The following is a 56903-nucleotide window of genomic DNA, read 5'->3' on the forward strand; positions in this document are numbered from 1 at the left end:
ACCGCCGCCGAGCCGGTCACGCTCGCTCCCGGCGAAACGCGCGTTCTGGAGGGCACCCGCACCCGCCCGGTGGCCGCCCGCGTCGCCACCACCGCTCAGAAGCAGGCGTTGGCCCAGGCCACGCAGGCACCGCGCATCGCCATCGAAGCGGTCACCCCGTGCGTGGACGAAGGTCGCTTCGCGGTCAAGCGCGTGGTCGGCGACATGGTGACCGTGGAGGCTGACGTGTTCATGGACGGCCACGACAAGCTCGCCGTGGCGCTGCGCTGGCGTGCGCTGGATGAAAAACAGTGGCACGAACAGCGCATGCAGCCGCTAGGCAACGACCGCTGGGCCGGCCGCTTCACGCCCACCCGCATGGGCCGGCACGAGTACACCGTGCAGGCCTGGCGCGACGCCTACGCCAGTTATCGCCACGAGATCGTGGCCAAGCACGACGCCGGCGTGCCGATCGCGCTGGAGATGCGCGAAGGGCAGATGCTGGTCGAGGCCACCGCGGCCAGCGCCACGCCGGCAAGACGCAAGCCGCTGCGCACGTTGGGCGCTGCGCTGGCCAAGGCGGACGATGACGAGGCGCGCTACCGCCTGCTGATCGCCGAGGCCGCACATGCGGCGATGACGCAGGCCGACCCGCGCCCGTTCGCCGTGGAGCACCCGCCGCTCAGCCTGGAGGTGGACCGCCGTGCCGCACAGTTCGCCAGCTGGTACGAGCTGTTCCCGCGCTCGATCACCGACCGCCCCGATCGCCACGGCACTTTCCGCGACGTGATCGGCCGCCTGCCGGCGATCCAGGCGATGGGCTTCGACGTGCTGTATTTCCCGCCGATCCACCCGATCGGCCGCGCCTTCCGCAAGGGCCGCAACAACACGCTCACGCCGGACGAACACGATCCGGGCAGCCCGTATGCGATCGGCTCGGCCGAGGGCGGCCACACCGACATTCATCCTGAACTGGGCACGATCGAAGACTTTCGCGCCCTGCGCGACGCCGCGCAGGCACACGGCCTGGAGCTGGCGCTGGATTTCGCCATCCAGTGTTCGCCCGACCACCCCTGGCTGGCCGAGCATCCGGACTGGTTCGACTGGCGCCCCGATGGCAGCCTGCGCTACGCGGAGAACCCGCCGAAGAAATACCAGGACATCGTCAACGTCGACTTCTACGAAGAGGGCGCCGTTCCCTCGCTGTGGCAGGCGCTTTGCGACGTGGTGCTGTACTGGGCGGCCGAGGGCGTGCGCACTTTCCGCGTGGACAATCCGCACACCAAGCCTTTCCCGTTCTGGGAGTGGATGATCGCCCGCGTGCGCAGCCAGTATCCCGACGCGCTGTTCCTGGCCGAGGCCTTCACCCGGCCCAAGCCGATGTACCGGCTGGCCAAGCTCGGCTTCAACCAGTCCTACACCTACTTCACCTGGCGGCACACCAGGCAGGAGTTCACCGACTACCTCACGGAGCTGGCGCAGGGCCCGCCGCGCGACTTTTTCCGTCCCAACTTCTTCGTCAACACGCCGGACATCAACCCGTATTTCCTGCAGCAGTCCGGACGCAGCGGCTTCCTGATCCGGGCGGCGCTGGCGGCCACGCTGTCCGGCCTGTGGGGCATGTATTCGGGCTTCGAGCTGTGCGAAGGCGTGCCGATCCCGGGCAAGGAGGAATACCTCGACTCGGAAAAGTACGAGATCAAGCCGCGCGACTGGGACGCCCCGGGCAACATCGTCGCCGAGATCACCCAGCTCAACCTGATCCGGCGCGAGCAACCGGCGTTGCAGAGCCATCTCGGCGTGCGCTTCCTGCGTGCAGACAACGAGCAGGTGCTGTTCTTCGAGAAGACCGCGCCGGGCGGCCGCGACCGCGTGTTGGTGGCGATCAACCTCGATCCGCACCACGCCCACGCGGCCGACCTGTACCTGCCGCTGGCCGACTGGAGCGTGGCCGAGGACGCGCCGCTCACCGTCGAGGACCTGCTGCACGACGCCACCCTGTCCTGGCACGGCGGGCGCCAGCATGTATGGCTGGGGCGGGACATGCCGTACGCGATCTGGCGAGTGGAGGCATGAGCATGCTGCAGATGATTCCATTCCTCGCGCCCCGTTTTTGCTCCCTCCCCTGCGTGCAGGGGAGGGCTGGGGAGGGGTGCTCTTCGCAGCCAACTCCAGAGCACCCCCTCCCAGCCTCCCCCTGCAAGCAGGGGGAGGGGCCAAGGCAAAGTGCAGGGAGCCCCGCAGCATGAGCGCGCACCCGAAAACCGCCAAACGCAGCTTCACCAACGACCCGCTCTGGTACAAGGACGCGGTCATCTACCAGGTGCACGTGAAGTCGTTCTTCGACGCCAACGACGATGGCGTGGGTGATTTCCAGGGCCTGATCGACAAGCTCGACTACATCGCCGAACTGGGCGTCAACACGCTCTGGCTGCTGCCGTTCTACCCCAGCCCGCGCCGCGACGACGGCTACGACATCGCCGAGTACAAGGCGGTGCATTCGGATTACGGGCGCCTCGCCGATGCCAAGCGTTTCATCGCCGCGGCGCACGCGCGCGGCCTGCGCGTGATCACCGAGCTGGTGATCAACCACACCTCCGACCAGCACCCGTGGTTCCAGCGGGCGCGACAGGCCAAACCCGGCTCGGCCGCGCGCAACTTCTACGTGTGGTCCGACACCGACCAGGCCTACGACGGCACGCGCATCATCTTCCTCGATACCGAGAAGTCGAACTGGACCTGGGACGCGGTCGCCGGCCAGTACTTCTGGCATCGCTTCTTCTCGCACCAGCCGGATCTCAACTTCGACAACCCGGCCGTGCTCAAGGCCGTGCTCGGCGTGATGCGCTTCTGGCTCGACATGGGTGTCGACGGCCTGCGGCTAGACGCGGTTCCTTACCTGATCGAGCGCGAGGGCACCAACAACGAGAACCTGCCCGAGACGCACGACATCCTCAAGCGGATCCGCAAGGAGATCGACGAGCACTATCCCGACCGCATGCTGCTGGCCGAGGCCAACCAGTGGCCGGAGGACACGCAGGACTACTTCGGCGACGGCGACGAATGCCACATGGCGTTCCACTTCCCGCTGATGCCGCGCATGTACATGGCGATCGCGCGCGAGGACCGCTTCCCGATCACCGACATCATGCGCCAGACCCCGGCGATCCCGGACAACTGCCAGTGGGCGATCTTCCTTCGCAACCACGACGAGCTGACGCTCGAGATGGTCACCGACACCGAGCGCGACTACCTCTGGCAGACCTATGCCACGGATCAGCGCGCGCGGATCAATCTGGGCATCCGTCGCCGACTGGCGCCGCTGATGGAACGCGACCGCCGCCGCATCGAGCTGATGAACTCGCTGCTGATCACCATGCCGGGCACGCCGGTGCTGTACTACGGCGACGAGCTGGGCATGGGCGACAACATCCACCTGGGCGACCGCGACGGCGTGCGCACGCCGATGCAGTGGTCGATGGACCGCAACGGTGGCTTCTCCAAGGCCGACCCGGCCAAGCTGGTGCTGCCGCCGATCATGGACCCGCTGTACGGCTACCAGGCGGTCAACGCCGAGGCGCAGGCGCGCGATCCGCATTCGCTGCTCAACTGGACCCGCCGCGTGCTGGCGGTGCGCAAGCGTTACCGAGCGTTCGGCCGCGGCAGCATCAGGTTCCTCTACCCGGGCAACCGCAAGATCCTGGCCTACCTGCGCGAGCATGACGACGAGCAGGTGCTGTGCGTGGCCAACATGTCGCGCACGCTGCAGGCGGTGGAACTGGACCTGGGCGCCTTCGATGGTCGCGTGCCGGTGGAAATCCTCGGCGGCACCACGTTCCCGCCGATCGGCCGGCTGCCGTATCTGCTGACGCTGCCGCCGTTCGGCTTCTACGCCTTCCAGTTGTGCGCCAACGCGCAGATGCCGTCCTGGCACCAGGTGCCGGCCGAGCCCATGCCCGACTACGAAACCCTGGTGCTGCGCGGGCCGCTGGCCGAGGGCCCGGTGATGGCGCACCACCGTGGCGCGCTCGAGCGCGACGTGCTGCCCAGCTACCTCGGGCGGCGCCGCTGGTTCGGTGCCAAGGACCGCGGCATCGCCTCGCTCAGCATGATGTACAGCCAGCCCTGGCCGGATCGCGGCGAGGATCTGGTCGTGTCCGAGATCATCGCCACCCTGGACGACGGCAGCATCGAGCGCTACTGCCTGCCGCTGGGCATCATCTGGGAGGACAGCAACCCGCCGGCGCGGGCGCAGCAACTGGCGCTGGCGCGGGTGCGCCGCGGGCGCCGCGTGGGTTACCTCACCGACGGCTTCGTGCTCGACGCCTTCGTCTCCGGACTGCTGCGCGGCCTGCGCCAGCGCATGGAGCTGCCGCTCAAGCGCGGCGGGGTGATCCGCTTCACCGGCACGCCGGCGCTGGACGCCATCGATTTCCCCAGGGAGTTCGAAAACCGCTGGCTCTCGGCCGAGCAGTCCAACAGCTCGGTGATCGTGCACGAGCACGGCATGCTCAAGCTGTACCGGCACATCTCCCACGGCATCAATCCCGAGCTGGAGATGGGGCGGCACCTGAGCCGCGTGGGCTACGCCAACACGCCTCCGCTGCTGGGCGAAGTACTGCACGTGGGTGCTGACGGCATTCCCTCGGCGCTGGCGGTGCTGCAGGGCTTCGTGCGCAACCAGGGCGATGCCTGGCGCTGGACACTGGATTACCTGCTGCGCACCTGGGACGAATTCAGCCATGCATCCGACGACAGCGCGCGGGCGGAGATCCTGGCCGACTACGACAGTTTTGCGGCGGCCGTCGGCACGCGCCTGGGTGAGCTGCACGCCGTGCTTGCGCAGCCATCCGAAGATGAAGCATTCCGCCCCGAAACGGCCGGCACCGTCGATGTCGGCCGTTGGGCAAGCGACGCGCGGGCACAGCTCAAGCGCGCAATGGAGGCGCTGGAAGGCCTCGATCCCGAGGACGCTGCCCTGCGCGAGCAACGCGAGCGCCTGTTCCAGCGCCGTACTGCGCTGGAGCAGCGCATCGACGCCCTGGCCGGCAAGGGCGAGGGCGCGCTACGCACGCGCGTGCACGGCGACTTCCACCTGGGCCAGATACTGGTGGTGCAGGGCGATGCCTGGCTGATCGACTTCGAGGGCGAGCCGGCCCGCCCGCTGGCCGAGCGGCGCGTCAAGACCACGCCGCTGCGTGACGTGGCCGGATTCCTGCGCTCGCTCGACTATGTCGCGGCCGTGGCGCTGCGTGGCGAGGAGGGCGTGGCGCCGATCGAGGATCCGCTGTTCGCGCCGTTCCTGGAGCGCTTCCGCCTGCGCGCCTCGGAAGTCTTCCTGGCCGCCTACGTCGCGGTACTGGAACAGGCCACCGTGCGCTGGGTCGACGCCGAAGCGCTGGTGCCGATGCTGCAACTGTTCCTGCTCGACAAGGCCGCCTACGAGATCGCCTACGAAACGGCCAACCGCCCGGGCTGGCTTGGCGTGCCGCTGCAGGGCCTGCTGCGGCTGACCGACGAGGCAAGCATCGGCGAGGCGGGCAAGTGAACGACCGCGCACGACTGGATCCGGGCGCGGTGGACGCGCTGCTGCAAGGGCGCCACGGCGACCCGTTCGCAGTGCTCGGTCCGCATCAGGCAGACGGCCAGCGCGTGGTCCGCACATTGCAGCCGGGCGCCCAGGCGGTGGAGGCGATCGACGGCCAGGGACAGGTGCTGGCCGCGTTGCCGCCGCTGGCCGACGGCCTGTTCGCCGGCGAGGTGCCGGGCCAGGGCGCCTATCGCCTGCGCGTGCACTGGCCGACCGCGGTGCAGGACCTCGACGATCCCTACGCCTTCGGCACGATGCTGGAGGGGCATGACCTGGACCTGCTCGCGCAGGGCCAGCACCCGGAAGTGCATCGCCAGCTCGGCGCCCACCCGCTGGCGATCGAGGGCGTGCCCGGCGTGCGTTTCGCCGTGTGGGCACCGAACGCGCGGCGCGTCAGCGTGGTTGGCGACTTCAACCAGTGGGACGGCCGCCGCCACCCGATGCGCCTGCGCCTGCCGCACGGCGTGTGGGAGCTGTTCGTGCCGGGGCTGACGCCGGGCGCGCGCTACAAGTACGAGATCCTGGGCGCCGATTTCTCGGCGCAGCAGAAAGCCGATCCGGTCGCGCTGGCCACCGAGGCCCCGCCGGCGACCGCCTCGGTCGTCGCCGCGGACACACCCTACCGCTGGACCGACCACGCCTGGATGGCCGACCGCGCCACGCGCCAGCGGCTGGACGCACCGCTGTCCATCTACGAACTGCACGCTGCCTCCTGGTGGCGCGACGCACAGGGCGAATCGCCCGCCTGGGACGCGCTGGCCGAGCGGCTGATTCCCTACCTCGGCGGCATGGGGTTTACCCACCTCGAACTGCTGCCGGTCGCCGAGCATCCCTTCGGCGGTTCCTGGGGCTACCAGCCGCTGGGCCAGTACGCGCCGACCGCGCGCTTTGGCCCGCCCGAAGCCTTCGCCCGTTTCGTCGACCGCTGCCATGAAGCCGGGCTGGGCGTCATCGTCGACTGGGTACCGGCGCATTTCCCCACCGACCCGCATGGCTTGGCGCACTTCGACGGCACCCCGCTGTACGAACACGCCGACCCGCGCGAAGGCTTCCACCAGGACTGGAACACGCTGATCTACAACCTGGGCCGCAACGAGGTGTCCGGCTTCCTGATCGGCAGCGCGCTGGCCTGGCTGGAGCGCTTCCACATCGATGGCCTGCGCGTGGACGCGGTCGCTTCCATGCTCTACCGCGACTACAGCCGCAAGCACGGCGAATGGGTGCCCAACATCCACGGCGGCCGCGAAAACCTCGAATCGATCGCCTTCCTCAAGCGCTTCAACACCGTGGTGCACCAGCACCACCCGGGCGTGCTCACCATCGCCGAGGAGTCGACCGCCTGGCCCGGCGTCACCCGCGCGCCCACCGACGGCGGCCTGGGCTTCGACTACAAGTGGAACATGGGCTGGATGCACGACACGCTCGAGTACATGTCGCGCGATCCGATCCATCGGCGCTGGCACCACCACGAGATGACCTTCTCGATGGTCTACGCGTATTCCGAACACTACGTGCTGCCGCTCTCGCACGACGAGGTGGTGCACGGCAAGCGCTCGCTGCTCGGTCGCATGCCGGGCGACGACTGGCAGCGCTTCGCCAACCTGCGCGCGTACTACGGATTCATGTGGGCGCATCCGGGCAAGAAGCTGCTGTTCGCCGGCGCCGAGCTGGCCCAGCCGACCGAATGGAACCACGACGCGCAACTGCCGTGGGAGCTGCTCGACGACCCGCGCCACCGCGGCGTGCAACAGCTGTTGCGCGACCTCAATCGGTTGCTGGCGCGCGAGCCGGCCCTGCATGCCTGGGACGGCGATCCCCGCGGCTTCCGCTGGGCGATCGGGGACGACGCCCACAACAGCGTGTTCGCGTGGCTGCGCTTTGCCGAAGGTGCCCGCCCCGCGCTGGTCGTGAGCAACCTCACGCCGACGCCATTGCACGACTACCGCATCGGCGTGCCTCTCGACGGGCGCTGGGTGGCCGCGATCAACAGTGACGACGCGGGCTACGGCGGCTCAGGGGCGGGGCAGGGTGAGGCCCACGCCGAGCCAGTGCCGATCCACGGCCAACCTTGGTCGCTGGCGCTCACCCTGCCGCCACTGGCCACCGTCATCTACCTGGCCGAACAAACATGAGCATGGCGATGACCTCGGACACCGCGAGATCCGGCTCCCTCCCCTGCGCGCCGGGGTGGGTTGGGGTGGGGTGCTCTTCGGCTCTCCGGCAAGCTCGGGCAACCCCCTCCCAGCCTCCCCCTGCAAGCAGGGGGAGGGGGCAAATGGCTGAGCCTTGGGGCGGTTTCTGATGCCCACCCTCCCCGAACGCATGCAATCTGGCTCGCCTTACCCACTGGGCGCCCACTGCGATGGCATCGGCACCAACTTTGCGGTGTTCTCCGCCCACGCCGAGCGCATGCAGCTGTGCCTGTTCGATCCGTCCGGCCGCCGCGAGATCGCCCGCTACGACCTGCCCGAATGCACCGACGAGGTCTGGCACGGCTACCTGCCGCGACTGCGCGGAGGCCAGCTCTACGGCTACCGCGCCTATGGCCCGTACGAGCCGGAGCAGGGCCACCGTTTCAACCCCAACAAGCTGCTGCTCGACCCCTACGCGCGCCAGCTCGCCGGCCAGCTGCGCTGGTCGGACGTGCTGCACGGCTACCGCGTCTCCTCGCCGCGCGCGGACCTCTCCTTCGACCGCCGCGACAGCGCCGCGGCCATGCCCAAGGCCGTGGTGGTGGACGAGCCGATGCACTGGGAAGGCCGCACCCGCCGCCCGCACACGCCATGGCCGCAAACCATCATTTACGAGACGCACGTCAAGGGCATGACCCGGCAGCTCAAGCGGGTCCGCCCGCACGAGCGCGGTACCTTCCTGGCGCTGGCCGACCCGTACGTGATCGACCACCTGGTGCACCTGGGCGTCACCGCGATCGAGCTGCTACCCATCCATGCCTTCGTGCAGGATCGCCGCCTCACCGAGATGAAGCTGCGCAACTACTGGGGCTACAACACGCTGGCGTTCTTCGCGCCGGAGCCGGCCTACCTGGCCGAGGGCGCGCTCAACGAGATCCGTGCCGCGGTGCAGGCGCTGCACGCGGCCGGTATCGAGGTGATCCTGGACGTGGTCTACAACCACACCGGCGAGGGCAGCGAACTCGGTCCCACGCTGTCCTTCCGCGGCCTGGACAACCTCAGCTACTACCGCCTGCTGCCGGATAACCTGCGCCACTGCATCAACGACACCGGTACCGGCAACACCGTCAACACCGCGCACCCACGGGTGCTGCAGATGGTGATGGACTCGCTGCGCTACTGGGTGCAGACCTTCCACATCGACGGTTTCCGCTTCGACCTGGGCGTGACCCTGGGCCGTGAGGCCGAGGGCTTCGACCAGAACTGCGGCCTGTTCGACGCCATGCGCCAGGATCCCGTGCTCAATGGTACCAAGCTGATCTCCGAGCCCTGGGACATCGGCCCCGGCGGCTACCAGTTGGGCAACCATCCGCCGGGCTTCGCCGAGTGGAACGGCAAGTTCCGCGACGACGTGCGCAGGTTCTGGAAAGGCGATGCCGGCCTGCGCGGGGCGCTGGCCGGCCGGCTGCAGGGCTCGGCCGATATATTCGACCACCAGTACCGGCGGCCGTGGGCCTCGGTCAATTTCATCACCGCCCACGACGGTTACACGCTGGAGGACCTGGTTAGTTACGAGCAGAAGCACAACGAGGCCAACGGCGAGGACAACCGCGACGGCGCCAACGACAACGAGAGCAACAACCACGGCGCCGAAGGCCCGACCGACGACCCCGCCATCCTCGATGCCCGCGGCCGCGCCAAGCGCGCGATGCTGGCCACGCTGCTGTTCTCGCACGGCACGCCGATGCTGCTGGGCGGCGACGGCTTCGGCCGCACCCAGGGCGGCAACAACAACGCCTATTGCCAGGACAACGAGATTTCCTGGTTCGACTGGAAGCTGGCGCAGTCCGAGGCCGGTCGCGCCTTGACCGACTTTGTTGCCCGGCTGATCCGCCTGCGCGAGCAGCATCCGACCCTGCGCGCCGCCGATTTCATGCATGACGGCCCCGAGCTGCTGCCCGGCCTGCCGCCGGTGTCCTGGTTCAACGAGCGCGGCATCGACATGCAGCAAAGCGACTGGGCCGACGACCAGGGACGCCTGCTTATGCTGCGCCGCGCGAGCGCCAAGGGGAAACGCCACATCGACGCGACCCTGCTGCTGATCAACGGCACCGCCGAACCGCACACATTCACGCTGCCCGGACCGAAGCTGCCCTGGCGCCTGCGTATCGACAGCGGCAACCCCCAGGCACCCGAGCGTAATCTCGAAGAGGGCACGATCGAGCTGAAGGGATCGAGTGTCATGCTGCTTTCCGCCGCGCCGCGGCAGGACGGTGCATGAGCGGCCACTTCCGTCACGCGATGCCCTACGGCGCGCAGCTGCAGGACGACGGACGCACCCGCTTCCGGTTGTGGGCACCCGATGCCGACCAGGTGGAACTGGTGTTCGAGGAGAGCACGCACGCCATGTCCGCGCTGGATGACGGCTGGCACGAGTGCGTTCGCCAGGCGCCGCCCGGAACCCGCTACCGCTACCGCATCCGGCCGGAGCTGTGCGTGCCCGATCCGGCTTCGCGCCTGCAGCAAGACGGCGACGTCCACGGCGCCAGCGTGGTGGTCGATCCGGCTGCCTACCCCTGGCAACACGCCGACTGGCGCGGCCGCCCCTGGCACGAGGCCGTCCTCTACGAGCTGCACGTGGGCGCCTGCGGCGGCTTCCGCGGCGTGCAGGCGACGCTGCCGCGCCTGCAGGCGCTGGGCATCACCGCCATCGAATTGATGCCCATCGCGCAATTCCCGGGCCGCCGCAACTGGGGTTACGACGGCGTGCTGCCGTTCGCGCCGGCCGCCGCCGACGGCACGCCGGACGAGCTCAAGGCGCTCATCGACGCCGCCCACGGCCTGGGGCTGATGGTGATCCTGGACGTGGTCTACAACCACTTCGGCCCGGACGGCAATTACCTGGGCGAGTACGCCGCGGCGTTCTTCCGCAGCGAAGGGCCCGGCACGCCGTGGGGTGCGGCCATCGACGTGGCATTGCCACAAGTAGGCGATTTCTTCGTGCACAACGCACTGTACTGGCTGGAGGAATACCGCTTCGACGGTCTGCGGCTGGATGCGGTGCACGCGTTGCACGACCCGGCCTGGCTGCTGTCGCTCGCCGCCCGCGTGCGTGCGGCGATGAGTGGACGGCAGGTCCACCTGATCCTGGAAAACGAGGCCAACCAGGCACACCTGCTCGGATCGGGCCGGTTCGACGCACAGTGGAACGACGACTTCCACAATGCACTGCATGTGCTGCTCACCGGTGAATCCGCCGGTTACTACGGCGCCTATGCCGACGACCCGATGGGCAAGCTCGTGCGCTGCCTGGGCGAGGGCTTCGCCTGGCAGGGCGAGCCGATGCGCGGCAAGCCGCGCGGCGAACCGAGTGGCGATTTGAGCCCGCTGTGCTTCATCCACTTTCTGCAGAACCACGACCAGATCGGCAACCGCGCGCTCGGCGAGCGGCTGACCTCGCTCTGCGAACCGGCCGTGCTGGAGGCCGCATGCGCATTGCTGTTGCTCGCACCACCGGTACCGATGCTGTTCATGGGCGAAGAGTGGGGCAGCCGCACGCCTTTCCTCTACTTCACCGATCACCAGACCGAGGCGCTTCGCGATGCCGTGCGGGAAGGGCGCCGCAAGGAGTTCGCCGAGTTCGAAAGCTATGGGCAGGCCGAGACGCTGCCCGATCCCAATGCGGCCTCCACCTTCGAGCGCTCGCGCCTCGATCCGCACGACGCCGCCAGCCCGGAAGGGCTCGCCCGGCTCACGCTGGTGCGCCAGTTGCTCGCCCAGCGCCAGCGCCATCTGGCGCCGCACCTGCAGCACGCGCAAGCCATGGGGGCATTCGCGCTGGGCAAGCGCGCGCTGCACGCAAGCTGGCGGCTCGGCGGGGCAGTGTTGTGCATCTACTGCAACCTGGGTGACACGCCCGCCGCCATCGACGTCACGCCCACGGCCGGTACGCAATGGTTGCACGGCAACCCGGCGGCCATCGCCGCGTTTCGTGCCGGCCGCCTGCCGCCCGCCTGCACCCTCGTATTCCTGGAACCTTCGGCATGAGCTTCGCCACCATCCCGCGCGCTCCCGCAGGAGCGCAACCCGATTTCGCCCGCCGGGTTCAACGAGGGCAGTCGTGAGCGACCTCGATTCCCGCCTCGCCGCCCTGGCCGAACAAGCCGGCGTCGACGTGCACTGGCGCGACGCCAACGACCGTCCGCAGCAAGTAGCGCCACCCACGGTGCGCGCGGTGCTCGAGCAGCTCGGCGTGGCGTGCGCGAGCGAGGACGACATCGACGCCAGCCTCGAGCGACTCCGCCGCGAGCGCGAGAGCACGCAACTGCCGCGCCTGCTGGTGGCCGACGCCGGCAAGCCGGTCCCGCTCACGCCCGCCCTGGAACCGCGGCGCTACCGCATCGAGGACGAGCAGGGCAGGCTGGTGCACGAGGGCATCGTCGCAGCGGACGAACGCGCGTTGCGCGCACCGGAAGCTTCCGGCTATTACCGCCTGCTGTTGGGCGAAGACTCCTGCACGCTCGCCGTCGCGCCGCAACGCGCCTTCGGCGTCGCCGACCTCGCCGACGCAAGCCGCCCGTGGGGCGTGGCCGTGCAACTGGCCAGCCTGCGTCGCCCCGGCGACGGCGGCATCGGCGATTTCACCGCGCTGGAACAGTGCGCGCGCGCCGCCGCCGCACATGGCGCCGACGCACTGGCGATCAGCCCGGTGCATGCGCTTTTCGCCGCCGCGCCCGAGCGCTACAGCCCATACGCGCCATCGAGCCGGCTGTTTCTCAACGCGCTGTATGTCGACCCCGCCCGCGTGGGCGGCGCGGCGGCGTTGCGCACGGTCACCGACGCACACAACCTGCGCCAGGAAATGGCCGAACTCGAATGGCTGGACCTCATCGACTGGCCGCGCACCGCGCGCGCGCGCATGACCCTGCTGCGCACGCTGTTCGAGTGGTCGCTGGGTGATTCCAAACTCACCGGGGAGTTGAAGGCCTTCCGCCGCGAGCAGGGCGAGGCGCTGGAACGCCATGCTCGCTTCGAGGCGTTGCAAGTACATTTCCGCGCCCATGACGTGCCCGGAGGCTGGCAGGCGTGGCCGGCGGAATACCACGACCCGGCGAGCCCCGAGGTCGCCACGTTCGCGCGCGAGCACAGCCGCGAGGTGGCCTTCCACGCCTTCCTGCAATGGCTGGCCACGCGCGGCCTGGACGACGCCCAGAAGACCGCGCGCGCCTCGGGCATGGCGATCGGGTTGATCTCGGACCTGGCCGTCGGCACCGACCCCGGCGGCAGCCAGGCCTGGAGCCACCAGGGCGAACTGCTGCACGGCCTGTCGGTGGGCGCGCCGCCGGACCTGCTCAACCGCAACGGACAGGACTGGGGCCTGACCACCTTCTCGCCCGCGGGCCTCAAACGCAGCGGCTACGCCGGCTACCTCGCGATGCTGCGCACCGCCATGGCGCATGCCGGCGGGGTACGTATCGATCACGTGCTGGGCCTCAAGCGCCTGTGGCTGGTACCGCATGGCTTCGGTGCCACCGAAGGCGCCTACGTGCGCTATCCGTTCGAAAACATGCTGCGGCTGCTCGCCATCGAATCGCATCGCAACCGGGCGGTGGTGATCGGCGAAGACCTGGGCACCGTGCCGGCCGATTTCCGCCAGCGCATCGCGGGCGAAGGCGTGCTCGGCATCCGGGTGCTGTGGTTCGAGCGCGCGGCTGACCTGGGATTCGTCGCGCCCAGGCATTGGTCGTCCGACGCGATGGCCACCACCTCCACCCACGACGTGGCGACGGTGGCCGGCTGGTGGAGCGGGCGCGATATCGAGTGGCGCGCGCGCGCAGGGCTGGCCGAACCGGGCGTGGACGAGATCGCCGAACGGGCGGTGGATCGCGATCGCCTGTGGCGCGCGATGTGCGCCTCGGGCGCTGCCGCCGAGGCGGGCGGTACGCCCGAGGAGAACCATCCGCCGTCGCCGGACGAGGTGATGCCCGTGGCGATCGCCGCCGCCGGCCATGTCGCCCGCGCCCCCGCGCCGCTGGTCATCATTCCGGCAGAGGACCTGCTGGCGCTGTCGGAACAACCGAATCTGCCCGGTCCCACCGATGCGCTGCACCCGAACTGGCGCCGGCGCCTGCCGGAAACCTCCTCTCTGCTGTTCGAGGGCCCGGTGGCACAGGCCTGTTGCCGCGCGGTGGCCGCGGCGAGGAGCGGGTCGTGATGGCATGCTCGCCGTCGGGGTGGGAGCATTTTCTGGTGGGCTCCGCGCAAGATTGGCCCCTCACCCAAACCCTCTCCCCCGAGGAGGGAGGGCTTCAGATCTCGCTTCGACGACGTCTCCGCGCCTCAGGGAAACCGTTCATCCTGAGCGTAGCGAAGCGAAGTCGAAGGGCGCGACGTCCGGGCCGCCCATGAACCCGACGTCGCCCCCAGCCGGCCCACCTCGCGCCCTGGCGCGGCTGCAATTCCATCCCGGTTTCACCCTGGACGATGCCGCCGACCGGGTCGGCTACTACGCCGACCTGGGCGTGAGCCACCTCTACGCCTCGCCGCTGTTCACTGCGCGCCCTGGCTCCAGCCACGGCTACGACGTCATCGACTATCACCACGTCAACCCCGAGCTCGGCGGCGAACCCGCGCTGCGCCGGCTGGTCGGGCGCCTGCGCGCGCACCGCATGGGGTTGGTGCTGGACATCGTTCCGAACCACATGTTCGCCGGCCCCGGCAACGCCTGGTGGATCGACGTGCTGCGCCACGGCCGCGCCAGCCGCTACGCCACATATTTCGACATCGACTGGCGCAGTCCCGATCCGCTGGTGCGCGGACACGTGCTGCTGCCGATCCTGGGCAAGCCCTACGCGCAGGCGCTGCGCGATGGCGACATAAGGCTGGCGCGAGACGGCGAAGGCTTTGCACTGCGCGTGCACGACAACCCGCTGCCGCTCTCGCCCGCCACCGTCGAAGCGCTGCGCGGGGCAGGGCAGCCGGCCGCCGTGCTGGCCGCGCACGATGCCGCCTGCGAGCCGGGCTTCCGGCAATTGCACGCGCTGCTGGAACAGCAGCACTACCGCCTGGCGCTGTGGAAGCTCGCCAACGACATGGTCGACTACCGCCGCTTCTTCGACATCAACGAACTGGCCGGCCTGCGCATGGACCGCACGCGCGTGTTCGAGGACGCCCATGCACTGGTGTTCCGGCTCTATGCCGAAGGCCTGGTCGACGGCCTGCGGGTGGACCATGTCGATGGCCTGGCCGACCCGCACCGCTATTGCCGGCAACTGCGCCACCGGTTGCGCCGCCTGCAGGGGCAGCGCCCGGCCGATGCGCCGCGCGGGCCCGCTTACGTGGTGGTCGAGAAGATCCTGGCCGAGGATGAGCGGCTGCGCCCGGACTGGCGCATGGACGGCACCACCGGCTACGAGTTCATGGACCAGGTCGGCGCGCTGCTGCACGATGGCGCGGGCGAAGGGATGCTGACCGAGCTGTGGCAGGCGATCAGTGGCGAGCGCGCCGATTTTGCCGCGGTGGCGCGAGCGGCGCGGCGGCAGATCGTGGTGGACAGTTTCGAGGCCGAACTCGACCGCACCGCGCGCTCGCTGTTCGACGCCGCCCGCGCCGACGTGGACACCCGCGACGTCAGCCTGCCGGCGATCCGCCGCGTGCTGGTCGAGCTGCTGGTGCATTTCCCGGTGTACCGCACCTACGCCGGCGGCCTGGGCCGCGACGCGGTCGACGAGGCGGTGTTCCAGCAGGCCTACAGCCGGGCACGCCGCCACGTGCGCATCGAGGACCGCGAGCTGCTGGCCGACGTGGCCGCCTGGCTTGGCGGGCAGGCCCCGCGCGGGTTGCCGCCGGGCCGCGTGCGCCAGGCGCGCGAACGGGCGATGCGGATCTTCCAGCAGGCCACCTCGCCGATGGCCGCCAAGGCAGTCGAAGACACCGCCTGCTACCGCTACGGCCGCCTGCTCTCGCGCAATGAGGTCGGCGCCGATCCCGGCCATCTGGCGCTGGACATTCCCAGCTTCCATGCGCTGTGCGCCGAACGCGCACGCGACTGCCCGCACAACCTGCTGGCCACCGCCACCCACGACCACAAGCGTGGCGAGGATGCCCGCGCGCGCCTTGCCGTGCTGTCGCAAGCCGCCGTTGTGCCGCACTGGGCCAGCACGGTGACGCGCTGGCGCGAGCGCAACGCACCCTTGCGCTTGCCGGTCGACGACGCGCCGGCGCCGTCTGCGGCAGACGAGTACATGCTCTACCAGACCCTGGTGGGCGCCTGGCCACTGACCCTGGCGCCGGACGACTCAGCCGGCCTGGACGCCTTCCTCGAGCGCATCGCCCAATGGCAGCGCAAGGCCGTGCGCGAGGCCAAACGCAGTACCCGCTGGAGCCTGCCCAACGAACCGTACGAAGACGCCTGCGAGGCCTTCCTCGCCGCGCTGCTGGCGCCGGGCAACGATTTTGCCGGCGAACTGCACGCCTTCGTGCAACGCATCGCCGCCGCCGGCGCCGCCAACAGCCTGTTGCAAACCACGCTGCGCCTGACCACGCCCGGCGTGCCGGACACCTACCAGGGCACCGAGTTCTGGGATTTCAGCCTGGTCGACCCGGACAACCGGCGACCGGTTGACTTCGACGCGCGAACCCGTGCGCTCGCCGACGTTCCCCCGTGGCGTGAGTTGGTGCGCGGCTGGCACGACGGCGGTCTCAAACAGCGCGTGGTCCGCGAACTGCTGCAGCTTCGCATGCGCCACCCCGACGTATTCGCCCGAGGCGGTTACCGCGCACTTGCGGTAGACCAGCCCAACGACCGGCTACTTGCCTTCGAGCGGGGGCTGGATGGCGACGCCATCATCGTGCTCGCCCTGCGCCACACGGCCGGCCTCCTGCTGGACGTTCGTGAACCGCGATGGGATGCCGCTGCATCGGCTGCATTGCTACCGCCGGTCCTGCGCGTGCGCGGTCTGTCGCCGGGCCGCTACCGCAACTTGCTGGGCGAGGGCGATGCCGTCGTGGGCGAGGTGCTGGATCCCGCCGATTGGCTGACAACGCTGCCTGTGGCCGTGCTGGAGCGCGTGGCTGCCTGATCCGTGCGTTGCCGGTCGATGCCGCCTATGCGGCCGATTTTTTTCGTCATTCCGCGAAAGCGGGAGGCGTTTTTCAACAGCGAACGCGGGTCGCAGGGTCAAAATGGATTCCCGCTTTCGCGAGACGCCCTTGAGGGTATGTCGAGGTTCCCAACAGGGCAGATACGCGAAGGGGCGCGCCATCGACGCGCCCCTTTCGGAAACCCAACCTGCGGCGCGCTCCGAAGAGCGCCGGCGAGGGATCGTTCAGATCAACCAGCAGGTAGCCGGCTGGGTGGGAGAGATCCACGGGAACTGGTCGTCTTCGTCCGGCTCCGGCGTGGGCACCGGCATGCGCGGCGTGCGGTGGTTCTCGGTCGGCCACTCGATATCGCTGTGGCGCCGATCCAGCGGTGCGTCCTGATCGGTCGGCCAGCGCGGTGTCTGCTCCGGCCCGATGGCAGGGCCATTGATCGTCCAGTCGTGATCGCGGATGAAGCCGGGATGGCGGCGGATCACGGAAGGGGTGCAGGCATTCAGGGACATGGCGAAAAAGCTTTGTAGATCAAGTGACTTATAGTGTCTTGCTTGCCCTGTCTACGACTCGCGAAAAGGATGCTGCCCTGCGCTTAACATCCGCCGCAGGGGTGGGTGCTTCGCGAGATGGCTCCGGGGGCCCGCAACGGCATGCCGTGCACGAAAGCGGAGGCGAGATGACGCGCCCGGTTGGCCCGCTCAGGCGCGTACCGGCAAGGCCCGCCGCAGGCTGTCGGCCAGGCCGGCGGCGTCGTAGGGCTTCAGCAGCAGCACCGCGTCGGCGTGTTCGGCACGTTCGTCCGGCGGCAACTCGTCGTGGCCGGTGGCGAATACCACTCCGATACCTGGTTGCACGTCGCGCGCACGGGTCGCGAGCATGGGGCCGGACATGCCGGGCAGGCCGACATCGGTCACCAGCACGTCGACCGGCTCGGCCTGCAATACCGCCAACGCGTCGGGGCCGTACTCGGCCTCGATCACGCGATGGCCCAGCTCACGCAGCATGTCCGTCGCATGGGCGCGGATCAGCAGGTCGTCCTCCACCAGCAGTACGGTGAGGGGTGCCTGTTGTGCGCCTGCGGGAGCATGGCCTTGGGGCGGGATCGCCATGGACGGGAATACTACGGGAGAGCAGCCGAATATAGGCCACGGTATCGCCGATGCAAGCCCATGCAGGGACGCGTCATAACCAGAGGCGCACGCCGGCCACCCAGCGCCGCTCCGAGGGGCTCTCGCCCCGTGACCGCGCCGACTCGGCCGTGCCCGCGAAACGGCGCGTCCATTCGACGCCCAGGAAGGGCGCGAACTGCCGCCCGATCTCGTAACGCAGGCGCAGGCCCAGCGTGGCATCGGAAACGCCGCTGCCGAGCCCGCGTGCGGGGTCGGCCTTGCCGTAGGCGTTGACCTCCAGCTCGGGCTGCAGCACCAGCCGCTGGGTGAACAGCAATTCGTACTCGGCCCGCAGGCGCGCGGCCGTGCGACCGTGTGGCCCCATGTAGCCGGTCAGCTGCAGCTCGAACCAGTACGGTGCTAGGCCCTGGATGCCGAACGCCGCCCAATGGCGGTTAGGGCCTTCGCCGAGATCTTCGCGAACACCCAGTTCGGTGTTCCAGAAGGCGGCAACCGCGTGGCTCCAGAGCACCTCCGCGTCGCCGTGGACGAGCCGGCCGCCGCGGCGCTCGCCCTCGGTGCGCAGCCACAGCTTGTCGATGTCTCCGCCATAGCCGCCCTGGATATCCCATTGCAGGCCGCGGCCGGCGCGATCGTCGAAGAACTCGAGCTGGTCGAGGCGCAGCGTGGCCAGTCGTGGGCGGTCTTCCATGCCCATGTCCATGCCGTGCATGGGGCTGCTGCGGATGCCGTCGGAATAGTCCGGGTCACGCGCATCCGGCGGCGGACTGCCGCCCTGCATGGGCGGCATGGCGGACATGTCGTGCGGCTGCGCGGACGAGTGGTGGGATGCCGCGTGGTGGTGCGGGGCGTGGGGCAGGGCGGGCGCCGGGATGCTGCCGGATGCTGCAGGCATGGCCATGCCGGCGTGATCCATGCCCGCGTGTTCCATGCCGGGCATATCGCCCATGTCCGGGGCCTCGGCATGAGCGTGCCCATGGTCCTGCGCACCGACGACGCCGGCGAACAGCACTGCGGCCAGCGCCAGGCTGGCGAGTGCAGGGCGCCTCATGACACCACCACCTCGCGGAACATGCCCGCCTCCATGTGGTAGAGCAGGTGGCAGTGGTAGGCCCAGCGGCCCGGGTTGTCGGCGGTCACGCGGTAGCTGATGCGCTGCGCCGGCTGCACGTTGATGGTGTGCTTGCGCACGAGGAAGTTGCCCTCGGCGTCTTCCAGTTCGCTGAACATGCCGTGCAGGTGGATCGGGTGATTCATCATCGTGTCGTTGACCAGGACGATGCGCAGGCGCTCGCCGTACCTGAAATGGATCGGTTTGGCTTCGGAGAAGGGCAGGCCGTCGAACGACCAGACGAAGCGCTCCATGTTGCCGGTCAGGTGCAGCTCGATCTCGCGTTCGGGCTCGCGCGGATCGAGCGGGCCATCGATCGAGCGCAGGTCGGCGTAGGTCAGCACGCGGCGGCCGTTGTCGCGCAGGCCGATGCCCGGATCGTCCAGGTTCGTGCGCGGCATGTCGACGCGCATGTCCACGCTGGGGCCGTATTCGGTACGCGCGTGGTGCACGGCTTGGCTCCCCTCTCCCGTCGGGAGAGGGGCCGGGGGAGAGGGTTCGGGTGAGCCGTGGGCCGCATGCTCCGGCCGAACCCTCTCCCGCCCTTCGGACACCCTCTCCCGAGGGGAGAGGGGAGAATGGCTGCCCATCGCGCCCATCGCGCCCATCATGTCCTGCATGCCCAGCCACACGCGCTCATCCATCGCCGGCACAGGTGCCTGCATGCCCTCGCGCGGCGCCAGCGTGCCGCGGGCGTAGCCGCTGCGATCGATCGACTGGGCGAACACGGTGTAGGCGCGCGTGTCCCGCGGCTGCACGATCACGTCGTAGGTCTCGGCCGCGGAGATGCGGAACTCGTCAACGGCCACCGGCACCACGTCCTGGCCGTCGGCGGCGACCACGATCATCTCCAGCCCCGGGATGCGCACGTCGAAAATCGTCGAGGCCGAGCCGTTGATGAAGCGCAGGCGCACCTTCTCGCCGGGCCCGAACAGGCCCGTCCAGTTGCCGGCGGGCGCGGTGCCGTTCATCAGGTAGGTGTAGGCGGCACCGCCGACATCGGCCAGGTCGGTCGGGTTCATGCGCATCTGGTTCCACTTGCGGCGCATGGCCAATGCATCGCCCAGACCGCGCTCGCGCACGTCGCGCAGGAAGCCGGGCACGGTGGGCTGGTGGTAGTTGTAGTAGTCGCTCTGCTTCTTCAGCAGCGCGTAGATATGCGCGGGATCCTCGTCTGTCCAGTCGTTGAGCATCACCACGTAGTCGCGATCGGCCGGATGGCGTTCGTGACCCGTCGGATCGATCACCAGCGCGCCGAACAGGCCGGTCTGCTCCTGGAAATGCGAGTGGGCGTGATACCAGTAGGTGCCCGCCTGGCGCACGTCGAAGCGGTAGGTGAACGTCTCGCCCGGCGCGATGCCGTCGAAACTCAGCCCCGGCACGCCATCCATGTCGAACGGCAGCACGATGCCGTGCCAGTGGATGGAGGTGGCCTCGCGCAGATGGTTGGTCACGCGCAGCGTGACGGTGGTGCCTTCCTTCCAGCGCAGCAGCGGGCCGGGCAGGCTGCCGTTGACGGTAGTGGCCGGGCGCACGCGGCCGGTGCAGTCGACCAGCGTCCGGCCGATGTCGAGCTGAAAATCGGTGCCGCTGAGCACCGCCGGGTGGCCGGCGCGGGCCTGCGCGTGGGCCTGGCCTGGACGCAGCAGGCCGAACCCGGCAACGGCGCCGCCGACGGCAAGGCCCTGCACGAAGCGGCGGCGCGGCAGGTCGACGCGCGTTGCATCGACCGGCGAAACAAGGGAAAGCGGTTTCATGGAGCAACTCTCGTTGGCGCATCGCGAACGGATGCGCAGGCACACGCGCCAGCGCCCGCTGGCGGGCGCTTGGCGGTCAGGACGAACGAGGGTCAGGCCAGCGGCGGTCGCAGTGGCGGCGAAAAGCCGGACAGCGGTGCTTCCAGCGGCCGGGGCGGCGCATAGCGGGCTGCTGTCGCCGGCACATCAGCAAGACCGGTCGACATGGACGGCAGCACGCCGGCACAGGGCAGGGCGCAATGACAGGTCTGTGCGGTGGGTGCGTCGGGATGGCCCGTGTGGTCGGCGCAGCAACTGGCCTCACCCATGTGCATCGAGACGTGCGAGGCATGCGCGACCATCGCCGCATCCTGCTGTGACGGCATCTCGCGCGGCCATGCGCCAATCGGCGCCACCGCCAGCATCAGCCAGGCGAGCAGAGCCATGGCCAACAGGCATCGCAGACGGCGGCGGGAGCGCAGGAGAACGACCATCGGCGCAGGTTACACAGCGCGCATGGGCCGCTCAACCGTGAAGTTGGCTCCATGCGATGCGATACCGGGGACGCAGGCGAGGGTTGGGCAACCGGCCGCTTACGCGGCCATCTGGCGGCAACTTTCGGCACATGCCCGGCAGGCCTGCACGCATTCGTCCATGCCACCCACCGCGGCGCAGCTGCCCGCGCAGGCGGTGCACAACTCCGCGCAGGCGCGGCACACGGCCGGGTGTTGCGGCGACTGGTTGAGCATCACCGCCGCCGCCGTGCGGCAGACTTCGGCGCAGCTGAGCATCAACCGCATGTGTTCCGGCGCCACGTGCGCGCCGCCTTCTTCCAGGCACATGCCTGCCGCACTCGACTGGCATGCCTGGTAGCAGCGCAGGCAATCCTGGATGCAATCCTGTAGGGAGGCGTTGGCGCCCATGGAAAGGCTCCTGAGGCTGGGGGAAGCGATCGATGCTCGCGCAGGGCCCGTCCGCGTCCCGTGAGATGGCTGGCCTGTTTGACCAACTTGTACAATTTGGACATCATGGACATGCACACCGCCCGATCCGGAGGCCGCATGAGCGCACACACCCTGCTCGCCGAGTTGCCCACCATGCCCAGCAGCGAAGCCAAGAACGGTTTCGCGCAGTTGCTCGAACAGGTGGGCCGCCGTGCCAAAGCCGTGGTCATCACGCGCAACGCGCGGCCTGCCGCCGTCATGCTCTCGGTCGACGAGTACGAGCGCCTCGTGCGTGCCGTGCCCGACCCGCTCGCAAGCCTGTCGGCTGACTTCGACCGCCTGGTCGCCACCATGCAGGCGCCCGCCGGGCAGGGCAGTGTCGATGCCCTGTTCGATTCCGCGCCAGGCGACCTGGGCGCCGCTGCCGCCAAGGCCGCCAAACCGCGTCGGCGCCGCAAGGCCTGATGGGCCGCATCGCCGTGCTGGCCGGCACCAACGGCGCCGGCAAGAGCAGCATCGCCGGTGCGCGCCTGCGCCAGACCGGAGGTGCCTGGTTCGATCCGGATGAGGCGACGCGCCGGATCCTCGCCGCCAATCCGGGCATGGACCTGGCTCAAGCCAACGGCGCCGCCTGGAGCGAAAGCATCCGCCGCCTGCGCCACGCCATCGACACGAACACCGACTACGTCTTCGAAACCACCCTGGGCGGCCGTACCGTCACCAGCCTGCTGCACGAGGCTGCCAACGCCGGCATGGCGCTATGGATCTGGTACTGCGGACTGGACAGTCCCGAACGCCACCTGGCACGCATCCGCAGCCGCGTGGCCCATGGCGGCCACGACATTCCCGAACAACGCGTGCGTGAGCGCTACGACGCCAGCCGCAAGAACCTGATCCGCCTGTTGCCCGATGCCACCGTCATGCGCGTCTACGACAACAGTGCGCAGGCCGATCCGAAGACCGGCCGCGCACCTGAACCCGCGCCTGTCCTGCATCTGGCCCAAGGCAGGCTCGCTTACCCATGCACGCCCGCCCAGCTCGCATCCACGCCGGCCTGGGCCAAACCCATTGTCGCGAGCGCCTGGCAACGGGTGCGCCGCTGAGAGCGATATCGGGCACGGCCGTGCCCGTGCCATGGATTAAAGCGGTGGCGCGCTATAGGCTCGGATGTCACTCACGATCGCCAGGCGCATGGCCATGCGTCCATCCAGAGGTTCGGGGCAGGGAAGCAGATGATCGACACCGCGCGGGCCCTCCATACGCTGCTCCTGGTGCTCGATCTGTTCGGCGCGTTCGTGTTCGCGTTGAGCGGGGCGCTGGTGGCGGTCCGGCGACGGCTGGACCTGTTCGGCGTGCTGGTGCTGTCGTTTGCCGCGAGCAGCGCCGGCGGCATCACCCGCGACCTGCTGATCGGCGCCACGCCGCCCGCGGCCATCCAGGACTGGCGCTACCTCGGCGTTTCCCTGCTGGCCGGACTGCTGACGTTCTACCGCCATGCGGACATCGAGCGCCTGCGCAACCCCATGCAAATGTCCGACGCCGCCGGTCTGGCGCTGTTCGCCGTGGCCGGCGCCCAGAAGGCGCTGGCCTTCCACCTGCATCCCGGCATGGCCGCGCTGCTGGGCATGCTCACCGGCATCGGCGGCGGCATGCTGCGCGACGTCCTGGTGTCGGAAATCCCAACGGTCCTGCGCGCCGAACTCTACGCCGTGGCCGCACTGGCCGGCGCCGCCGTGGTCGTGCTCGGCGACATGCTGCACATGCCACCCACGGCCACTACCCTGGTCGGCGCAGGCCTGTGCTTCGGCCTGCGCTTCATGGCCATCCGCTACGGTTGGCGGCTGCCGGTGGCCAGGCCGACGGATGTGGACAGGCCCGGTTAGGCGCGGCGACCGGGCGCGTCCGTTTCCGTGCCCTGCCGGTCAACCCATTCCATCATCCAGCGCCACTATTTTCTGATCTGCCTATTGCAACAGTGAGCCAATGGGAGGCGATCAAGCACACCGGCCTGAATTTCTGAGCTGCCTATGCGGCAGTGAGCCACAGCAGGGGGGAAGGGCTGATGGGTATGTCCTTCTGAGCTGCCTATGCGGCAGTGAGCGACGATGGCGCGCCAGCGCGTCCACATGCGGATTTCTGAGCTGCCTATGCGGCAGTGAGCTACGCGCTGTCGTGGTCGGTGACCTGGTTCATTTTCTGAGCTGCCTATGCGTCAGTGAGCCTGTTCGCCCAGCAGCAGCTGGTGCGCGGCGATTTCTGAGCTGCCTATGCGGCAGTGAGCAGCGCGTTGAGTGGGTTGTGATCGGCGCTCGTTTTCTGAGCTGCCTATGCGGCAGTGAGCAAGGAGTGCCTGCGGCCGAGCTTTGCTGCGGTTTTCTGAGCTGCCTAGTTTCCCGTACCGACAATAGTAGATTGCTGAGCGCCGAGGCGAGGTCGCGATGCTGTCGTTGACGCTCGATAATTTTACATAATAGACATTATGCGCAATTTACGAAGAGGCAAACGATCCTGAGCCTCTCGCGATCAGGCGGCCTCCGCCCGGTCCTCGCCGCGACGCACGGCCGCTGATGGCTGGCGCCAACCGCTGTCATCGCATCAGCTGCCGTTGTATCAACAGTTCCCCTTGCCCCGTCCTGCCGATGGATTCGAACCCCAGGGCTGCGAGCACGCGCAGCCCGCCGCGGCTTTCGATCTTGCGGTTCTCGACGGTGGCAACCAGGCGCTGGGGGGCGCCCGGTTCGTGGGCGAGTGCCTGGAAGCCTTCGATGGCGGCGCGCATCATGCGCCGGCCAAGGCCCGGGCGCCGGTTGCCCGCGGCAATGAAGATGCGCAGGAATCCGTAGGAGCGCTTGTAGTCGTCCAGGCCGATCGCCACGGTGCAGATACCGGCGATGTCGCCGGTGGTTTCGTCTTCGAGGATGCAAGCGACTTCCCATACGCGGCGCCAGGCCTCGTCCGGGTTGTCGATCGCGTGTTCGCGGGCCCAGAACGCCAGGAGTCGCCGGCGCAATGCGTCGTTGATGCCGCCGAACACCCAGCGGGCGCGTAGCCCGCCAATGGCCGCGGATGCGTTGGCGTTTGCCTTGGTCATGCCTCTACCTCGTGCGTGAAGCGACGCTCGCGTGGACGGCACGCTAACGTTCCCCAACCGCTCACGCGTGCGCGGCTAGGTTGTCCGACAAGTGTTACCCGACGCAGGAGTTGGCCATGACACCGTTGGACAAGCCCTTGAAGCGCGAAATCCGCATTGGCGAGGACGCCTATACGCTGACGCTCGACCCGGATGGCCTGAAGCTTACCGAGAAAGGGCGCCGGCACGGCGTGGCGCTTTCCTGGAAGGATCTGGTGAGCGGCGACGCGGCATTGGCGACCGCGCTGCAGGCCTCGTTGGAGGCGAAATAACGCGGGCTGCGATTCGTCGCGGAAGCGCAGATGGCATTGCATTGGCGCGACAGACCGGCGCATCACCCGCAAGCGGATTTCTACCGGACGGTTCCTTTCCCGTTGGCTGCGCGCATGGCTGCGGCCATGGTCCGGCTTCCCTCGTCTGCCATCCCATCCAGGCCGTAAAGCACGCCTTCGCGATCGGCCTCGTTGCGGTTCTGGCTCAGCTTCCATTTCCCTTCCAGGCGGTCGATCGGCAGACGCAGGCCGGTGATGGCGGCGAGGTTGCGGTCAATGTCATCGACGGGCGCCTCGTCCAGGCGCCAGGGCTGTGGCATGGCCCGTTCGTGGCGTTCGGTGAGCTGGACCAGGAGCCGGCGCAGCGCCGCCGGATCGTCGAACGTTTCCAGGGTGCCGTGAGCATGGACAGCGATGTAGTTCCAGGTGGGAACTTCCCGGCCGTGGGTCTGCTTGCCGGTGTACCAGCCGGCCGAGATGTAGGCCTGCGGGCCCAGAAAGATCGCCAGTGAGGACGCGCCGCTGCAGGCGGCGTGGGCATTGGCGCGGGCGACGTGGCCGTAGAGCGTGCCGCAGGCGCCCTCTTCCGGCGCCAGCAGCAATGGGATGTGACTGACCTGGAGGCCCGTGGCCGTCGTACTGATCAGGCTGGCGAAGGCGATGGCATCGATCGCCGCGTGCAGTTCCGGCAGGCGTGCCTCGCGAAAGGCGGTGGGCGTGTACATGCCGCTCGCTCCAGTGGATGGGGAAACCTCGGAAAACCGGGCCGCGAACATCGCGCCGAGCTGATCCGCTGCCTTTGTAGGAGGCCACTTGTGGGCGATGTTCTCCACGAATCACGAATTAGGAGCGCGGCTGCGCGCGGCGGAGGCATGACGGTCGCGCACAGGTACGCTCCTGCAGGGGCCCCTTTCTGCCGCGATGACTATTCGCGGCTCAGCGGCCGAAGATGATTTCCTGGCCTTCGTGGTCGCGGTCCCAGCCGCGCAGTTCGTCGCGGATATGGGCGATGCGCTGGCGACCGAGAGCGTTGCGTTCTTCATCCAGGACCTGGCCGTCGAGCAGTTCGGCGAGGCGTTGGGCGGTGGGCAGCATGGCGTCCCAGGCGTCCAGCGCGGGCAACGGGCCCGGCAGGGTCATGAAGAAACTCAGGCCGGGGGTTTGCAGGGCGTCCAGTCGGGTCAGGTCGAAATTGCCGGGCTTGAGCATGTTGGCCACGCTGAAGATCGGGCCCTGTTCGCGCTTGCCGTCGAGCAGGCGGTGGTAGATGCCCAGGTGCCCATATTCGAGGCCGGCCTTCTCGGCCGCCACGATCAGGTCGGCGCCGTTGAAGGTGCCGCCCTCGCGCGCCATCACGAACAGGGTGACGATGCGTTCCATCGGCAGTTGCGCCGGACGACGGCCGAGGTCGGATGCGGGGGGTGCCTTGAGTGCGGGTGCGGGTGCAGGCGCGGGAGCCGCGGCGGGCGCCGGTGCGGCTGCATCGCCCGAGGGCGCCCGCAGGGCATCGATGATCGAGGCCGCGCGACCCGACGGCCTGGCGGGCGTGCTGCGCTCGCCGGCCAGGGTGGCGCCGAGTTTTTCCAGCTCCTGGCGCAGGCCCATTTCCAGCTCGCCCTGCTGCGGCACGGGCGCGTCGCGGTGCATGTGCGGATCATGCTCGTCCAACAGCATGTCGTCCGCATCACCCTCGCCCAGGGTGGGCTCGCGGCGCTCGCCGGAGCCCTGCCCGGCCGGCACGCGGCGCCTGCCCTGCTCCTTCTTCGGCTGGCCGAACAGCCAGATCAGCGCCAGCACGATGATGCCGACGACGGCCAGCGGCACGCCGACGGCGGGGTTCCAGGCAAAGGCGAGCATGGTCATGGCTTGGTCCTCACGCAGCTCCGGCCAGTTTAGCCGCTTCGGCCAGGTCTACCTGCACCAGGCGCGAGACGCCCGGTTCGCGCATGGTTACGCCGCAGAGCTGGCTGGCCGCTTCCATCGTGGCCTTGTTGTGGCTGACGAAGATGAACTGCACCTTCTCGCTCATTTCCTTGACCATATTGGAGAAGCGGCCGACATTGGCCTCGTCCAGTGGTGCGTCGACCTCGTCGAGCAGGCAGAACGGCGCGGGATTCAACCCGAAGATCGAGAACACCAGCGCCACCGCGGTGAGCGCCTTCTCACCGCCGGAAAGCAGCGAGATGTTGGACGGCCGCTTGCCCGGCGGGCGCGCCATGATCGACACACCGGTGTTGAGCAGGTCGTCGCCGGTCAGCTCCAGGTAGGCGTGGCCGCCGCCGAACAGGCGCGGGAACAGCTCCTGCACGCCGGCGTTGACCTTGTCGAAGGTCTCCTTGAAACGCGCGCGGGTTTCGCGGTCGATCTTCTTGATCGCGCCTTCGAGGGTTTCCATGGCGCTGGCCAGGTCGGCCAGTTGATTGTCCAGGTAGGTCTTGCGCTCGCTCTGTTCGGCGTGTTCCTGGATCGCGGCGAGGTTGACCGGCTCCAGCCGCACGATCTTCTGGCCAAGGTCGGCCAGCTGCGTGCGCCACTGGTTGGCATCGGCCTGTTCCGGCAGTTCGGCAAGCAGCGGCTCCAGCTCCAGGCCGGAAGCGACGATGGCTTCGGCCAGCTGGTCGGCGCGCATCTGCAGGGCCTGCGCGGCGAGGCGCTTTTCGGCCACGCCTTCGCGCAGCCTGGCAAGATTCTGCTCGGCCAGGTGACGCTGCTGTTCGAGCTTGCGGAACTCGATGTCGCAATCTTCCAGCGCACGGCGCGCCTCGACCAGTTGCTTGTCCACCAGCAGACGCTGGTCGAGATAGGTCTGGCGCTCGGCTTCCAGCTCGGCGATGGGATCGGAACCGGCCGCGAGTTGCTCGGTGATCTCGGTGCGGCGCGCATCGACCTGGCGCAGCTGCGTATCCAGGCGGGCCAGCGCCTGTTCCAGCGAGGCCAGCGAGGAGCGCTTCGATTCCATCGACAGGGCCAGCGAATGCGCCTGGTCGGCGGCCTCTCGGGCGTTCATGCGCGCTTCTTCGCGGGCTTCGAGCAATGCGCGGCGTTCGTTTTCCAGTTCGCGACGCTGGTCTTCCAGGTCGCCCATGTGGTTGACCGATTCGTCCAGGCGCGCGCGGGCTTCGCGCGCCTGCGTCTGCAATTCGTCCAGCTGTTCGACCAGCGTGGACAGCTCGCCGGCGACTTTCTCGGCGCGGGCGCGGGCGGTTTCGACCTTACCCCGGTGGCTCTGCAGCTGGCCGGCCAGTTCGGACTGGCGACGGTGGGCGTTGTAGAGCTCGCGCTGGGCGTCGTCGCGGGCGCGTTCGGCTTCGAACTTGGCGGTGCGCAGCTCGTCCAGGCGGGCAGTCGATTCCTCCAGCTGCGCTTCCAGCGTTTCGATCTGTTCGGTGAGCAGACGGATGTCGCGCTCGCGCGCCAGCACGCCGACCTGGTTGCCCTGGGCGCGACGGATGCGCGCCCACTGCGGGGCCAGCCATTCGCCATTGCGGGTGATGACGGATTGGCCCTCGGCGAGCGCGCCTACGCGGTTGCGGGCCTCGTCCAGGGTTTCGGCGGTACGTACGTGAGCCAGCAGGTGCATGGCCGCGGCCGGGCCGCGCACCTTGGCCGCCAGCGTGCCTTCGGCGCCCTGCCCGCCTTCGGCCGCGGCCAGCAGCGCAAGGTCGGCTTCGCCCAGCGTGCCAAAGTCGCCGGCCAGGCCCAGCGGGTTGTCGACCAGCACGCCGTCGAGCAGGCCGGCCAGCACGGTTTCCACGGCCGATTCCCAGCCGGCGTCGACCTGCAGGGCCTCGCCCAGGCGGCGCGCCTTGTCCAGGCCGAGGCTGGACAGCCAGCCGCTGGCGGCGCTTTCTTCCTGTCCCAGCGCGGCGTGCTGCAGCGCTTCGAGCGAGGACAGGCGGCCGCGGGCGCTTTGCAGTTGCTGGCGCGCCTCGTTGAGCGAGGACTGCACCTGGCGCTCTTCGTCGAGTACTTTTTCGTGCGTGGATTTGTGCTGGTCGAGCAGGCCGCCGAGGGATTCGACCCGCTCGCGCTGGGTGTCGTGTTCGACGTGCAGTTGCTCGGCGGCGGCGTCGAGCGCGGCGACGTCGGTGGCCTTCTGTTCGGTTTCCAGCGCTTCGCGGCGCCGGGACAGGTCGATCGCCTGGCGATCGAGGTAGTTGAGTTTGGTGCGCTCGACCTCGGCCGCGCGGCTGGATTCGCCGGCGGTGCGCGTGTAGGCGTCCCAGCGCTGCTGCCAGTCGGCCAGCTTGGACTCGGTGCTGCGCGCCGCTTCGGCAGTGTCGTCCCGCATCTGCTGCAGGGCTTCGAGCCGGGGTTCGCCTTCGGCCAGCGCCAGCCGCAGCGTTTCGACCTGCTCGCGGTCGTTGGCGATGTGCGCGGACAGCTCGCCATGTTCGCGCTCGGTCTCGGCCTGCGCGCGCTGCAGGCGGTCGGCGGTCTCCTTGTTGAAGCGCACCTGCTGCTCGACGCGGGCGATCTCGGCGCCGACCTTGTAGACCTCGCCCTGCACCTCGTTGAGGTGCTCGGTGGCGCCGGTGTGGCGCTCGCGCACGGATTCGAGCTGCGCCTCGATCTGGCGCTGGCCGGCGAGCTGCTTCTCGATCTCGATTTCGGCGGCCGAAAGCCCCTGCCCTTCGCCTTCGTGCTGGCCCTTCAGGGCGCGGTATTCCAGCGCGCGCAGTTCGGCTTCCTTGCGGGTCTGCTCTTCCTTCAGCGCCTTCCAGCGCTCGGCGGCGCGGGCCTGTCGGTTGAGGTGCTCGAGCTGCTTGTCGACCTCGTCGCGCACGTCCTTGACGCGGTCGAGGTTCTCGCGGGTGGACTTGATGCGGCTCTCGGTCTCCTTGCGGCGCTCCTTGTACTTGGAGATGCCGGCGGCCTCCTCCAGATGCGTGCGCAACTCTTCCGGGTGGGCTTCGATGATCTGGCTGATCATGCCCTGCTCGATGATCGAGTAGCTGCGCGGGCCCAGGCCGGTGCCCAGGAACAGATCCGTGATGTCGCGGCGGCGGCAGCGGCCGCCGTTAAGGAAGTAGGACGACTGCCCGTCGCGAGTGACCTGGCGCTTGACCGAGATCTCGGCGTACTGCGCGTATTCGCCCTGCACGGTGCCGTCGGCGTTGTCGAAGATCAGCTCGACGGTGGCCTGCCCCACTGGCTTGCGCGAGTTGGAACCGGAAAAGATCACGTCGGTCAGCGAGTCGCCGCGCAGGCGGCTGGCGGCGCTCTCGCCCATCACCCAGCGGATGGCGTCGATGATGTTGGACTTGCCGCAGCCGTTCGGGCCGACCACGCCGGTCATGTTGGTCGGCAGGTGCAGCGTGGTGGGATCGACGAAGGACTTGAATCCGGCGAGTTTGATCGTGGTCAGGCGCATGCGGGCTCAACAGATGGGTAGGCCCGCGGATGGCTCGGGCGACGGGTCACTGTGCCAAACGCCGGGCGCGGTCGCAATGCGAACGCGGCATGACATAAAGCTTGAAGAAATGAATGCAAGTGGTTGAATCTAAACCTATGGCGCCTTGGCGTCCATGGAGAGCGCATGGATGCCGCCGTCCATCAGACCCTCCAGCGCCGCATACACCATGCGGTGGCGCTTGATCGGCAGGACGCCCGCGAAGGCCGGGCTAACGATGCGCACATGGAAGTGGCCCTTGCCGGCGTTGGCGTGGCCGGCGTGCTTGTGCCCTTCATCGAGCACCTCCAGCTCGACCGGCGCCAACGCGCCGGTCAGCCGCTGGCGGATCTGCTCGACCATGGTCGAGCTCACGGCAGGGTCTGGCGGAACGGCTTGACCTGCACGCCGGCATAGACGCCCGCGGCCACGTACGGATCCGCGTCAGCCCAGCGTTGGGCGTCGGCCTGCGAGGAGAACTCGGCGATGATCAGGCTGCCGGTGAAGCCAGCCGGACCCGGGTCCTCCGAGTCGATCGCCGGGAACGGCCCGGCCAGCAGCAAACGGCCTTCGGCCTGGAGCTGTTCCAGGCGTGCCACATGCTGCGGGCGCGAGCTCTTGCGCTTGTCCAACGACTCGGGGACGTCGGTACCTACGATCGCGAACCACATGGTGGAATGCTCCAATCGGGAAACGGCCAAGTTTAGCGGACCGCCGCCCCGGGCCGAAGCGGCCGCAGACGCTCTGGGTCGCGCCAGTCTCGAAACCGGTTCTACACGCCGCGATGCCCCTGCCCCGGGTAGCCTCTCCTGCGGGCTGCCGCGCTGCGTCGCTTGCGCGGCACTGGCTGGAGAACACCGTGCACTGCTGGGCAGGCACCCAGTCGGTCCGTCACTACGGGAGCACTGCCCTTGCACGATACTCAGCACACGCGCCCCGCGCGTTCATCCGGCACGCGGCGGCGCCTGCAAGCGCTGTGGACCGATGCGTTCGGGCGCTTGGCCACCCGCTCGGCGCAGGCGATCCTGGTGTTGCTGCTCGTCGCGGCCATCGTGCGCGCGGCCCTCGCCCTCAAGTTGGTGGTTATCCCCTTGCTGCTCGCGTTGATCTTCTGCGCGGCGTTGTTTCCGCTGGTCGCCCTGTTGCGCCGCTGCCGTGTGCCCCATGCCCTGGCGGCGCTGGTCACGCTGCTGCTCGGCGGGGTGGGAGTCGGCGGCATGATCGCGCTGGCGGTGGCGCGGGTGGCGTCGCAATGGGAAACCTTGCAGGCGTCGGCCATCGATGGTTTCGGCCAGGCGTTGCACTACCTTCATCGCGGGCCGCTGTCGATCAGCGAGCAGCAGATCGACCATGCACGCGATGCGATGGTGGGTTTCCTGACCAGCAGCGAATTCGGACAGCACGCCATGGCCGGCGTGTTCACCACGCTGGAGCTGGCGACCGGCTTCGTGCTGGTGTTGTTCATCCTGTTTTTTTTCCTCAAGGACGGCCCGTCGATCTGGCGATTCCTGATCGGCCCGCTGCGGCCGGCCTGGCATGCGCGCGTGACGCACGCTGGCGACCGCGCGATCGGCGTGCTCGGCGGCTACCTGCGCGGCACGGCGCTGGTGGCGCTGGTCGATACGGTCTTCATCGGCGGCACCGTGTGGATCCTCGGCGTTCCGATGGCGGTGCCGTTGTCCATCCTGGTGCTGCTGGGTGCGTTCGTGCCGATCGTCGGCGCCACCGTCACCGGCGTGATCGCAGCGCTGGTGGCGCTGGTCACGGTCGGCCTGAACGCGGCGATCTGGGTGTCGGCCGTGGTCATCGTGGTCAACCAACTGGAAGGGAATCTGTTGTCGCCGGTGGTGCTGGGCCGGTCGCTGCACCTGCATTCGCTGGCGGTGCTGCTGGCGCTCACCGCCGGCACGATTCTTGGCGGCATCGTGGGTACGCTGCTGGCCGTGCCGATCACCGGCGTGGCCTGGGCGGTCGCCAAGTCGTGGAACGATCCCCTGCCGGTGTCACCGGATCTGCAGGAATAGCGATGGCTTGCGCGGCATGGCCGTGCCATCGGTCATATGCGCCACTGCTTGAATTGCGCGGTCGGCCATCCCACCTCTTGCGCTAACCATGAAGCAGGGAGCAAAGGGGTATGTGGTCGACATTCGTGGATGGTCTTTCCGCGCTGCTGGCGCAACTGGCCGTCTGGCTGGATGGCAGCTACGGTCTGGCGGTGATCGTGCTGGCCTTGTTGGTGCGCCTGGCGATGCTGCCGATGACACTCAGGACCGCTGAACAAGGCTGGTGGCGACAGCAGCAATTGCTGGAGCTCAAGCCGAAGCTGGCGCAATTACGCGAGCGGCATGCCGGCGATCCGGCGTCGCAGGCGCAAGCGATGCAGGCGCTGTATCGCGAGCACGGCATCTCGGGCGGGCTGGGAAGCAGCCTGCTGGTCGCGCTGGTGCAGGCGCCCTTGGGCGCGGGCATCTATGCGGCCATCCGCCAAGGCGTGGCCGGGGCGGGTTCGTTCCTGTGGATACCGAAGCTGGCGCGGCCGGACGCCTGGCTGGCGCTGGTGGTGGGGCTATTGAGCTTTGCGGCGCTGTTGCTCAATCCGGCGATGTCGGAGCAGACGCGGACCTTGCTGCATTGGCTGCCGGTGGTGTTCTCGGTACTGATGGTGTGGCACCTGGCGGCCGGGCTTGGACTGTATTGGTTCGGGTCGAGCGGGGTGGGACTGTTGCAGATGGCGATGCTGCGGCGGCGGGTGCGCAACCGCAGCGTGCGATAAACCGTAGGGTGGGCTTCAGCCCACCTTCTTCTTGCGCCGCAGGCCTGGTGGGCTGAAGCCCACCCTACGCGGTGCCGGGTTCGGCAGGTCAGGCTTCCGGGCGCATGTAGGGGAACAGCAGCACGTCGCGGATCGAGGCCGAGCCGGTGAGCAGCATGACCAGGCGGTCGATGCCGATCCCCAGGCCGCCGGTGGGCGGCAGGCCCACTTCCAGCGCGCGGATGTAGTCGGCGTCGAAGTGCATGGCCTCGTCGTCGCCCGATTCCTTCGCTTCGACCTGCGCCTTGAAGCGGGCGGCCTGGTCTTCCGGGTCATTCAATTCGGAGAAGCCGTTGGCGATCTCCTTGCCGTTGATGAACAACTCGAAGCGGTCGGTGATGCCCGGATCGGTGTCGCTCTCGCGGGCCAGCGGCGAAACCTCGACCGGGTGGTCGGTGATGAAGGTGGGCTGGATCAGCGTGTGCTCGACGGTCTTCTCGAAGATTTCCAGCAGCAGCTTGCCCCAGCCGTAGCCGGGCTTGACGTGGATGCCCAGCCGGGTCGCGTGCACGGCCATGGCCTCGCGGTCGCGCAGTTCCCCGCGCTTGATCTCGGGGTTGTGCTCGAGCACTGCGTCTTCCATGCGCCAGCGGCGGAAGGCCGGTCCGAGGTCGATCTGCGCGGCCTCCCAGGTGACCTCGGTGCTGCCCAGCACGCTCTGCGCCGTCTCGCGGATCACCGCTTCCGTGAGATCCATGATCTCGTGGTAGGTGGCGTAGGCCTGGTAGAGCTCCAGCATGGTGAACTCGGGATTGTGCCGGGTCGACACGCCCTCGTTGCGGAAGTTGCGGTTGATCTCGTAGACGCGGTCGAAGCCACCCACAACCAGGCGCTTCAAGTACAGCTCCGGCGCCACGCGCAGGTACAGGCTCATGTCCAGCGCGTTGTGATGGGTGACGAACGGCCGGGCCGTGGCGCCGCCGGGGATGACGTGCATCATCGGCGTTTCCACTTCCATGAAGCGGCGCGGTTCGGCCTCCAGCCACGTGCGCATGTAGCCGATGATCTTCGAGCGCAGCGCGAAGGTGCGGCGGGCTTCCTCGGTGACGATGAGGTCGACGTAGCGCTGGCGGTAGCGGCGCTCGACGTCGGCCAGGCCGTGGAACTTGTCCGGCAGCGGGCGCAGGCTCTTGGTCAGCAGGCGCAGGCCATCCACCTTGACCGACAGTTCGCCGGTACGTGTGCGCATCAGCAAGCCCTCGGCACCGACGATATCGCCCACGTCCCAGCCCTTGAACGCCTCGTAGGCCTCGCCCACCGTGCCCTGGTGGATGAACAGCTGGATGCGCCCGGTGAAGTCCTGCATCTGCACGAAGCTCACCTTGCCCTGCACGCGCTTGAGCACGATGCGGCCGGCGACCTTGACGCGGCGCGCGGCGGCTTCGACGGCCTCGGCGTCGTGGTCGGCGAACTCGGTACGCAGGTCACCAGCGAACGCGTCCACCTTGAAGTCGTTCGGAAACGCGACGCCCTGCCCGCGCAACGCCTTGAGTTTCTCGCGGCGCTCGGCGATCAGCTTGTTCTCGTCGACGGGCAGGATTTCGGTGGCTTCGCTCATGGATGGTTCCGTGGGCTGCCGACTGATGCCGACAGCGAATGTCTCGTGAATGGTGATGTGCGCAGGATGGTCGCCGGCGTCGATCGTTTTAGTCGAACACCTGCTTGACCGCGTGCCTGGTGGCGTCCCAGCCCTCGCGCGCGCCGTGCCCGACTGCGATGCCGGCCTTCTTCGCGCCATGGCCGATGCCGATGCCGGCCTCCTTGGCGCCGTCACCGACCTTCCTGGCAACGTCCCTGGTGGCGTGACCGATATCGCGCGCACCCTCGGCAACGCCATGGCCCACGGCCTTCGCGTCCTGCTTGATGGACTGGCTGGCGCTGCCGTCGTGCGCCGACTGCGCGGACGCGCCGAGCGTGGCCAGCCCGATGCTGGCAAACAGGAGCATGCCGATCGTCTTCATGCGGGTCATCTCGTCAGTGATCGGATCAGGCGTCGATGCGTTTGGCACCCGCGTCCAGGCCGGATTTGAGGCTCGCCTCGATGAACTCGTCCAGGTCCCCGTCGAGCACCTTCTGTGTATCGGAGCGTTCGACGCCGGTGCGCAGGTCCTTGATGCGGCTCTGGTCTAGCACGTAGTTGCGGATCTGGCTGCCCCAGCCGATGTCCGACTTGGTCGCTTCCAGCGCATCCTTCTCGGCGTTACGCTTCTGCACCTCCAGCTCGTACAGCTTGGCGGCCAGCATCTTCATGGCGCGGTCGCGGTTGGCGTGCTGGCTGCGTTCGGTCTGACAGGCGACGACCGTGTTGGTCGGCACGTGGGTGATGCGCACGGCCGATTCGGTCTTGTTGACGTGCTGGCCGCCGGCACCGGACGAACGGTAGACGTCGGTCCTCAGGTCGGCCGGATTGATCTCGATGTCGATGTCGTCGTCGACTTCGGGCGAGACGAACACGGAGGTGAAGCTGGTATGGCGGCGGTTGTCCGAGTCGAACGGGCTCTTGCGCACCAGGCGGTGCACGCCGATCTCGGTCTTCAGCCAGCCGTAGGCGTAGTCGCCCTCGACGCGGAAGGTGGCCGATTTGATGCCCGCCACTTCGCCGCCGGAGACTTCCATCATCTCCACCTTCCAGCCGCGCGACTCGGCCCAGCGCAGGTACATGCGCAGCAGCATCTCGGCCCAGTCCTGCGCCTCGGTGCCGCCGGCGCCGGCCTGGATGTCGACGAAGGCGTTGTTCGCATCCATCTGGCCGGAGAACATGCGCTGGAACTCGAGCTTGCCCACGCGGGCCTCGAGTTTTTCCACGTCGTCGGCGACCGACTGCACGGTGTCCTCGTCGCCATCGGCCGCGGCCATGTCCAGCAGCTCGCGGGCGTCGGACAGGGCGGCGGTGAGCTCGTCGATACCGGTGACGACGGTGTCCAGGCGGGCGCGCTCGCGGCCCAACTCCTGTGCGCGCGGCGGGTCGTCCCAGACGGTCGGGCTTTCCAGTTCGCGGCTTACTTCTTCCAGACGCTCACGCTTGGTGGCGTAGTCAAAGATACCCCCTAAGCGACTCGACGCGGTCCGTCAGGTCCGCGATCTGCGCAAGGATCGGATTGGTCTCGATCATGAAACGTATGGCCGTGGTTGAGGCGCCCGGCGGGCGCTGGCGAAGAACAGCGGAGGATAGCAAAGCGCCGCCGCGTTCGGGGACGCGGCGGCGCGTTCCGCCTCGAGGCTGGAACGGGATCCTAGGCGCCCTGCGCGAACCAGAGCGACATCACGTCGCGTCCGAGCAGTTCGTTCAGCCCGTCCAGTTCCCGCTCGAAGTAGTCATCCAGCAGGCGTCTGGTGGAAGCCTTCATGGCCGGTGGATTGGCCTTGAGCAGGGGGTTGACCCTGCGGTGCGCGGCGTTCACCAGCCACGCGAAATTCAGGTGCACGTTGGCCGCGGCCGGGCACATTGGCAGTTTCGACCGGTAGGACACGTTGCCGCCGGCGCGGAAGAAGCGGTTCTTGGCCACTTCGAAACCGGGATGCCGGGGAACCTGCGCGCCGTTGACGTGCAGCTCGGCCGCCTCCGGCGGAAGCCGCGCGTAGTCGATGCCGATGTGGTCGCAGACCTCGCGCAGCACCCTCGGCTTGTCGGCCATGAACTCCTCGAAGATCACGACCTTTACCTGTTCGGCAGGCACGTGCCGTAGGAAGTTCTTCAGCTGGTCAAGATAAAGGCTGCGATGAAGTACCGAGAACGGGTCGTAGCGCAGCGTGTCCTCGAAGTTGTGGGTGGCGCGGCCGGTGCGCACCAGGTGCCAGTACTGCGAATAGGCCCGCCTAGTCGGATGGCGCAGCAGGATGATGAGCTTGAGCTGCTTGCGCTGCATCGCGATGCGCTTGGCGGCGATCTCGGAGGAAATGTAGGTGGTCGAGTCCTCACCAACCAGTTGGTCCGCCCCTGCCCCTTCGAAATGCGAGGCGTACCACTGCCAGAACTTCTCCGGATCGTCGTCCAGCCGCTGGCAGATCCAGTCGGCGCCGTCGAAGTAGTTGAAGTCCGGGTGCTCGAACAGGTTGTCGATGTCGAAGAAGTGGACTTCCTGGTCCGGGATGAACACCTGCGGGTGCTGGCCAAGAATGTGGTGCAGCGTCGAGGTGCCCGACTTCATGGCACCGCAGATGATGAAATCCGGGGTCTTCAGGCGGTTCGGCACGATCCAGTTGCTCGGTGCGCAACCCATGCTCCAGCCCTCCATGTGCGCTGCCCTGGCGATACCGCGGCAGGCGCGGCGTCGGGCCCTTGCCATGCGCGGCAGACAGCCGGTCGTGTGTGGCGTTGTCACAGACCCAGGCGATTGGTGCAGGGTCCCGGTCAAGGGTCCGGCAAGGAAAGGTGGTGCCGCGGTGAAATGCGGCCATGGCACTCGTCAATAGAACAGCCGGGCGCTCAGCTGCACCTGGGTGCGGCGGGTACGCGTGGGCAAGCCATAGTCCGCACGGACCGTGCGAGTGGAGTCCATGTACAGGGTTTCGAAGGTCAGCCGCAGCCAGTCGTGCGGACGCCAGTTGAGCGCGGCGGTGAGGGCGTTGCCGTGCTCGCCGGCGTGCTGGCCCGGCGCTTGCGGCAGCTCGCGCGTACTGAAGTGATCCAGCCGCAGCGCCGGCCGCCAGGCGCCGCGGTTCCAGCCGGCGAGCAGGAAGGCCGCGCGGTAGCGGGTGGTGAAGACCCGGCCGGGAGCCGGCTCGATGATGGTATCGCCGTCCATCGCCTGCGCAATCCATGTGACCGGGCCGGAGTCGGCGCTGGCGCCCAGGCTCCAGAAGCGGGTGCGCCAGGCGTACAGGCGGTGGCCGCCTGCATAAGGCGCCCAGGCGTCGGTGGCGGCATGGTTGTCGTAGTGCATCAGGCTGAGCCGGCCCCGGCCCCGGGCACGCCAGTTCAACTGGACATAGTTGCCCCAGTGCTGGCCGATGCGGCGGAACGGGTCGTAACGCATGGGCGGTTGATCGCCCTCGTCGCGCACGTAGGCGTCCGGCTCGCGCAGCCGGCTGCCCAGACCGTAGGTTCGGTCGCTCAGGGACCAGCCGCGGATCGCCAGCAGGTTGCCGGCCGGATCGTTGCGCTGGAACAGCGCGCCGCGAAGATCCCAGGTGGCGACGTCGCCGCGTCGCTCGATGCGCGCCTCGGCGCCCACCGCCCGAAGTTCCTCGCCGACCCAGCTGTTGATCGCCGAGGGCGTGAGGGTCCACGGGCTGGTCCAGCCGATCGCGTCGTTCTCCAGCGACGCCGGCGGGAAGAACGCGCCGGCCTGCACCGATCCGCGCCAGCGCGTGGTCGACACCGGGCGCCAGCGCAGGTAGGCCTCTAGCACGTCGATGCCGGCGCGGTCGCCTTCCTGCAGTTGCACGCCCGCCAGGGCGAGCAGCGACGGCGTGAGTTGCGCGGTACCGACCAGCGCGGCACCGCCGAAACGCAGTTCGGTGCTCCCGCCACCGTAGCGGGTCTTGCCCAGTCCGCCCTCGACCCAGCTTCGTTCGGCCGGCGCCGCCACCAGGCGGCCGTCGAGGTAACCATGCAGGCTGAAGTCCTGGGCATGGCCCGCCAGCGGCAGGGCTGCCACGCAGGCCAGCGCCAGGTGGCGCAGGCGTGGCTTCATGCGGCGCCGGCCCGATCGGACGCGAACCCCGCCAGTTCGGTGGCCGGCAGCGGCCGCGCGATGAAGAAGCCCTGCGCGTGATCGCAGCCGATCGCCGCCAGTTGCGCGAGCGTGCCTTCGTCCTCCACGCCCTCGGCGGTGACCTGGTAGCCCAGCCGGTGGCCCAGCTCGACGATCGACTGCACGATGGTCTGGTCGCTGGCATCGCGGGCCAGGTGCCGCACGAAGGTCTGGTCGATCTTCAGCTCGCTGACCGGCAGGTGGCGCAGGTAGGCGAACGCGGACTGGCCCACGCCGAAGTCGTCCACCGCGATGCCGATGCCGAGGTCGGCCAGGCCCTTGAGCACGCGCAATGCCGTTTCCGGCTCGCCGATCACGGCGCGCTCGGTGATTTCCACGGTGAGCTTGCCCGGCGGCAGCGCGTGGATGGACAGCAGGCGACCAATGCGCAGCGGCAGCTCGGCCTCCCCGAGATCGCGCGCCGACAGGTTGACCGCCACGTTGAGGTCGAGCCCGGCCGCGTGCCATCGGCTGGCCTGTGCGATGCCGGCGGCCAGCGCCCAGCGGGTCAGCCGCTGGATGTTGCCGGTGTCCTCGGCCATGCCGATGAAATCCTGCGGCGGGACCGCGCCGCGCCGCGGATGGTGCCAGCGCACCAGCGCCTCGACGCCATCGACGCGACGGCCGGGAAGCGCCAGCTTGGGCTGGTAGTGCAGCATCAACCGGTCGTGGTCCAGCGCCTCGCGCAATTCGCCCATCAACGACAGGCGTTCGGTGCGGTGCGGGTCGGTCGCCGCGTCGTAGAACGCCAGCGGGCGGGTCGAACCGGTGGCGGCGAACTGCGCCACCTCGCCGTGGCGCAGCAGCACCGACGCGAGCGCCCCGTCCTCGGGGTACATGGCGATGCCGATCGCCGGCAGCGTATCCACGCTGACGTCGGCTTCGGCGTACGGCGTATTGAGCGCATCGAGGACGCGCAGCGCGGCGGCGACAGCCTCGGTGCGGTCCGCGCCGGGCAACCAGGCCACGAACTGGGTATCGGTGGCGCGCGCCAGGAAGGCCTTGGCGGCAACGCGGCCCAGGCGTGCGCCGACCTCGCGCATCAGTCGGTCGTACAGACCATGGCCCATGGTCTTGATGATGTCCGGCGCGCGCGTGAGGCCAACCATCAGCAGCGCGCCGTGGCGGGCGCCGGCCTCGCGCGCGCGGTCGATCGCCACTTCGGCGGCGACGCGGTTGGGCAGGTCGGTGACCTGGTCATGCAACGCCTGCTGGCGGATGTGTTCCTCGCGCTGGCGCACCGCGTCGACCATGGTGCCGAAGGCGGCGGCGAGCTGGCCGAGTTCGTCGCGGCGGTTCAGGCTCGGCGGCGCGCGGTAGTCGCCCGCCTCGATGCGTCGGGCCGCGCCGGCCAGCGCTTCGACCGGGCGCGACACGCTGCGCGCCGTCAGCCACGCACCGATCAGGCCGACCACCAGCCCCAGCCCGAGCAGGGCCGCCCACGCCAGCACCACCGCGCGGAACGGTCGCAATGCGTCTTCCAGCGAGTAGCCGAGTACCGCCACCACCGGTGCCGTGCTGCGCGGCTGGCTGAGCGGTTGCGCCAGCAGCAGGTATTCATGGCCGTGGATGCGGCGTATCGCCGGACGGGCCGGCAAGCCCTGCCCCGCCAGGCTGGCCACCAGTCCCGTATGGGTCAGGCTCTGGGCCACGGTGACCCACGGCGAACCCGGCGGGCGCACCGCCAGTTCGATGTCGCCGGGCAGCGCCGACAGCGTGCGCAGGTGGGCGAGCAGCACGTCGTCCAGCGGTACGTAGACCACCACCAGGCCGACCGGTTGCGGCGCGTAGATCGGTACCACCACGACCCAGTACGCCCTGCCCTGCAGCGCAACCACTGCCGCCGCGCGGCGCTCGAACGCATGCCCGGCAAGGTCGGGAAAGGCAAAGCGCTGGCCGCTGGCGCGGACGTCGGCGGTATCGACCTCCACCTTGCCGTCGAGCCCGATCAGCTGCATCCGCGAGGCGCCCACGCGGCGGCCGTGGTTGCGCAGCACCGAGAACACCGTGCCATGGTCGCGCTCGGCGATGGCCGAACGCAGCGCGTAGTCCAGCGACAGCACCTCGACGTTGCCGGCCACGCGGGCGGAGATGTCGTCCATCTGCGCCACGAAGGCCTGCGCGTTGATTCCCAGCTGCCGCTCGCCCTCGCTCACCATGGCGCGTCGGGTCACGCCATAGACCAGCGCGGCGGTGACCAGCTGCACCGTCACCAGCGTCGCGACGAAGAACAGTCCAAGGCGTAAACGGAAGCCGACGGCGCCGCGCATGGGTCAGTAGTCCACGTGCTCGCGATCGGAAAGCTCGCGCGGGTCCGGGATCAGCGATAGCGCAAAATCCGCGCGCTGCGCATCGGCTTCCGTCGCCAGGATCTTCACCTCGCTGGGCGGCGCCTGGCCCGGACGCAGTTGCGGATGCCACACCGTCACCGTGTACTTGCCCGACGGCAGGTGTGCGAACACCACCTGCCCCTGCGAGGGCGTCACCCTGGCCCGGGCGGGCGACACCAGCAGATAGGCAATCATGTGGTCGTGGATGTTGCAGCCGATCGCGACCAGTCCGGCCTTGTCCAATGTCAGCGGCGGCGAACTTTCGCCCGGGTGCAGCAGGAGCTCGAACGCCTTGGCGTCGGAGAAGGAATAGACATGGTGGCGGGTGCCGTCGCTGTTGCGGAACACCACGCGGTCGCCCGGACGGACTACCTGGACGTAGGGAATGAAGGTCTCGTCGCGCTGGTCGACGTAGCGTGTGACGGGCGCCGCGGCCACCCCAGTCGCCGCCGTTGCGGACGTCAGGGTGACCACCGCGTCGCCCACGGCACGGCCGTTCGTGTCGCTGACGCGCACCACCAGTTGGCCTGCCCACACCGTGCCTGCGCTGCCGGCCAGCAGCCAAGCCAACATGAGTCGCCAACGCATGACGCACTCCCCCTGGATGTCCCCGGCGCTAGCCTACCCCAAGCATCCGCGCTGCGGTCAAGATCGCTTCGGGGCCAGCCCGCGCAGGCATCGCCGGACTTGTCTGGTGCGCGTCCGGCGGTGAGGCGAAGGCGGGCCGGGGCGGAAATCAGGGGACTGACGAGGCGTCCCCGCTCCTGGGTGCGGGTTGGCGAACGATCCGTTCAATCCACGCGCCATTGAGCCAGGCCGGCGCAGCCTTACCTTGCTTGCCTGGCCGCCACGATGCGCGGCAGGAGACCCGACATGATCGAACGCAGGCCCTTTGACACCCTTGGCGGCGCCAACCACGGCTGGCTCGACGCCAGGCACCATTTCTCCTTCGCCAGCTACCACGACCCGGCGCGGATGGGCTGGGGCGCGCTGCGCGTGTGGAACGACGACACCATCGCCGCGCGCAGCGGCTTCCCGCCGCATCCGCACGCGGACATGGAGATCATCACCTACGTGCGCGAGGGGGCGATCAGCCACCGCGACAGCCTCGGTAACGAAGGCCGCACCGCGGCAGGTGACGTTCAGGTCATGAGCGCGGGCACGGGCATCACTCACGCCGAGTACAACCTGGAGCCCGACACCACGCGCATCTTCCAGATCTGGATCATTCCGGACCACCAGGGCGACGCGCCCGCCTGGGGTGCGCGACCGTTCCCGACTGGCGACCGCGCCGGCCGCTTCGTGCCGCTGGCCAGTGGCTTTCCCGATGACGCCGACGCCCTGCCGTTGCGTACCCGCGCCCGCGTGCTGGGTGCCACCCTGCGGGCCGGCGAGCAAGCCGACTATGTGCTGGATGCGGGCCGCTATGCCTACCTGGTGCCGTCCACGGGCGTAGTCGAACTCAACGGCACGCGCCTGGAGGCACGCGATGGCGCCGCGATCCGCGACGAAACCGCCTTGCGGATCATGGCGATCGAGGATGCCGAGCTGGTGCTGGTCGACGTGCCGGCCTGACGCAACGCCACGCACACGCGGGCCGTCGTAGCGTGCGGATCCCCGGAGGATCCCAGCGATGCCCCAGCCAACCGGACGCCCGCGCGACATCGGCACGGAAGACCCGAACGAAGCCGATGCGCGCGACGGCTTTTCGCTCTCGCGCGAGGAGCGCGGTGATGTCGAACACAAACGCCCTCCGCGCGTGGCGGTGCTGCACGAAACCATCCGGCTGGAAGGCGAAGAGGAGCTCAGCCGCGGCATCCTGGCGCTGAGCCTTTCCGCGTTGGCGGCGGGGCTGTCGATGGGGTTCTCGATGTTGGCGCGTGGCCTGCTGCATCGCCACCTGGAAGGTATCCCGGGCGCGTTCCTGATCGAGAGCCTGGGTTACCCGTTCGGCTTCCTGGTGGTGATCCTGGCACGCCAGCAGCTGTTCACCGAAAACACCCTGACCGCGGTGCTGCCGCTGATGACTCATCCGAACCTGCGCAAGCTCGGTTCGCTGCTGCGGCTGTGGTCGGTGGTGTTCGCCGGCAACCTGGTCGGCACGGCGCTGTTCGCCTACGGCATCCTGCACATGCGGCTGTTTGACGAACCCACGCGACTTGCGCTGCTGGGCATCGGCCACGAGGTGATGGCCAACACGCCTTTGCAGATGTTCACCAAGGGCATCGCCGCCGGCTGGCTGATCGCCACCATGGTCTGGCTGATGCCGGCCGCGGAGCACGCGAAGATCACCGTGATCGTGCTCACTACCTACCTGATCGCGCTGGGCGGCTTCACCCACATCATCGTCGGCTCGGTGGAAACCCTTTACCTGGTGTTCGCCGGCAGCCTTCCCTTCAGCGTCTTCGTCATGCACTTCGGGCTGCCGACGCTGGCCGGCAACATCGTCGGCGGCAGCTGCATCTTCGCCCTGATCAGCCACGCGCAGGTGCGCGGCGACGAGGCCGATGAAGATTGAGGCGCAAGATCCGGAGGGCCGGCGAGAACGATGCGGTCCAGACTCGCGCCCATGACTGCACATCCCTCGCGTGACGAAATCCCGGCCGCCGCATTTCAGGCCGTGGACTGGCCCTCTATCCATGGCGCGCTCGACGCATACGGCCACGCCGAAATCCCGGGCCTGCTGGCGCCCGGGACGTGCCGGGAACTGGTCGCGCTCTATCCGCGGCCGCAGCACTTTCGCAGCCGGGTGGTGATGGCCAGGCACGGTTTCGGCCGCGGCGAGTACCAGTACTTCAGCTATCCCTTGCCGGCGCCGGTCGATGCCCTGCGGACAGCCGTCTATCCGCAGCTGGCGCCATTGGCCAATCGCTGGAACGAGGCGATGGGCATCGAAACGCGCTTTCCGGCGACGCATGCACAATTCCTCGCACGCTGCCATGCGGCGGGCCAGGCCCGCCCCACGCCACTGTTGCTGCGCTACGAGGCCGGCGACTACAACTGCCTGCACCAGGACCTGTATGGCGAACACGTGTTCCCGCTGCAGTTGGCGATCCTGCTGTCCGCGCCCGGCACCGATTTCACCGGCGGCGAGTTCGTGCTGACCGAACAACGCCCGCGCATGCAATCGCGTGCCGAGGTGGTGCCACTGGCCATGGGCGATGCCGTGATCTTCGCCGTGAGCCAACGCCCGGTGCGTGGCGCCCGCGGCTGCTACCGGGTGAACCTGCGCCATGGCGTGAGCCGCCTGCGCCGCGGCTGCCGCCACACGCTCGGCATCATCTTCCACGACGCCAGCGCATAGCCTGCCGCGCCGCCGCCTTTTCCGCGTCGTTCTGTCCGCATCGTTCACACAAGCGCCTGCGGGTCTTTCGTCGGAAGTGACGCCCGCAAGCCCGACGAAACGTCGCGTCTCATCGGCTCCGCAACACTCTTCACCTGCCCGCCACGGACGCTGGATGAACGTACGCCGATTGTGAACCCGCGTCGGCACGGCACTTGCCAGCGCGCGCCACCGCCACTAACCTCCCGCCGACTTCGACGATGCCCATTGCCCACGGGTATCTGCACGCGACGAACCGGAGGGGTCCGGATCGGCGCGACCCGGCAGCCCACCGCCGGATGGAACAACCGCCCCGCGCGGAACAATCAAGGCAGCAGCCGCAATAGGCCGACAGCATCGGTCGCGATTCGCAGTGCGCGCCAAGTCTTTAGCCGGCTCCGGACAGCCGGCCGAACGCCACAATCCCGTGGCACAGCGTCACGACTCCTGTTTCGGTCGTGGCTATCAATCCAGGTGGTAACGGCCTGCCCGCCCGTCCACCGCAACGGCGCACGAGATGGAGTTTTCATCCCGCGCGTACAGCACGTTGGAGGCAGACAATGAAACTTTCCATGCTGTTGTGGCTGACGTCCGTCCTGCCCCAGCCGATCGCCGACCAGGCCTGCCTGGCCACGACGGTGTACCTGGAGGCGCGCAGCGAGTCGACCATCGGTCAGCTCGCCGTGGCGGAAGTCGCGCTGCGCCGCCGCGAACGCGGCCGCTGGGGCAACACCGTGTGCAAGGTGGTGGCCGCGCCGCACCAGTTTGCCATCACGGCGACGCCCGGTTCCTACGAGATCGCCAACTTCAAGGCCTTCACCAAGGCCTGGAAGATCGCCGGCTACTCGATGGAAAACTGGTCGCTGCCCGTCGCGCAACGTCAGTTGCTGGTGCCGCACGCCGATCATTTCGCCACCGTGGCGATCGCGCCGACCTGGTCGCTCAACCAGACCAGCACCACCATCGGCGAACACCGCTTCTACGCGGTCAACTGAACCGCATGCTTTCGGCAGCAAAAAGGCCCTCGCAAGAGGGCCTTTCTTTTTGGGCGTATGGAAGTATGGACGTCTGAACGTTACATGCCGTAAACGTGGTCGCCGCGCACCTGTGCATAGTCGCCGACGCGAAGGCCGGGATCTTCCTTCTGTGTCACCGTGGCGTACTGGCCATTGTCCAGACGCACCGTGATGCGCCAGGCCGGCGCCTCGCCATTGCCGCTGCGCTTGCCGACCTGGTTGCCGACCACGCCGCCGGCCACCGCGCCCGCCACTGTCGCCGCCTTGCGCCCGTCGCCCTTGCCCACCTGGTTGCCAAGCACGCCGCCGGCGACCGCACCGATCACCGCGCCGAGCGTGCCGTGGCCTTCGTCCTGCACGTAGACTTGTTCGACGCTCTGCACCACGCCGCAGGTCTGGCAGCGTGAGGCGCCGTAGCTGGAGTTCTGGTAGCCACCATTGTTGTAGCCACCATTGTTGCCGGGCCCCGTGGCGCAGCCGGCGAGCGCGAGGCTGCCCGCCAGCGCGGTGGCCAGGGCAAAGTTGCGGGATCGGTTGATCATCATGGCGCGACTCCTCGTGGGTGTGGGTCGGATGATCGCAAGCGGTCCGTCCATGGACCGCGTAGACCGCGTCAGTGGATCAATGCGCGTCCGAAACGGAAACGACGCCCTCCTGCACCTGGACGCGGTCGCCCGGGTCGTGGTCCATGCGCACCGTGCGGGTAACGCCGTTGTACTCGTAGCGCACGTTGTAGCCGACCACCTTGGTGCTGCTGTCGTTCACCGTTTCGCACTTGCGCACGGTTTCGGTGGTGACGTTGGCGGTCTGGCGCTTCTCCTGGATCTTCTTGCCCGCGTAGCCGCCGGCCACCGCGCCGGCCACCGTGGCCAGGGTCTTGCCCTTGCCACCGCCGACCTGATGGCCGAGCAGACCGCCGGCCACCGCGCCGATCGCCGTGCCGGCGATCTGGTGCTGGTCCTTCGGCGGCTCGCTGTGCGTGACCGCCTCGTCATGGCAGACCTGGCGCGGATTGTTCACCGTCTTGCGCACGGGATCGACACTCACCACGCGCGCATACTTGGCGCCGGCATCGCCAGCGGCACCGGCTTCGGCGCTGGACGAGCCGTTGGCCAGGCCCGCATCGGCGCTGGCGTCGCGGTTGCAAGCCGAAATGCCCATCGCGAGCGCTGCCGCGATACCCACCTGAAGCGCATTGACCATCAACCTGTTCATGACTTGCATCTCCTTCGTTTTATTGCGGCGTGGCGACCGCGCCATGCGTTTCGCCATCCATCCGCGGACTATTGAACCTACGACATACTGAATCCGACTTAGACATTTCACCCTAATGCGCAATCCAGGTGACGAACGCGTGACGGAACACTCATATCCGCCCTCCTCCCAGGCAAGCCCATACCTGATCGACAGCCACGTGCACATCGACGACGCCAGCTTCGACGTCGATCGCGGGCAGGTGCTGGACGACGCGGCCGAGGCCGGCGTGCGGCAGATGGTGGTTCCGGGGATCGACGCGGCGAGCTGGCCACGCATCGCCGCCCTGTGCGAGCGGCACGCCGCGCTCGTTCCCGCCTATGGCCTGCATCCGCTGTTCCTGGCACAGCACAGACCCGAACACCTGGAGCTGCTGCGCGAACGCCTCGGCCAAGGCACCGCCGTCGCACTGGGCGAGATCGGGCTGGACTTCTACGTACCGGAGCTCGATCGCGACCAACAGCAATACTACTTCGAAACGCAGTTGCAACTGGCCCTGGAATTCGATCTTCCGGTCATCGTCCATGCCCGTCGCGCAGTGGAAGAGGTGGCACTGGCGCTGCGCGGAATGCCCGGCCTGCGCGGCGTGGTACACAGCTTCGCCGGTAGCGAACAACAGGCCGAGCGGCTTTACGAAATGGATTTCATGCTTGGCATCGGCGGCCCGATCACCTACCCGCGCGCCAAACGCCTGCGCCGCCTCGTCGCCACCATGCCGATCGAACATCTGCTGCTGGAAACCGACGCGCCCGACCAGCCCAACGCAGGGCATCAGGGCGCGCGCAACGAGCCGGCGCGCATGCTTGAGACGCTGCAGGCCATCGCCGAACTGCGCGGCGAATCGCCCGAGGCGATCGCCGCCGCCACCACGGCAAACGCCCGCCGCCTGTTCGGCCTGCGGACACCCGCGCCCGCTCCGTAAAGCGCCCACAGGCAGGACCGTGTGGCCGGCTCATGTCGCAGGTCTTGGCCAGAATCCCCGTATGCGCGGCAGCACTTGCCTGCCTTGGGCGTACGCGATATTTTGGTTCACTGGTGAAATATGAGCTGGTGAAATGGCGCACCTGGGCGACTGCATCGGAATGATGGACCAGGGGATCGAACAGGTGAGCCTGTCCATCCCCGGCATGCCTGCGGCGGAAGCCAGGCTCACCCGCCTCCTGTTGATGGTCGCGCATCGCGTGGACGAGATACTGGAAGGCGAGTTGAAGCCGCACCGCATCAACCACAGCGATTTCCTCACCATGATGTTCCTGTACAGCCGTCCGGAGGGCGCATCGACGCCCGGCGAGCTGTGCGAGTTCACCTCGCTTGGCGCCACCAACATGACCCGGATCGCCAACGCGCTGGTCGAGCGGGGTCTGATCAAGCGCGGCCCGAGCGACCAGGACCGGCGGCGGGTGGAGATCCGTATCACGCCCGCTGGCCGCCGCTTCGTGCAGAAGCTCCTGCCTGGCCTTTTTCCCCCGTGCGGCGCGGCATTCGCCGGGTTCAGCGAAGCCGACAAGCGCAGCTTCAGCCGCCTGCTGCGCAAGCTCGCCGACAACCTCGACCGCCTGGACGCGGCCCCCGCCCCGAAGGACGCCCGATGACCTCTGCCCCGCTTCGCCTTCGCACCCTGCTGGCTGCGGCGACCGCGCTGGCGCTGGCCGCCTGCGCCATGCCGCCGGCGAAACTCGCGCCGCCGCACCTGCGTGACGACGTGCCGCTTGCCGGCGTCCAGACCACCACCCGCGCCGGATGGCCCGATGCGCAATGGTGGCGCGCCTACGACGACCCGCAACTGGACCGGTTGATGGATCGCGCGCTGCGCCAGGCGCCCGATCTCGCATTGGCGCAAAGCCGCGTGCAGAGCGCCGAGCAGTCCGCACGCCTGGCCGCCGCGCAGATGGGCCTGAACGTCAACGGCAACGCCCAATATTCGCGCCAGCGGATGAGCGAGCACGGGCTGATCCCCAGCCAGTTCCTTGGCTTCACCTGGTACAGCCAGGCCGACCTCGGCGTGCAACTCAAGTACGACTTCGACTGGTGGGGCAAGAAGCGCGCGACGGTCGAGGCCGCACTCGACCAGGCGCACGCGGCCGAGGCACAGCGCAGCGCGGCGGCACTGGCACTGCAATATGCCGTGGCCAGCACCTACTTCGGCTGGCAGGCCGACCAGGCACGCCTGGCGCTGGCCGACCAGTCGCTCGCCGCCCAGCAGCAACTGCTGCACATCGCGCAACTGCGCGTGCGCCAGGGCGTGGACCTGGCCGACACCGTCGAGCAGGCGCAGGCACAGCGGGCCGGCCTGAAGCAACTGCGCACAGCCATCGAAGGCTCGGCCAAGGTACGGCGCGCGGTGCTGGCTTCGCTGCTGGGGGTGGCACCGGCCGAGCTGCCGCCGCTGGAGGCGCGTGAATTGCCGGCCGTCGAGCCCGGCCTGCCTGCCAACGCCAGTCTGGACCTGATTGCCCGCCGCCCGGATATCGCCGCCAGCCGCTGGCAGGTCGAGGCGGCCGTCAAGCAGACCGATGCGGCGCGCGCGCAGTTCTTCCCCGATCTGAGCCTCACCGCGCTGGCCGGGCTGTCCAGCATCGATATGGGCGAGCTGCTTACGCCCGGCAGCCGCGTCTTCGCGGTGACGCCCGCGCTGCATCTACCGATCTTCGAAGGCGGGGCGCTGGAGGCCAACTACGGCCTGAGCCGCGCGCAACTGGACAGCGCCGTGGCGCAGTACCGCAGCACGGTGCTGGCCGCCGCGCGCGACGTTTCCACCCAGGCATTGGGCGCCGAGCAACTGGCCGCCCAGCGCGGGCAGCAAAAGGAGCTGCTCGCCGCCGACCGACGCCTGCTCTCCCATGCCGAGGCGCGCCTGCGCCAGGGCGTGCGCGATGCCCGCGAAAGCCTGGCCGCGAAGCTGGCCTTGCTGCGGCAGCGCGACGCGGCCATCCAGTTGCATGCGCAGGCGCTGACCACCGACCTGGCGTTGATCAAGGCGCTGGGCGGCGGCTACCGCAGCCAGCCCCAGCCTGACGTTGCATCTTCTTCCCCTTCCCCTGCCGGAGTCGCCACCGATGAGCGCCACTGAAGCCGACAAGCCCGCCGAAAACGACAGCGGCCTGGCCGCCAAGAACCCGGCCAAGCGTCGGCGTGCGCTGCTGATCGTGGCGGCGGTGTTCATCCTCGCCGCGCTGATCTGGCTGCTGCTGTGGCTGTTCGTGTTCTCGACCCGCGAGAAGACCGACAACGCCTACGTCGGCGGTAACCAGGTGACGATTTCCGCGCAGGTGCCCGGCACCGTGGTCGCCATCATGGCCGACGACACCCAGCGCGTGGAGGCCGGCCAGGTGCTGGTCAAGCTCGATCCGACCGACGCCCAGGTCCGCCTGGCGCAGGCGCGCAGCGCACTGGCCCAAGCGGTGCGCGGCGTGCGCCAGCAGACCAGCTCGGCTACCGGTGCCGACGCGCAGGTCGCCGCCAGCAAGCTCCAGCTGGCCAAGCTTGAAGCCGACCTCAAGCGCCACCTGCCGTTGCTCGCCGCCCATGCCGAATCACCGGAAATCGTGCAGCACCTGCGCGACGGCGTGGCGCAGGCGCGCGCCGCGCTGAATGCGGCCGAGGCGCAGGCCGCCGCCGCACACGCGGCGATCGAAGGCACCGACTTGGCAGAGAATCCCACGGTATTGCAGGCCCGCGCCAACTTTCGCGCCGCCTGGATCGCGGCCGAGCGCAACGCGATCCTGGCGCCGGTGTCCGGCTATGTCGCACAGCGCAGCGTGCAACTGGGCAACAGCGTGCAGCCCGGGCAGCAGCTGATGACCGTGGTGCCGCTGCATGACTTGTGGATCGACGCCAACTTCAAGGAAGGCCAGCTCCAGCACATCCGCATCGGCCAGCCGGCGACCGTCGAGGCCGACATCTACGGCGGCGACGTCGAGTACCACGGCAAGGTCGTCGGTCTGGGCGCCGGCACCGGCAGCGCCTTCTCGCTGCTGCCGGCGCAGAACGCCACCGGCAACTGGATCAAGGTGGTGCAACGGGTGCCCGTGCGCATCGCGCTGAGCAACAAGGAGCTGGACAAACATCCGCTGCGCGTCGGCCTGTCGACCACGGTGACGGTGGACATCACCGACGACCATGGCCGCGTGCTGGCACAGGCGCCGGCGCAGCAGCCGGTGGCCCAGACCGACGTGTACGACCGCATGATGGGCAAGGCCGAGCAAGAGGCCCGCCGCGTCATCCAGGCCAACCTGCCCCGCGCAGCCAAGTAACCCGAAGGCCCTTCCCCATGGCCGCCACGCCCAACGACACCCAGCCGCTGCCGCCCCTGCATGGCGCGGCGCTGGTGCTGCTCACCATCGCCGTCGCGTTCAGCACTTTCATGGAAGTGCTGGACATGACCATCGTCAACGTGGCCGTGCCGCACATCGCCGGCAGCCTGGGCGTGAGCCCCAGCGAAGGCACCTGGACGATCAGCTCGTATGCGCTGGCCAGCGCGATCATGCAGCCGCTGACCGGCTGGATCGCGCGGCGCTTCGGCGAGGTGCGCAGCTTCGTGGTGTCGGTGTTGCTGTTCGTCACCTTCTCGATGGTGTGCGGACTGGCCACCTCGATGCCGCTGCTGGTGATCGCGCGGCTGTTGCAGGGCGCCGGTTCCGGCCCGATGGTGGCGCTGTCGCTCACGCTACTGCTGTCGAGCTACCCGAAGGCCAAGCAGGGCATCGCGCTGGCGCTGTGGGCGATGACCGTGGTGGTCGCGCCGATCTTCGGCCCGATCCTGGGCGGCTGGCTGACCGACAACTTCTCCTGGCCGTGGATCTTCTACATCAACCTGCCGGTGGGCCTGGCCGCGGCGGTGATCACCTGGGGCCTGCTGCGCAAGCGCGAGACCAAGACCGCCAAGACGCCGATCGACATGGTCGGGCTGGGGCTGCTGGTGATCGGTGTGGGCGCATTGCAGTTCATGCTCGACAACGGCAACGACCACGACTGGTTCGCCTCGCCGATGATCACCACGCTGGGCATCGTCGCCGTGGTGTGCCTGACCTTCCTGATCGTGTGGGAACTGCACGCCAAACACCCGGTGGTGGAGCTGGCGCTATTCAAGGAACGCAACTTCACCGTCGGCGTGCTGGCCCTGTCGCTGGGCATGTTCGCGTTCTTCGGCATCAACGTGGTGTTCCCGCTTTGGCTGCAGGTGACGCTCGACTACACCGCGACCTGGGCCGGCCTGGCGACCGCGCCGGTGGGCGTGCTGGCCTTCCTGATGGCGCCGATCCTCGGACGCAACCTGCACCGGCTTGAACTGCGCGGCGTGGTGACGTTCTCCTTCATCGTGTTCGCCATCACGTCGTACTGGTTCTCCACCTTCACCAGCTCGGCCTCGTTCTCCTCGCTGGTGCTGCCGCGGTTCGTGATGGGCATCGCGATCCCCTGCTTCTTCATTCCGCTCAACCAGATCTACCTGTCGGGCCTGCCGCCGGAGCAGATCGCCAGCGCCACCGGGCTGTCCAACTTCTGCCGCACGATCGGTTCGAGCATCTCCACCGCGGTCATGGTCACGCTATGGCAGCACCGTGGCGAGACGCACCACGCCACGCTGACCGAGAACATCGACGCGGTACACCCGGCCACCACCCAGTTCCTGCAGCAGGGTTCGCACATGGGCCTGACCCACACCCAGAGCTTGGGCCTGCTCGACGGGCTGGTCACCCGCGAGTCGCTGACGCTGGCCGTAAACGACGTGTTCCTGGCCTGCGCGGTGCTGTTCGTGGTGCTGATCCCGATCCTGTGGTTTGCCCGTCCCCCCTTCGGCAGCGCGGGCGGTGCGGTGGGTCATTGACGCGTAGCCGCATGGGTTTCTTTGCTGCACTGGCGGGTGCAGCATGGATTACTGGTGCAGCGCAATACGTTCTGCTAGCTTGTGCCGCATGGCACAAAAACTGCGCATCATCAAGAAGTATCCGAACCGCCGGCTCTACGACACCGAAATTTCCAGCTACATCACGCTGGAAGAGGTCAGGCAGCTGGTACTGGACGGCGAAACCTTCGAGGTCCGCGATGCCAAGAGCGGCGAGGACCTGACCCGTTCGGTGCTGCTGCAGATCATCTCCGAGCACGAAGAGAAGGGGCAGCCGATGCTCTCGCCCCAGTTGCTCAGCCAGATCATCCGTTTCTACGGCGATTCGCTGCAGGGTTTCATGGGCCCGTACCTGGAACGCAGCCTGCAGGTGTTCCTCGACCAGCAGCAGCAGTTCCGTGCCCAGCTCAACAGCCTGATGGGCCAGACGCCCTGGTCGATGCTCAACGAGCTGACCGAGCGCAACCTGGACGCCTGGAAGACCATGCAGCGCGGCTTCCTGGACGCCGCCGCACAGACCGCGCCGAACAAGACCCGCAAGGGCTGAGCCAGGCTCTTGTCAAACAATGCTCGTCCGCCAGGACGACGTTCGCCCCTTCTCCCCTGCGGGGAGAAGGTTGGGATGAGGGAGCCAAGGCTTGCGCGAAGCCCTGCCGCACCGAGGTAGGGTGGGTTTCAGCCCACCGTCGCCGTCCCCTGAGAGAAAGGTGGGCTGAAGCCCACCCTACGATCGTCGGCTGGCGGGCGCAAAAGCATTGCAACCCCGCCGCGCTTGCGGAACAGTTCGGCGATGCGTAGCAACGGATCGCCCATGAGCAGCAAACCTTCCCTCACCCTGATCGGCGGCGGCCTGGTCGGCGCACTGCTGGCCCAGCAGCTGGCGCGGCGTGGCTTCGTCGTGGACGTGTTCGAGAAACGCCCCGACCCGCGCACGGCCGGTTTCGCCGGTGGCCGCTCGATCAACCTGGCCCTGGCCGAACGCGGCCTGCAGGCGTTGCGCAGCGCGGACCTGGATGAGGACGTGTTGCGCCACGCCGTGATGATGCGCGGCCGCATGGTGCACACCGCCGACGGTCGCAGCGGCCTGCAGCGGTACGGCATCGACGACAGCGAGGTGATCTGGTCGGTCTCCCGCGGCGGGCTCAACATGCTGCTGCTCGACGCGGCGGAAGCGGCCGGCGTGCGCTTCCATTTCGGCCAAGGCCTGGTCGGGGCCGACTTCGATGCCGGCCGCATGCGCGTGGCCGGGTTGGACGGCACCGAGCGCGAGGTGGATGCCCCGGTCCTGATCGGCGCCGATGGTGCCGGCTCCGCCCTGCGTGCTGCAATGAGCGCCTGCCGCCCGCTGGGCGAGCGCACCGAGTGGCTGGGGCACGGCTACAAGGAACTGGAAATCCCGCCCGCCTCGCAATTGCTACCCGCGCTGGCGGAACAAGGCGGCCACGACCAGTTCGCCATCGAACCCAACGCATTGCACATCTGGCCGCGCGGCGGCTACATGTGCATCGCCCTGCCCAACACCGAGGGCAGCTTTACCGTCACCCTGTTCCTGCCCGGGAAAGGGCCGCACCCGAGCTTCGTCACCCTTCCCGATGCCGCTGCGGCCGCCGCGTTCTTCCGCGAACATTTTGCCGACCTGCTGCCGCTGTTGCCGGACTTCGCCGAGGATTTCGACGCCCATCCGGTGGGCAGCCTGGCCACGCTCTACCTGGAACGCTGGCACCTGGACGGTCGTGCGCTGCTGGTCGGCGACGCCGCGCATGCGATCGTGCCGTTCCACGGCCAGGGCATGAACTGCGGCTTCGAGGACACCGCGGCGCTGGCCGGGCTGCTGGATGGCCACGATCCGGCGGAGGCGTTCGCCGAATTCCAGCGCATTCGCCAACCGAACGCCGACGCGATCGCCGCCATGGCGCTGGAAAACTATGTGGAGATGCGGGACTCGGTCGCCGACCCGCGCTACCTGGCCAAGCGCGAGCTCGGCGCGCGCCTGGCCGCGCGGGCCCCAGGGCACTACATGGCGCGCTACCGCATGGTCACCTTTACGGACCTCCCTTACGCCTACGCGCTCGAACGCGGTCGCGCACAGGACATGCTGCTCGAACAACTGCTGCGCGAGTCCAACGACCCCGCCTCGGTCGACCTGGACGCCGCAGTGTCCGCGCTCAAGGCCACGCTGCCACCCCTGCCGCCGCTGCGGCATGGATGAGGAACTGCTCAAGGCCTATTGCCGCAGCGCCTACCGGGTGCGTCTGGCGGGGGGCGGCGCCGCCACCATCCGCATCGGCGAGCCGTTGCCGGTGGTGTTGCGACCGCTGGCGGGCAATCGCGACTGGGGTTTCTTCACCGCCTGGAACCCGCGTTCCCGGCCGCTGTCGCCGATCGACAACCGCGACGCCCAACGGCGCCTGCTGGCCGATCTGCGGGCCGACGCCTCGCTCGAGACCCACCCTGCGCTAGGCAAGGGCACCGACGGCTGGCGCGAGCCGAGCTTCTGGATCGTGGGCATTGGTCCGGACGCACTGGAGCGGTTGGCGAACCGGTACGGGCAGAACGCCTGGCTGTTCGGCCACGGCGCAGGAACGGCGGAATTGCGGTTGCGCTGAAAGCCTCCCCGGGTAAGGCGCCGGCCGCAAACCTGCCCAGGTGCGCCCCCGCACCGCATGGACAACCCGCGCACGCATTGCGGACAATCCCCCGGATGACTTCCGCCCACGCCATCCCGCTGCTCCAAGCGCGGGGCCTTTCCTTCCTGCGCGCCGACGAGCCGGTGTTCGGGCCGCTCGACTTCGCCCTGCACGCGGGCGAGCTGGCGCTGGTGGAGGGCGACAACGGCAGCGGCAAGACCACCCTGTTGCGCCTGCTTGGGGGACTGTTGCACGTCGGCGAGGGTGAGCTGCAGTGGCGCGGCCAGGGCTGGAACCGCGACGCGCGGGCAGGCGAAGTGCTGTTCCTGGGCCACCAGTTGGGCCTGAAGATGGACATGAGCCCGCGCGAGAACCTGCACATCGCCGCCGGCCTGCACGGCATGCGCGAGGGGCGCAGCGCCGCGTCGGTGCTGGTGGACGTCGGCCTGCCCGGCTACGAGGACGAGCCGGTGCGCCGCCTGTCCGCGGGGCAGAAGAAGCGCGCCGCGCTGGCACGGCTGTTGTTGCTGCCAGCGGTGCTGTGGTTGCTGGACGAGCCGTACGCGAACCTGGACCGGGCCGGTATCGCCCTGGTCAACCGGTTGCTCGAGGAGCACATCGCGAGCGGTGGCGCGGCGCTGGTCACCAGCCATGGGGCGGTGAGTTTCCATGGCGGGGAGCCGAAGCGGATTCGCATGCATGGTTGAGCTTATGCGCCAGTGCTCGATGGCGGAGCTTGAGAGCAAGGGCCTCCCCTTCTCCCCCACCCTCTCCCCCGGTCGCGCCGGGGCAGAGGGAGCATGGAGGGCTGCGGCGTGAACCAGGCATCCGTTTCCCGAGCCTGCGCGGCGGTGTTGCGACGCGACCTCACGCTGGCCTGGCGGCGGCGCGGCGATATCGCCATGCCGGTGCTTTACGCGCTGATCGTCGCCACGTTGTTCCCGTTCGCGCTGGGACCGGAGGACGCCCTGCTCCAGCGCATCGCTGGCGGGGTGGTGCTGGTTACCGTGCTGTTGGCCATGCTGCTGGCACTCGATGCGATGTTCCGCAGCGACATCGAGGACGGTTCGCTGGAGCAACTGGTGCTCGCGCCGCAACCGCTGGCGCTAATGCTGGCGATGAAGATCCTCGCCCACTGGTTGACCACCGCGCTGCCGCTGATCCTGATCTCGCCCCTGCTCGCCGGCATGCTGCACCTGCCGTTGCCGGTGATGGGCGTGCTCATGCTGGCGCTGCTGCTGGCCACGCCGATGCTCAGCCTGCTGGGCGCGGTGCTGGTCGCGCTGACGGCCGGGACCCGGCGCTCTGGTATGCTGCTCGCCCTGATGCTGCTGCCGCTTTGCGTGCCAGTGGTCATCTTTGCCGCAGGTGCGGTCGCGGCCGCCCAACAGGGGTTACCGTGGGTCGCCCCGATCGCCTGGCTCGGCGCGGCGCTCGCCCTCGCCCTGGTGCTGGCGCCGCTGGCCTGCGCGGCCGCCCTCCGCATTGCTTT

At 68.5% G+C, this 56903-nt stretch carries 48 protein-coding genes and 1 CRISPR repeat array (2 of these 49 cut by a window edge); of the genes, 27 read left to right on the top strand and 21 right to left on the bottom strand.

All coding sequences use genetic code 11. The annotated features are described in order from the left end of the window. The 7 genes from OSC30_RS00235 to treY form a co-directional block, all read left to right on the top strand. A protein-coding gene (locus OSC30_RS00235) for a maltotransferase domain-containing protein (RefSeq protein ID WP_267169826.1) crosses the window boundary here: on the top strand, nt 1–2055 show its 3' portion. The gene continues 1170 nt to the left of window position 1, outside the view; only the last 2055 of its 3225 coding nucleotides appear in the window; its start codon lies beyond the left edge, outside the window; the stop codon is at nt 2053–2055. A 169-nt stretch (nt 2056–2224) separates the two neighbouring features. Next, on the top strand, nt 2225–5527 hold the full coding sequence (gene treS, locus OSC30_RS00240; RefSeq protein ID WP_267169827.1) for a maltose alpha-D-glucosyltransferase: 3303 nt from the start codon (nt 2225–2227) through the stop codon (nt 5525–5527). Next, nucleotides 5524–7701, top strand: a complete 2178-nt coding sequence (gene glgB, locus OSC30_RS00245) for a 1,4-alpha-glucan branching protein GlgB (RefSeq protein WP_267169828.1) — start codon at nt 5524–5526, stop codon at nt 7699–7701. The genes treS and glgB overlap by 4 nt, the downstream gene beginning before the upstream one ends. 169 nt (nt 7702–7870) lie before the next feature. Continuing rightward, entirely contained in the window at nt 7871–9982 is a 2112-nt protein-coding gene (glgX, locus tag OSC30_RS00250) for a glycogen debranching protein GlgX (protein WP_267169829.1), read from the top strand. Then, a complete protein-coding gene (gene treZ / locus OSC30_RS00255; protein WP_267169830.1) occupies nt 9979–11748 on the top strand; it encodes a malto-oligosyltrehalose trehalohydrolase in 1770 nt (589 codons plus the stop codon). Before glgX ends, treZ begins: the two co-directional genes overlap by 4 nt. Before the next feature lie 73 nt (nt 11749–11821). Beyond that, nucleotides 11822–13915, top strand: a complete 2094-nt coding sequence (malQ, locus tag OSC30_RS00260) for a 4-alpha-glucanotransferase (RefSeq protein ID WP_267169831.1) — start codon at nt 11822–11824, stop codon at nt 13913–13915. A gap of 190 nt (nt 13916–14105) precedes the next feature. After that, a complete protein-coding gene (gene treY, locus OSC30_RS00265; RefSeq protein ID WP_267169832.1) occupies nt 14106–16781 on the top strand; it encodes a malto-oligosyltrehalose synthase in 2676 nt (891 codons plus the stop codon). Nucleotides 16782–17027: 246 nt separating this feature from the next. On the opposite strand, the gene OSC30_RS00270 is transcribed toward treY, so the two are convergent. The 6 genes from OSC30_RS00270 to OSC30_RS00295 all read right to left on the bottom strand — a co-directional run bounded on the left by OSC30_RS00270 (nt 17028) and on the right by OSC30_RS00295 (nt 21697). Continuing rightward, nucleotides 17028–17306, bottom strand: coding sequence for a hypothetical protein (locus tag OSC30_RS00270; RefSeq protein ID WP_267169833.1), 279 nt, complete (start codon nt 17304–17306; stop codon nt 17028–17030). 189 nt (nt 17307–17495) lie between these two features. Then, complete coding sequence (locus tag OSC30_RS00275; RefSeq protein WP_267169834.1) at nt 17496–17906, bottom strand: response regulator; 411 nt, start codon at nt 17904–17906, stop codon at nt 17496–17498. Nucleotides 17907–17979: 73 nt separating this feature from the next. Continuing rightward, on the bottom strand, nt 17980–18978 hold the full coding sequence (locus OSC30_RS00280; protein ID WP_267169835.1) for a copper resistance protein B: 999 nt from the start codon (nt 18976–18978) through the stop codon (nt 17980–17982). After that, on the bottom strand, nt 18975–20795 hold the full coding sequence (locus OSC30_RS00285; RefSeq protein ID WP_267169836.1) for a copper resistance system multicopper oxidase: 1821 nt from the start codon (nt 20793–20795) through the stop codon (nt 18975–18977). The genes OSC30_RS00280 and OSC30_RS00285 overlap by 4 nt, the downstream gene beginning before the upstream one ends. Before the next feature lie 92 nt (nt 20796–20887). Continuing rightward, nucleotides 20888–21220, bottom strand: coding sequence for a hypothetical protein (locus tag OSC30_RS00290; RefSeq protein ID WP_267169837.1), 333 nt, complete (start codon nt 21218–21220; stop codon nt 20888–20890). A gap of 147 nt (nt 21221–21367) precedes the next feature. Further along, nucleotides 21368–21697 (bottom strand): four-helix bundle copper-binding protein, encoded by a 330-nt coding sequence (locus OSC30_RS00295; protein ID WP_267169838.1) that lies wholly within the window; start codon nt 21695–21697, stop codon nt 21368–21370. Between the two features lie 138 nt (nt 21698–21835). Between OSC30_RS00295 and OSC30_RS00300 the strand changes: the two genes are divergently transcribed. The 3 genes from OSC30_RS00300 (at nt 21836) to OSC30_RS00310 (ending at nt 23601) form a co-directional block, all read left to right on the top strand. After that, nucleotides 21836–22183 (top strand): type II toxin-antitoxin system Phd/YefM family antitoxin, encoded by a 348-nt coding sequence (locus OSC30_RS00300; RefSeq protein WP_267169839.1) that lies wholly within the window; start codon nt 21836–21838, stop codon nt 22181–22183. Beyond that, nucleotides 22183–22821 carry an ATPase gene (locus OSC30_RS00305; protein WP_267169840.1) on the top strand — a complete coding sequence of 213 codons (639 nt, stop codon included), beginning with the start codon at nt 22183–22185 and terminating at the stop codon, nt 22819–22821. Before OSC30_RS00300 ends, OSC30_RS00305 begins: the two co-directional genes overlap by 1 nt. A gap of 129 nt (nt 22822–22950) precedes the next feature. Then, nucleotides 22951–23601: a trimeric intracellular cation channel family protein gene (locus OSC30_RS00310; RefSeq protein ID WP_267169841.1), complete on the top strand. Its 651-nt coding sequence runs from the start codon at nt 22951–22953 to the stop codon at nt 23599–23601. A 131-nt stretch (nt 23602–23732) separates the two neighbouring features. Next, a CRISPR array of direct repeats spans nt 23733–24059; the repeat unit is 27 nt; unit sequence TTCTGAGCTGCCTATGCGGCAGTGAGC. A gap of 246 nt (nt 24060–24305) precedes the next feature. Here the strand turns inward: OSC30_RS00310 and OSC30_RS00315 are convergent. Further along, nucleotides 24306–24809, bottom strand: coding sequence for a GNAT family N-acetyltransferase (locus tag OSC30_RS00315; RefSeq protein WP_267169842.1), 504 nt, complete (start codon nt 24807–24809; stop codon nt 24306–24308). A gap of 116 nt (nt 24810–24925) precedes the next feature. Between OSC30_RS00315 and OSC30_RS00320 the strand changes: the two genes are divergently transcribed. Next, nucleotides 24926–25120 carry a hypothetical protein gene (locus OSC30_RS00320; protein WP_267169843.1) on the top strand — a complete coding sequence of 65 codons (195 nt, stop codon included), beginning with the start codon at nt 24926–24928 and terminating at the stop codon, nt 25118–25120. Nucleotides 25121–25200: 80 nt separating this feature from the next. Here OSC30_RS00320 and OSC30_RS00325 read toward each other — a convergent pair whose 3' ends face one another. The 5 genes from OSC30_RS00325 to OSC30_RS00345 all read right to left on the bottom strand — a co-directional run bounded on the left by OSC30_RS00325 (nt 25201) and on the right by OSC30_RS00345 (nt 31183). After that, complete coding sequence (locus OSC30_RS00325) at nt 25201–25953, bottom strand: FMN-binding negative transcriptional regulator (protein WP_267169844.1); 753 nt, start codon at nt 25951–25953, stop codon at nt 25201–25203. Between the two features lie 103 nt (nt 25954–26056). Then, complete coding sequence (gene zipA, locus OSC30_RS00330; RefSeq protein ID WP_267169845.1) at nt 26057–26983, bottom strand: cell division protein ZipA; 927 nt, start codon at nt 26981–26983, stop codon at nt 26057–26059. Between the two features lie 10 nt (nt 26984–26993). Next, nucleotides 26994–30494, bottom strand: a complete 3501-nt coding sequence (smc, locus tag OSC30_RS00335; protein WP_267169846.1) for a chromosome segregation protein SMC — start codon at nt 30492–30494, stop codon at nt 26994–26996. Between the two features lie 135 nt (nt 30495–30629). After that, nucleotides 30630–30875, bottom strand: coding sequence for a BolA family protein (locus tag OSC30_RS00340; RefSeq protein WP_267170128.1), 246 nt, complete (start codon nt 30873–30875; stop codon nt 30630–30632). Between the two features lie 8 nt (nt 30876–30883). After that, nucleotides 30884–31183, bottom strand: coding sequence for a YciI family protein (locus OSC30_RS00345; RefSeq protein WP_267169847.1), 300 nt, complete (start codon nt 31181–31183; stop codon nt 30884–30886). 240 nt (nt 31184–31423) lie between these two features. Between OSC30_RS00345 and OSC30_RS00350 the strand changes: the two genes are divergently transcribed. Together OSC30_RS00350 and OSC30_RS00355 are read left to right on the top strand one after the other, a co-directional pair. After that, the gene (locus OSC30_RS00350) at nt 31424–32536 is read left to right on the top strand and encodes an AI-2E family transporter (protein WP_267169848.1); all 1113 of its coding nucleotides are present in this window, start codon (nt 31424–31426) and stop codon (nt 32534–32536) included. 110 nt (nt 32537–32646) lie between these two features. Further along, nucleotides 32647–33285 (top strand): YidC/Oxa1 family membrane protein insertase, encoded by a 639-nt coding sequence (locus OSC30_RS00355; protein WP_267169849.1) that lies wholly within the window; start codon nt 32647–32649, stop codon nt 33283–33285. 88 nt (nt 33286–33373) lie between these two features. Here OSC30_RS00355 and lysS read toward each other — a convergent pair whose 3' ends face one another. From lysS to OSC30_RS00390, 7 genes are all read right to left on the bottom strand, one after another. Beyond that, nucleotides 33374–34882 carry a lysine--tRNA ligase gene (lysS, locus tag OSC30_RS00360; RefSeq protein ID WP_267169850.1) on the bottom strand — a complete coding sequence of 503 codons (1509 nt, stop codon included), beginning with the start codon at nt 34880–34882 and terminating at the stop codon, nt 33374–33376. An 88-nt stretch (nt 34883–34970) separates the two neighbouring features. Further along, entirely contained in the window at nt 34971–35285 is a 315-nt protein-coding gene (locus OSC30_RS00365; RefSeq protein ID WP_267169851.1) for a hypothetical protein, read from the bottom strand. Between the two features lie 25 nt (nt 35286–35310). Continuing rightward, nucleotides 35311–36436 (bottom strand): peptide chain release factor 2 gene (gene prfB, locus OSC30_RS00370; protein ID WP_267169852.1). Its coding sequence is split into 2 segments (ribosomal slippage): nt 35311–36360 and nt 36362–36436, totalling 1125 coding nucleotides; the frame shifts between segments, so codons are not numbered across the junction. A gap of 121 nt (nt 36437–36557) precedes the next feature. Further along, nucleotides 36558–37544 carry a sulfotransferase family protein gene (locus OSC30_RS00375; protein WP_267169853.1) on the bottom strand — a complete coding sequence of 329 codons (987 nt, stop codon included), beginning with the start codon at nt 37542–37544 and terminating at the stop codon, nt 36558–36560. 186 nt (nt 37545–37730) lie between these two features. Next, complete coding sequence (locus tag OSC30_RS00380) at nt 37731–38960, bottom strand: porin family protein (protein WP_267169854.1); 1230 nt, start codon at nt 38958–38960, stop codon at nt 37731–37733. Further along, nucleotides 38957–41290: a putative bifunctional diguanylate cyclase/phosphodiesterase gene (locus OSC30_RS00385; RefSeq protein WP_267169855.1), complete on the bottom strand. Its 2334-nt coding sequence runs from the start codon at nt 41288–41290 to the stop codon at nt 38957–38959. Before OSC30_RS00385 ends, OSC30_RS00380 begins: the two co-directional genes overlap by 4 nt. Nucleotides 41291–41293: 3 nt before the next feature. Then, on the bottom strand, nt 41294–41938 hold the full coding sequence (locus OSC30_RS00390; protein ID WP_267169856.1) for a cupredoxin domain-containing protein: 645 nt from the start codon (nt 41936–41938) through the stop codon (nt 41294–41296). Nucleotides 41939–42223: 285 nt separating this feature from the next. Here OSC30_RS00390 and OSC30_RS00395 point away from each other — a divergent pair, with 285 nt between their 5' ends. From OSC30_RS00395 to OSC30_RS00410, 4 genes are all read left to right on the top strand, one after another. Next, a complete protein-coding gene (locus tag OSC30_RS00395) occupies nt 42224–42925 on the top strand; it encodes a pirin family protein (RefSeq protein WP_267169857.1) in 702 nt (233 codons plus the stop codon). Nucleotides 42926–42983: 58 nt separating this feature from the next. Continuing rightward, nucleotides 42984–43868, top strand: a complete 885-nt coding sequence (locus OSC30_RS00400; RefSeq protein WP_267169858.1) for a formate/nitrite transporter family protein — start codon at nt 42984–42986, stop codon at nt 43866–43868. Between the two features lie 51 nt (nt 43869–43919). Continuing rightward, on the top strand, nt 43920–44654 hold the full coding sequence (locus tag OSC30_RS00405) for a 2OG-Fe(II) oxygenase (RefSeq protein ID WP_267169859.1): 735 nt from the start codon (nt 43920–43922) through the stop codon (nt 44652–44654). A 578-nt stretch (nt 44655–45232) separates the two neighbouring features. Next, entirely contained in the window at nt 45233–45667 is a 435-nt protein-coding gene (locus tag OSC30_RS00410) for a cell wall hydrolase (protein ID WP_267169860.1), read from the top strand. Nucleotides 45668–45747: 80 nt separating this feature from the next. On the opposite strand, the gene OSC30_RS00415 is transcribed toward OSC30_RS00410, so the two are convergent. Together OSC30_RS00415 and OSC30_RS00420 are read right to left on the bottom strand one after the other, a co-directional pair. Continuing rightward, on the bottom strand, nt 45748–46233 hold the full coding sequence (locus OSC30_RS00415) for an outer membrane lipoprotein (protein ID WP_425474716.1): 486 nt from the start codon (nt 46231–46233) through the stop codon (nt 45748–45750). 76 nt (nt 46234–46309) lie between these two features. Beyond that, nucleotides 46310–46903 carry a glycine zipper 2TM domain-containing protein gene (locus OSC30_RS00420; RefSeq protein WP_267169861.1) on the bottom strand — a complete coding sequence of 198 codons (594 nt, stop codon included), beginning with the start codon at nt 46901–46903 and terminating at the stop codon, nt 46310–46312. A 184-nt stretch (nt 46904–47087) separates the two neighbouring features. Here OSC30_RS00420 and OSC30_RS00425 point away from each other — a divergent pair, with 184 nt between their 5' ends. The 10 genes from OSC30_RS00425 to ccmB all read left to right on the top strand — a co-directional run. Then, a complete protein-coding gene (locus tag OSC30_RS00425; protein ID WP_267170130.1) occupies nt 47088–47864 on the top strand; it encodes a TatD family hydrolase in 777 nt (258 codons plus the stop codon). Nucleotides 47865–47997: 133 nt separating this feature from the next. Beyond that, entirely contained in the window at nt 47998–48534 is a 537-nt protein-coding gene (locus tag OSC30_RS00430) for a MarR family winged helix-turn-helix transcriptional regulator (RefSeq protein ID WP_267169862.1), read from the top strand. Continuing rightward, on the top strand, nt 48531–50012 hold the full coding sequence (locus OSC30_RS00435) for an efflux transporter outer membrane subunit (RefSeq protein ID WP_267169863.1): 1482 nt from the start codon (nt 48531–48533) through the stop codon (nt 50010–50012). Before OSC30_RS00430 ends, OSC30_RS00435 begins: the two co-directional genes overlap by 4 nt. Further along, nucleotides 49999–51195, top strand: a complete 1197-nt coding sequence (locus OSC30_RS00440) for an HlyD/EmrA/EmrK family protein (RefSeq protein ID WP_267169864.1) — start codon at nt 49999–50001, stop codon at nt 51193–51195. The genes OSC30_RS00435 and OSC30_RS00440 overlap by 14 nt, the downstream gene beginning before the upstream one ends. A gap of 17 nt (nt 51196–51212) precedes the next feature. Further along, nucleotides 51213–52766 carry a DHA2 family efflux MFS transporter permease subunit gene (locus OSC30_RS00445; protein WP_267169865.1) on the top strand — a complete coding sequence of 518 codons (1554 nt, stop codon included), beginning with the start codon at nt 51213–51215 and terminating at the stop codon, nt 52764–52766. Between the two features lie 88 nt (nt 52767–52854). Next, nucleotides 52855–53331, top strand: a complete 477-nt coding sequence (gene phaR / locus OSC30_RS00450; RefSeq protein ID WP_267169866.1) for a polyhydroxyalkanoate synthesis repressor PhaR — start codon at nt 52855–52857, stop codon at nt 53329–53331. Between the two features lie 264 nt (nt 53332–53595). Continuing rightward, nucleotides 53596–54993: an FAD-dependent oxidoreductase gene (locus tag OSC30_RS00455; protein ID WP_267169867.1), complete on the top strand. Its 1398-nt coding sequence runs from the start codon at nt 53596–53598 to the stop codon at nt 54991–54993. After that, on the top strand, nt 54986–55390 hold the full coding sequence (locus OSC30_RS00460) for a DUF3293 domain-containing protein (RefSeq protein WP_267169868.1): 405 nt from the start codon (nt 54986–54988) through the stop codon (nt 55388–55390). The genes OSC30_RS00455 and OSC30_RS00460 overlap by 8 nt, the downstream gene beginning before the upstream one ends. Nucleotides 55391–55485: 95 nt before the next feature. Then, nucleotides 55486–56118: a cytochrome c biogenesis heme-transporting ATPase CcmA gene (ccmA, locus tag OSC30_RS00465; protein WP_267169869.1), complete on the top strand. Its 633-nt coding sequence runs from the start codon at nt 55486–55488 to the stop codon at nt 56116–56118. 108 nt (nt 56119–56226) lie between these two features. After that, nucleotides 56227–56903: the 5' portion of a heme exporter protein CcmB gene (ccmB, locus tag OSC30_RS00470; protein WP_267169870.1), read on the top strand. Its footprint extends 10 nt past the window's final position; 677 of the gene's 687 nt are visible here — the first part of the coding sequence; the start codon lies at nt 56227–56229; its stop codon lies beyond the right edge, outside the window.

This window comes from Frateuria hangzhouensis, from assembly GCF_026410505.1.
In the GTDB taxonomy this organism is placed as follows: Bacteria; Pseudomonadota; Gammaproteobacteria; order Xanthomonadales; family Rhodanobacteraceae; genus Frateuria_A; species Frateuria_A hangzhouensis.

What these genes read in the sequence shown, in the direction of transcription:
- OSC30_RS00285 (WP_267169836.1), bottom strand. Translation starts at nt 20,795, where the DNA reads ATGAAACCGCTTTCCCTTGTTTCGCCGGTCGATGCAACGCGCGTCGAC.
- phaR (WP_267169866.1), top strand. Translation starts at nt 52,855, where the DNA reads ATGGCACAAAAACTGCGCATCATCAAGAAGTATCCGAACCGCCGGCTC.
- treS (WP_267169827.1), top strand. Translation starts at nt 2,225, where the DNA reads ATGAGCGCGCACCCGAAAACCGCCAAACGCAGCTTCACCAACGACCCG.
- OSC30_RS00355 (WP_267169849.1), top strand. Translation starts at nt 32,647, where the DNA reads ATGTGGTCGACATTCGTGGATGGTCTTTCCGCGCTGCTGGCGCAACTG.
- smc (WP_267169846.1), bottom strand. Translation starts at nt 30,494, where the DNA reads ATGCGCCTGACCACGATCAAACTCGCCGGATTCAAGTCCTTCGTCGAT.
- OSC30_RS00440 (WP_267169864.1), top strand. Translation starts at nt 49,999, where the DNA reads ATGAGCGCCACTGAAGCCGACAAGCCCGCCGAAAACGACAGCGGCCTG.
- OSC30_RS00375 (WP_267169853.1), bottom strand. Translation starts at nt 37,544, where the DNA reads ATGGGTTGCGCACCGAGCAACTGGATCGTGCCGAACCGCCTGAAGACC.
- OSC30_RS00410 (WP_267169860.1), top strand. Translation starts at nt 45,233, where the DNA reads ATGAAACTTTCCATGCTGTTGTGGCTGACGTCCGTCCTGCCCCAGCCG.
- OSC30_RS00420 (WP_267169861.1), bottom strand. Translation starts at nt 46,903, where the DNA reads ATGAACAGGTTGATGGTCAATGCGCTTCAGGTGGGTATCGCGGCAGCG.
- OSC30_RS00445 (WP_267169865.1), top strand. Translation starts at nt 51,213, where the DNA reads ATGGCCGCCACGCCCAACGACACCCAGCCGCTGCCGCCCCTGCATGGC.
- OSC30_RS00295 (WP_267169838.1), bottom strand. Translation starts at nt 21,697, where the DNA reads ATGGGCGCCAACGCCTCCCTACAGGATTGCATCCAGGATTGCCTGCGC.
- OSC30_RS00455 (WP_267169867.1), top strand. Translation starts at nt 53,596, where the DNA reads ATGAGCAGCAAACCTTCCCTCACCCTGATCGGCGGCGGCCTGGTCGGC.
- OSC30_RS00415 (WP_425474716.1), bottom strand. Translation starts at nt 46,233, where the DNA reads ATGATGATCAACCGATCCCGCAACTTTGCCCTGGCCACCGCGCTGGCG.
- ccmA (WP_267169869.1), top strand. Translation starts at nt 55,486, where the DNA reads ATGACTTCCGCCCACGCCATCCCGCTGCTCCAAGCGCGGGGCCTTTCC.
- lysS (WP_267169850.1), bottom strand. Translation starts at nt 34,882, where the DNA reads ATGAGCGAAGCCACCGAAATCCTGCCCGTCGACGAGAACAAGCTGATC.
- OSC30_RS00460 (WP_267169868.1), top strand. Translation starts at nt 54,986, where the DNA reads ATGGATGAGGAACTGCTCAAGGCCTATTGCCGCAGCGCCTACCGGGTG.
- OSC30_RS00275 (WP_267169834.1), bottom strand. Translation starts at nt 17,906, where the DNA reads ATGGCGATCCCGCCCCAAGGCCATGCTCCCGCAGGCGCACAACAGGCA.
- OSC30_RS00395 (WP_267169857.1), top strand. Translation starts at nt 42,224, where the DNA reads ATGATCGAACGCAGGCCCTTTGACACCCTTGGCGGCGCCAACCACGGC.
- OSC30_RS00290 (WP_267169837.1), bottom strand. Translation starts at nt 21,220, where the DNA reads ATGGCTCTGCTCGCCTGGCTGATGCTGGCGGTGGCGCCGATTGGCGCA.
- OSC30_RS00430 (WP_267169862.1), top strand. Translation starts at nt 47,998, where the DNA reads ATGGCGCACCTGGGCGACTGCATCGGAATGATGGACCAGGGGATCGAA.
- OSC30_RS00345 (WP_267169847.1), bottom strand. Translation starts at nt 31,183, where the DNA reads ATGTGGTTCGCGATCGTAGGTACCGACGTCCCCGAGTCGTTGGACAAG.
- OSC30_RS00385 (WP_267169855.1), bottom strand. Translation starts at nt 41,290, where the DNA reads ATGCGCGGCGCCGTCGGCTTCCGTTTACGCCTTGGACTGTTCTTCGTC.
- treZ (WP_267169830.1), top strand. Translation starts at nt 9,979, where the DNA reads ATGAGCGGCCACTTCCGTCACGCGATGCCCTACGGCGCGCAGCTGCAG.
- zipA (WP_267169845.1), bottom strand. Translation starts at nt 26,983, where the DNA reads ATGACCATGCTCGCCTTTGCCTGGAACCCCGCCGTCGGCGTGCCGCTG.
- OSC30_RS00320 (WP_267169843.1), top strand. Translation starts at nt 24,926, where the DNA reads ATGACACCGTTGGACAAGCCCTTGAAGCGCGAAATCCGCATTGGCGAG.
- OSC30_RS00270 (WP_267169833.1), bottom strand. Translation starts at nt 17,306, where the DNA reads ATGTCCCTGAATGCCTGCACCCCTTCCGTGATCCGCCGCCATCCCGGC.
- OSC30_RS00380 (WP_267169854.1), bottom strand. Translation starts at nt 38,960, where the DNA reads ATGAAGCCACGCCTGCGCCACCTGGCGCTGGCCTGCGTGGCAGCCCTG.
- OSC30_RS00405 (WP_267169859.1), top strand. Translation starts at nt 43,920, where the DNA reads ATGACTGCACATCCCTCGCGTGACGAAATCCCGGCCGCCGCATTTCAG.
- OSC30_RS00390 (WP_267169856.1), bottom strand. Translation starts at nt 41,938, where the DNA reads ATGCGTTGGCGACTCATGTTGGCTTGGCTGCTGGCCGGCAGCGCAGGC.
- OSC30_RS00340 (WP_267170128.1), bottom strand. Translation starts at nt 30,875, where the DNA reads ATGGTCGAGCAGATCCGCCAGCGGCTGACCGGCGCGTTGGCGCCGGTC.
- OSC30_RS00400 (WP_267169858.1), top strand. Translation starts at nt 42,984, where the DNA reads ATGCCCCAGCCAACCGGACGCCCGCGCGACATCGGCACGGAAGACCCG.
- OSC30_RS00435 (WP_267169863.1), top strand. Translation starts at nt 48,531, where the DNA reads ATGACCTCTGCCCCGCTTCGCCTTCGCACCCTGCTGGCTGCGGCGACC.
- OSC30_RS00315 (WP_267169842.1), bottom strand. Translation starts at nt 24,809, where the DNA reads ATGACCAAGGCAAACGCCAACGCATCCGCGGCCATTGGCGGGCTACGC.
- OSC30_RS00280 (WP_267169835.1), bottom strand. Translation starts at nt 18,978, where the DNA reads ATGAGGCGCCCTGCACTCGCCAGCCTGGCGCTGGCCGCAGTGCTGTTC.
- treY (WP_267169832.1), top strand. Translation starts at nt 14,106, where the DNA reads ATGAACCCGACGTCGCCCCCAGCCGGCCCACCTCGCGCCCTGGCGCGG.
- glgX (WP_267169829.1), top strand. Translation starts at nt 7,871, where the DNA reads ATGCCCACCCTCCCCGAACGCATGCAATCTGGCTCGCCTTACCCACTG.
- OSC30_RS00300 (WP_267169839.1), top strand. Translation starts at nt 21,836, where the DNA reads ATGAGCGCACACACCCTGCTCGCCGAGTTGCCCACCATGCCCAGCAGC.
- OSC30_RS00365 (WP_267169851.1), bottom strand. Translation starts at nt 35,285, where the DNA reads ATGAAGACGATCGGCATGCTCCTGTTTGCCAGCATCGGGCTGGCCACG.
- OSC30_RS00305 (WP_267169840.1), top strand. Translation starts at nt 22,183, where the DNA reads ATGGGCCGCATCGCCGTGCTGGCCGGCACCAACGGCGCCGGCAAGAGC.
- OSC30_RS00310 (WP_267169841.1), top strand. Translation starts at nt 22,951, where the DNA reads ATGATCGACACCGCGCGGGCCCTCCATACGCTGCTCCTGGTGCTCGAT.